This is a genomic window from Thermocatellispora tengchongensis, from assembly GCF_014202315.1.
In the GTDB taxonomy this organism is placed as follows: Bacteria; Actinomycetota; Actinomycetes; order Streptosporangiales; family Streptosporangiaceae; genus Thermocatellispora; species Thermocatellispora tengchongensis.
The window spans coordinates 1-55,527 of sequence record NZ_JACHGN010000016.1; the positions used below are offsets into that span (position 1 = coordinate 1).

Sequence of the window (55,527 nt, forward strand, 5' to 3'; positions counted from 1 at the left end):
ATGGTTGGTGTGCGGCGGGGAGGTGGGGCCGGCTGAATGGGCCGAAGGTCCACCCGTAGGGCTGCGAAGCAGTTCAGCCGGCGCCACCGGAAGGGCACGACGGCGCTATTGCAGGGGAAGAACGGCCGTCGCGGCGTGTTGCATCCTGCCCGGAAGGTGGGCCGTCGTCTAGGGCGTGCTCGGGTTCGCGGCCGGAGTGATGGCTTGGGGTGCCGTGGTGGTGAACGCATCCAGCAGGGCGCTGATGGGGAGCGGGGCGGCTGGGGGGTAGCGCAGGCTCTTGGTGGGGTCGATCACGTATGTGATGCGCCGTCCGGTGGGCAGGCGGGTGAGGTAGCCGTCTGCGGCGAGGTCGGTCACGATGGCGTGGGCGGTGCGCTCGGTGGTGCCCATGGCGGCGGCGAGATCACGGATGCGGATGTGCGGATCGCGGTGGATCAGGATCAGGGCGCGGGCGTGACGGGTGAGGAAGGTCCACCCGGTGACATCGTGGTCGCGCTCCATGATCACCCTTCGCGTCGGTATGACGTCAGGATAACGCGGGGGCCTTGGAGTGACAGCGCATTGAGAATGATCATGTGGGGCGGCGGCGCGTCCATGGTCGGCGGGTGGGGCTGGGTCGGCGGCGGGTCCGGTTGGCGGGCGGCGGGGTTGCGCCCGTGCGGGCCGGGCGGCGCGGGCGGGACCGGCCCCCAGGCCGCATGCCCGGCCGCTGGCCGATCCGGTTCGTGCGGGCGTCTCCCCGCCGTGCGGCGGCGCGGAGCGCTGCCGCCTTGATCCAGTAAAGAAGATTTGAACGCGTTGGGCATGCCATGGAGGTAGATCGTCGTGATCGGCATGATCAGGGCTGGGGGTCGTGGTGGCTGCGCATGGGGCAGTGTGGCCGTACCGGGGGTGAGTCGGGGTGAGCCGTGTCGGGTGGTGCGGGTTCGTAGGGGGGCACTCCGGCAAGGGTGAGCAGCTCGTGAAGCCAGACGGCGATGTGCGGGTTCGGGCACGTGGGCGATTGCATGAGTCCCCCCGGTGAATCGGTGATCATCGGGGGGACCTTGTGGCGTGTGTGGAAGGGTAGCAAGCGACCGAGATCGACTGCTACGCAGCGTGCCGCCGCGATTGCTCCGTGTTGCACCGGTGCGCGGGGGGCGGTGTGCGGCTTCTGGGCGTCAGACACGCAGGGCGATCAGACCGGCAAGATCATCATCATGGCCGGTGCCGGTGGTCGTCGCGACTTCGAAGCGGTCGGCCGGGGCTTCGATGTCGGTGTACTCCAGCGGGCGGCCGTCTCGGCTGAGCATGGTTCGGCGGATGATGAGGACCGGGGTTCCGCTGGGGGCGATGTCGAGGTGTTCGGCTTGGTGGGCGTAGGGCATGCGGGCGTGCGTGGCGGTGATCCAGCGTAGGGGGCCGTGGGTGCGCTCAAGGTGGGTGTAGTAGTCGGTGGGCTGGATGTGGGTGTCGATGTCGGGGATGCGCTCGTCGGTGGCCTTGGGGCCGTGGTCGGTGCCGACCAGATCGGCGATGACCTCTGAGCTGACGGCGATGACTGCGCGGGTGGGGATGTGCCGCCAGAACGCGAAGCGGTAGATGATGCTGCGGCCGGGCCGGATGCCGAGTGCCTGGGCGCTGGTGGCGTTGGCGGTCATGGGCAAGGGCTTGGCGTAGAGGCGGTCGCTGATGGGGTCGTCATTGGCGGGGCGGATGAGTTCCCACTGCTGGGCGGTGGGGTCGTAGTTGGGGCTGAGCAGGTCGGCCGGGGTGTGGCCGGTGAGGATGAGACGGCGCTCGGGGCGGGGGCGGACGAAGGTTCCCCGGCCGTGGGCCACGTTCAGCAACCCCTCGCTGACGAGTTGGGCGATGGCCTTGCGGATGGTGGGGCGTGAGGTGGCGTATTGGGTGGCGAGTGCGGATTCGCCGGGGAGGGCCTGGCCGGGCTGGTAGTGGCCGTTGAGCAGGTCGGAGCGTAGGTAGTCGGTGATCTCGCGCCAGCGTGAGGTCTTGTCGGCTCGGGCGTCGGGGGTCTGGCCGTTGCCGTGTGGTGCGGGGTGGGTCATGGTGGCCTCCTGATTCGCTGCGAGGTTGCTCGTTCCTCGTTTGCTCTTGACAACATGTAGCACGTCTGGGAGAACGTTGTCTAGCCAACACGTAGCACGTCTTGAGGGCCGTCTAGGCGGCCAGAGGGAGACCAGCATGAGCGAGAGCAACGGCAACGCCACTCCGCACGCTGCGGACGGCAACGGCAACGGCGGCGCTGACGGCGGGTATCCGGCGTGGATGTGGGACCTGGGCCGTCTGATCAGCGATCCCGGATACGGCCGGTGGCGGGAGATGGTGGCCGCGATCGGCGGATGTCAGCACCCGGTGCACCTGAGCGGCGCGTCCCTGGTGGTGCACACCGGGACCGGTGAGGTGGTGGGCGAGTACACCACGAGCGAGGAACCGGGCGGGGTGCTGCTGATGGCGTGCGGCAACCGGCGGGAGTCGGTGTGTGCGCCGTGCGCGCGGATCTACCAGGCCGACACCTACCAGTTGATCAAGGCGGGGCTGTCGGGGGGCAAGGGCCTGCCGGAAGAGGTGAGCGGGCATCCTCGGGTGTTCGTGACGTTGACGGCTCCGTCGTTCGGGGCGGTGCACACGCGGCGGGAGGTGGCCGGGCGGCTGGTGGCCTGTCGCGGGTACAGGGCGGGGCGGGTCTGCGCGCATGGGCGTCCGCTCGGGTGCGGGCTGGTCCATGAGGTGGGGGATGAGCGGCTGGGGCAACCGCTGTGCGGGGAGTGCTACGACTACGCCGGGGCGGTGCTGTGGCAGGCACACGCGGGCGTGCTGTGGCAGCGGTTCATGGTGGCGTTGCGGCGGGAGCTGGCCTCACAGGCGGGGATGGCACAGCGGGAGTACGCGACCTGGGCGCGGGTGTCCTTCGCCAAGGTTGCCGAGTATCAGCGGCGCGGCCTGGTGCACTTTCACGCCGTGATCCGCCTGGACGGGCCGGACGGACCGCATGAGCCTCCCCCGGACGGGTTCGATGCCGGGATGTTGATGCGGGCGGTGCCTGCTGCGGCGGCGCGGGTGGAGGTGATGACACCGGACAGCGAGGTAGGGCGGTGGCGGCTGGCGTGGGGTGATCAGCTCGACGTGCGGCCGATTCTGCTGGGCGCGGATCTGGAAGGGGTGAGCGAGGAAGGGGTTGCGGCCTACATCGCCAAGTACGCGATCAAGGGCTCGGACGGGACGGCGGGGGTTGATCACCGGATCGCGTGCCGTCGCTGCAACGGATCAGGGCGGGCGCTGTCGGTGTCTCGGGCTCGGTGCGCGCGGTGCCGGGGGACCGGGCTGAAACCGGGTCTGTTGCTGGATGAGCTGCCGGTGACCGATCATGCGCGGGCGATGATCCGCATGTGCTGGGAGCTGGGGGCGCGGGAGGAGTTCGCGCACCTGCGGCTGCGGCTGTGGGCGCACATGCTGGGCTTCCGGGGCCATTTCTCGACCAAGAGCCGCCGGTATGCGGTGACCCTGGGCGAACTGCGGGAGGCGCGGGCGCGGTATCGCCGTCAGCAGGCGCGGGAGCGGGACGGGCTGCCCGCACTGGATGAGGATTCCACAGTGGTGGTCGGCCATTGGCGGTTCGCCGGGGTGGGGTACTCGCTGGGTGAGGCGATTATGGCCGAGCAGATCCGGGAGCGGGTGGAGACCGCGCGGGCCATCGCCCGGAAGAAGGAGCAGCGCACCAACCCGGATGACGCGGACGCGGGCGCGGGCGAGAGTGCGGGCGAGTAGGGGGCGTGGGGTGCGGGTCGGTGGCCGGGATGCGCGGTGAGGGTCGCCGGGAAAAAGGGCGTGCCGAAGGCTCCACCAATGCCCTTGAAGGTGCTCTGACCTGCGGTTATGTGCGGACGCCGGCCACCGCTGACCCCTGGGTGGGTGGGCGGGCCGACGCCGTACGCGCAGGGAATGATCTTGGTTGCGCTGATGGCTGGGGGGCCTGTGGGTGCCGGGTGTGGTCAGGGGCGCGTGTAGTGGTCACCTGGCCGCACCTGGGGGCCTTTTCCCGTGGGCGGGCGCGCTTCTTCCGGTCACGCTGTTGCGGTTTCATGAGCCGTTTTCGACTTTCAAGGAAAGGGGGTGTGTGATGTGTGGTGACGAATTCATGACGGTGGCGGAAGTGCGGGCCTACCTGCGAGTTCCTAGATCGACTTTCTATAAGTGGATGAACACGGGGCAAGGTCCGAAATCGATCCGGCTACCTAACGGGGAGCGTCGTATAAGGCGCTCGGATTTATTAGAATGGATGCAGGAAAGGCAAGCAGAATAGGCGACGAAAGGGGTCTTCGGTGGAAGACAACGCGGGCAGGGTCGATGTTCAGTTCTGGAAGATCCGGCACCGGGCGGGCCGGAAGCGGCCCTATGAACTGCGCTGGCGGGTGGGCACCACGGCACACTCTCTCAGCTTCACCACAAAGGCACTGGCGCAGGCTCACCAGGCCAAGCTGCTACGGGCGGCCAAGGACCCGGCGACAGAGTGGGACCACGCCACCGGGGAGCCTGCCTCGTGGGGGCGCGCGCAAGCGGACTGGTTCAGCCACTGCGTGAAGTGGGCGCAGGCCGAATGGGATCACCTGGCCCCGAACTCGCGTCGCTCCCGTGCCGAACGCCTGGCAGAGATCACGCTCTTGTGCATGCTGGATGAGTCGGCCAAAGCGCGCCGTACCCGCCCGGATGACAAGATCCTTCGGGAAGCGCTGACCAAGTGGGCCTTCCGGCCTGGCCGTGCCGAGACTCCCCCGGAACCGATCGCCTCGGCGCTGGCGTGGCTGGCCGCGCATACCCGCCCGGTGGTCACGCTGGGGGATGCCGAACACGTCAAGGACGCGCTGGCCAAGTTGACCAAGCTCGTCAACGGCAAGCCTGCCGCGCTGTCCACGATCGGTAACCGCCGCTCGACCCTGCACGCGGCGTTGGCCTACGCGGTCACCCGGAAGATCATCGCTACCAACCCGCTGACCGCGATCCGGCTACAGCGTCGCCGCTTCGCCGATTGTGAGGTCAGCCCGGTTGAGGTGCCAAGCGTTGATCAGGCGACGCGCATCCTTGATCAGGTGCGCACCCTGCCCGACTACCGCTCGGCTCCCAACCGGGGTCCGCACCTGTATGCGTTCTTCGCCTGCATGTTCTACGCCGGGATGCGTCCGGGGGAGGTCAAGGCGCTGCGGGTGACGAACTGCGAGCTCCCGGAGCTGGGATGGGGCACGCTCACCCTGACCGGGTCGGCCACTGAGGCGGGAGAACTGTGGACCGATGGCGGCACGCTTCAAGATCAGCGGGGGCTCAAGCACCGTTCGGTCAAGGCGGTGCGCATCGTCCCTATCCCTGCGGTGCTGGTGCGCATCCTGCGTGAGCACATCACCACCTTCCCCCCGGCCAAGGACGGGCGGCTTTTCTACGATGGCCCCGATCAGGCCATCATCGGGGATCGTCAGTACCGGCGAGTGTGGCGCAGAGCGCGCAAGCTGGCGCTCACGCAGGCTGAGGCGGCGTCCCCGGTGGCCAAGCGGCCCTATGACCTGCGGCATGCCAACGCCTCGCTTCAGCTTCAGGCGGGCCTGGACCCTGCCGAGATCGCCAAGCGGATGGGGCACAGCATCCGGGTTCTGCTGAGCACGTACGCTCACTGGGTCGATAACGGGCGGGATGCCGCCAACGCCAAGATGGACGCGGTGTGGGGCCGCTCCTCCGGCTCCTCGATCAAGGCTCTGACCAGCGTAAACACGCTGGAAATCCACGGGCCAGCCACGGGCCAAGACGACGAAAACGCCGCCGCTTAGGTATAAAACCGCAGGTCAGCCCCATGATCACGCCTAGCGCGCCGGTGTGGACCACGTCGGGCGACAGCTCGCGGCAGGCCCGCACCGCCTCGCCGCCGTCGCCGGCGGTGGCGACGACCTCGAAGTCGGGCTGGGTGGCCAGCAGTTCGGCGAAGCCGGTGCGCACGATCTGGTGGTCGTCGGCGACGACGATCCGGACCGCCGGGGCCGGGCCGCTCATCCGGCCGCCTCGTCGCCGGCGGGCAGGTGGGCCTGGACCAGGAAGCCCCCGCCGGGGGCGGGGCCGGTGGTCAGCTCGCCGCCCACGGCGCAGGCGCGCTCGCGCATGCCCGCCAGGCCGTGGCCACCGGGGCCGGGCCGGGCGGCGGGGCCCGGGCCGTTGTCGCGGATCGACACCCGCAGATCCTCTCCGGTGTAGTGCAGCTCCACGTCCACCGCGGCGCCGGGGGCGTGGCGGCGGGCGTTGGTCAGCGCCTCCTGCACGATCCGGTACGCCGCGAGCTCGACGCCGGGGTCCAGCTCGGCGGGCGCGCCGCACAGGATGAGGCGCACGGCCGTGCCGGACGCCGCACGCGCCTCGTCCAGCAGCTCGTTCAGCTCGGCCAGGCGCAGCCCCGGCTGGGGACGGCGGGCCGCGGGCGACGCCTCGCCGCCGGTGTCCTCGCGCAACACGCCCAGCAGGCGGCGCATCTCGGTCAGCGCGGCGCGCGCGGTGTCGCCGATCGCCGACAACCGCTCGGCCCCGGCCTGCGGCATGCCGGGCGTGGTCAGCCGGGCGGTCTCGGCCTGCACCGCGACCATGGAGATGTGGTGGGCCACCACGTCGTGCAGCTCGCGGGCGATACGGGCCCGCTCGCCCCGGGCGGCGTGCTCCAGCAGCGTGTCGGCGGCGGCCCGGCCGGCCGCGCCGTTCGCCCGCGCCTCGCCGCGCGCCCGGTGCGCGATCCCGGCCAGGGCCGCCGCGGGCGCCAGGCAGGCCAGCGCCACGATCAGCGGGGACGGGCGGGCCAGGGCCAGCACCGGGAACGGCGCGGCCAGCAGCAGGGCGGCGCGCGGCGAGCCGCGGGCGCCCAGGTGGTAGCCGGCGATCGGCTGCGCCGCCGCGCCCGCGACGGTCAGGATCTGGAAGGCCGCCAGCGACAGGCCGATCGCGGCGGTGACCAGCACCCCGGCCGCGAGCGGCTGCGCCCGCACCAGGGCGATCGGCACGGTGGTGGCCAGGGCCACCAGGGGGAGGATCACCAGCAGCAGCGCGGCGTCGCGGCCCGTGGGCGGCGGCGGTGCGACCGGGTGCGGGACACCCGGTGGCAGGCCGGTCATCCCGGGCGCGGGCCTGCTCACGGTGTGGTCGAAGCGCGCGGCGTGGGCCGTGCCCAGCGACCCGGCCAGCGACTCGGCCAGCGCCGCCACCGCCAGCACCGCCGCCGCCAGGAACGGCGTGTACGGGGCCGCGGCCCGCCACCGCCCCCATCCGGCCCATCCCGTCATGCCGCGCACAAGACGCCATTGTCCCCGGTCAGCCGCGATCCGGCATCCCTCGCAGGAGGGACGGGACGTCCCTCGCGCCCGGGAGGGCGAAGATGGCTCGCGGGCATGACGACCGGGGCCCGGCCGGTGCCTAGTGTGCCGTCGTATGGAAGCGACCATCGAAGTCACCGGGCTGCGCAAGCGGTTCGGGCAGGTCACGGCGCTGGACGGGATGTCCTTCACCGTGACGCCGGGGCGGGTGACCGGCCTCGTCGGGCCCGGCGGAGCGGGGAAGTCCACCGCGATGCGGGTGATCCTGGGCCTGGACGTCCCCGACGAAGGGCGCGCGCTGGTCGGCGGGCGGCCCTACCGGGCCCTTCGCCGGCCGCTGTGCCACGTGGGGGCCCTGCTGGACGCCGGGGCGCTGCAGCCGGGGCGTACCGGCCGCGACCACCTGCTGTGGCTGGCCCGCTCCCACGGCCTGCCGGCGCGGCGCGCGGATGAGGTGATCGAGCGGGCCGGCCTGGGCGCGAAGGCCCGGCGCAGGGCCGGCCGGTACTCTCCGGCGGTGCGGCAACGGCTCGGCCTGGCCGCCGCGCTGATCGGCGACCCGCCGGTGCTGCTGCTGGACGAGCCGTTCACCGGCCTGGACGCCGGCGGCGTGGCGTGGCTGCGCGGCCTGCTGCGCGAGCTGGCCGGGGAGGGCCGGGCCGTGCTGGTCTCCAGCCCGCTGATGAGCGAGCTGGAGGACACCGCCGGCCATGTGATCGTGGTCGGCCGCGGCGCGGTGGTGGCCGACGCCGCGGTGGCCGAGCTGGTCGAGGCGGCCTCCCGCGGCCGGGTGGCACTGCGCACGCCCGCGCGGGAGGAGGCGATGACCGCCCTGGCGCACGCGGGCGCCACCGTGGCCGTGACCGGGCCCGACACCCTGACCGTCGCCGGGCTCGCCGCCGAGCGCGTGACGGCGCTGCTCGGGCGGCGGAAGGTGCCCTTCTCCGGGGTCGCCGCGCACCGGGCGACGCTGGAGGAGGCGTACATGGAGCTGACCCGCCAGGCGGCGCAGCCGGGGGCCGGGTCGTGACCGCCGCGACGACGCCGTACCGCTCGCGCGTGAGCGGGGGCCGCGACGGGTTCGCCCAGGCGCTGCGCGCGGAGTGGACCAAGTTCCGCAGCGTGCGCGGCTGGGTGGTCACCGTCGCAGGGGCCGGGGCGCTGCTCGTGCTGGTCGTGCTGCTCACCGCCGGCACCAACGTGGCGACCTGCGGCCGGGGCGATGTGGAGGAGCCCTGCCCCGGCCCCGTGCTCGGGCCCGGCGGCAGGGCCGTGGAGGACCGCTTCTACTTCGTCCACCAGCCCCTCGACGGCGACGGGGTCATCACGGTCCGCGTGACCTCGATGAGCGGGCGCATCCGCAGGCCCGACCCCGTCGGCCTGGTGCCGGGCGTCATGCCGTGGGCCAAGGCCGGGCTGATGATCAAGGAGAGCGCCGAGCAGGGCGCGCCGTACGCGGCGGTCATGGTCACCGGCGCGCACGGCGTGCGGATGCAGCACGGCTTCACCGAGGACGTCGCCGGGCGGCCGGGCGGGGTGTCGGCGGCGGCGCCGCGCTGGCTGCGCCTGGCCCGCTCCGGGGACACCGTCACCGGCTACGAGTCCGCCGACGGCCGGCAGTGGACCACGGTCGGCACCGCGCGGCTGGAGGGACTGCCGCGTACGGTGCGGATCGGGTTGTTCGCCGCCTCGCCCGGTGATCTGACCGTCGGCCACGGCGCGCTCGCCGGGAACACGGAGGAGCGCTTCACCGAGGTCACCGCGGTCATGGACCAGGTCGGCGTGCGGGGCGCGGGCACCGGCGGCGCCTGGAAGCAGGACGACATCGGCGTGTCCTACGAGCCCGACGGCACCCCGCACCATGCGGGCGGCCTGTCGCGCTCCGGCGGCACGTTCACCGTGACCGGGGTGGGCGAGATCGGACCGCGCCTGGAGGGCATGACGGCGCAGAACACCCTCACCGGCACGACGCCCGCGCTGGTCGTGGTGATCGTGATCGGGGCGCTGTTCGTCACCTCCGAGTACCGGCGCGGCCTGATCCGCACCACCCTGACGGCCATGCCGCGGCCCGGCCGGGTCCTGCTCGCCAAGGCGACGGTGATCGGCGGGGTCGTCTTCGCCGCCGGGCTGGCCGGGGCGGCGGCCGCGGTCCCGGCCGGCCTGCGGCTCCTGCGGGACAACGGCAACGTGATCCTGCCCGTCGGCGCGCTCACCGAGGCGCGCCTCATCGCCGGCACGGCGGCGCTGCTGGCGCTGTCGGCCGTGCTGGCCCTGGGCCTGGGCGCGCTGCTGCGGCGCGGCGTCGCCGCGGTCATCGCCGCGCTCGCGCTGGTCGTGCTGCCCTACGCCCTGGCCACCGCCTCGGTCCTGCCCGATACGGCCTCGGCCTGGCTGCTGCGGCTCACCCCGGCCGCCGCGTTCGCGGTCCAGCAGGGCCTTCCGGAGTATCCGCAGGTCACCCACTACTACTCGGCCGCGGGCGGGTTCTATCCGCTGCCGCCGTGGGCCGGTGTGGCGGTGCTGGGCGGCTACGCCGCGCTCGCCGTGGGCCTGGCCGCCTACCGGATGCGGCGCGGGGACGCGTGAGGCGCGGGCCCGGCACGGGCGGGGGCCGTGCCGGGCCGGAGCGCGGCTAGCCGGAGGTTCCCGGACGCAGCCGGGCGTCCATCGCGGCGACGGTCTCGTGCCAGATCTGCGCGCCGGGATCGATCACGGCGAAGTGGTCGCCCGGCCGCTCCAGGTGGACCACGTCGTCGCCGGCCTGCCGCGCCGCCTCGGCATAGCGCCGGTTGAAGTCGATCAGGTCCAGGTCGTCCTGGCGTCCCTGCACGATGAGCTGCGGCACCCCCAGCGGGAGGCGGGCCCGCGGGTCGGAGGCGGTGTACACGTGCGGGAGCTCGGCGCGGGTGCCGCCCAGGGCCGCGGGCACGGCGCCGGTGCCGACCCGGCGCAGCTCGCCCTCGGCCAGGTCCACCACCCCGGCCAGCGAGACCGCGAGCGCGATGCCGGGGTGGTCGGCGGCGGCGCGCAGCGCGAGCTGGCCGCCGGCGGAGTGGCCGAGCACCGCCACCCGGTCCGGGTCGAGGCCGTGCTCGCCGGCCGCGCCCTTGACCGCGGCCACCCCGGCGGCCACGTCGGAGACGGTCGCCGCCCAGCCGTGCCGGTCGGGGCGGCGGTACTCCAGGTTCCAGGCGGCGTAGCCGCGCGCGGCCAGGTCGATCGCCATGGCGTCCATCAGGTCGGCGCACCAGATCGAGCGCCAGTAGCCGCCGTGGATCAGCACCGCGACCGGCAGCGGGGGCCCGTCGTGATCGGCGGGCAGCCGCAGCTCGGCCCACTGCTCGGGCAGGGCGCCGTAGGCGATCCTGGTGGCCGGGTGGCGCAGGCGGTGCACGGCGTGGCGGATCGCCCAGGCCAGGCCCCAGATGCCGCGCCCGGCCTGGTGCACAGAGCCGGCGGCGGTCTCGGCGGGGCCGGTGACCGCGATGTCGTACCAGACGGTACGGGCCGCGTGCGGGCCCGGCCGGGTCATCAGCGCGCGGGTGCCGGGCTCGGGGCCGGGCAGCGCCACGATGGCGCGCTCCTCCCGCCCGGCGTGCTGGAGTTCCTCCCACATGGCATCGGCCCGCGCGAGGCGGCCGGGCACGCCCAGGCGCTCGCACTCGGCCGCGGTGATCTCCGCCAGCAGCCCCTGGTCGGCGGCCAGCCCGGGGCCGGTCAGGACGAGGACCTCAAGCCCGCTCACCGCTCACCTCCTCCAGCACGGCCGCGGCGGGCAGCGGGTCGCGGCCCAGGAAGCGCAGCGCGTTGCCCGACAGCAGCTTGGCGCGCTGCTCGCCGGTCAGGAAGCCCGCCTCGCGCACCACGCGCCCGGCGGGGCGCTCGCCCAGCGGGTAGGGGTAGTCGCTGCCCACCATCACCTGGTCCTCGCCCATGGTGTCCACCAGCAGCCGCAGCGCCGCCGGGTCGAACACGACGCTGTCGACGAAGAAGCGGCCGACGTAGTGGCTCGGCGGGTGCTGGGAGCGGCCGCGCACCAGGTCGCCGCGGCGGTGCCAGGCGTTGTCGGCGCGGCCGAGCCAGAAGGGGAAGCTGCCGCCGCCGTGCGCGAAGCACAGCCGCAGCGAGGACGGCACCCGGTCCAGGACCCCGCCCAGGATGAGCGCCAGGACCGACAGGTGGGTCTCGGCCGGCATGCCGGTCAGCCAGCGGGCCATCCACCGGTCCAGCCGCGGCCCGCCGGGCATGTCCCACGGGTGCACGAAGACCGGGGCGCCCACCTGGGCGCAGTGGGTCAGGAACTCCACCACGCCGGCGTCGTCGAGGTCGCGGTCGCCGACGTGGTTGCCGATCTCGACCCCGGCGTGCCCGTTGGCCAGGCAGCGGTCCAGCTCGGCGCAGGCGGCGTCGGGGTCCTGCAGCGGCACCTGGCAGAAGGGCACCAGGCGGTCGCCGCCGCCGGCGGTGACCTCCAGGGTCAGGTCGTTGAAGATCCGGGCGACCTTGGCCGCCTGGCCGGCGGGGCGGTCGTAGCCGAAGAAGACGGGGGTGGGGGAGACGACCTGCACGTCCACGCCGTCGGCGTCCATGTCGGCCATGCGGGTGGCCGGGTCCCAGCACTGGGTGCTCACGGGCCGGAACTCGGTCTCGCCCACCATGATCATCGCTGCGCGTTCGGAGTCGATCCGCAGCCAGGGCCAGCCGGAGCCGCCGCACAGGGCGGCGAGGTCCGGCCAGCCCTTGGGCACGACGTGGGTGTGCACGTCCACGACGGGAGCGGGCATCAGCCCTTCCCGGGGTGCAGCGCGCCGCAGGCGGGGCAGGTGCGGGCCTTCTCGTCGCCGTAGAAGGCCTGGAAGACCGGCGGCAGGTCGGCCACGATGTCGCGCACCTGCAGCTCGACCTCGTGCACCAGGGCGTTGCACTCCTGGCAGTACCACTGGAACTTCTCCAGCGTGCCCTCGCCGCGGACGCGCTCGATCACCATGCCGATGGAGCCGGGCTCGGGGCGCTGCGGCGAGTGCGGCGTGTTGCCGGGCAGCACCCACATCTGGCCCTCCTTGATGTGCACCGTACGCGGCCCGTCCGGCGTCATCAGGTTGACGTGCATGTTGCCCTTGACCTGGTAGAAGAACTCCTCGTACGGGTCCACGTGGAAGTCGGTGCGCTGGTTGGGCCCGCCGACCACCATCACGATGAAGTCCGACCGGCCGGGGAACATCTCCTTGTTGTTCACCGGCGGCTTGAGCAGGTGCCGGTTCTCCTCGATCCAGCCGGGAAAGCTCACCGGCTCGGCGATGTCGCTCACTGCGCTCCTCCTTGCGGCAGCAGGGCCACGGCCTGCATCTCGATCAGAAGGTGGGGGTGGGGAAGCTGGTGCACCGCCACGGTGGTGCGGGCGGGGCCGTTCTCGTCGAAGTGCTCGGCGTAGACCTCGTTGTATCCGCCGAAGTCATTCATGTTCACCAGGTACGTCGTGATCTGCACGATGTCGGGCAGGCCGGCGCCGACCTCGTGGAGGATGTCGCGGATGTTGCCGATCACGGCCCGGGTCTGCTCGCGGATGTCCAGGCTGGTGGTGCCCATCTCGTCGGCGTGGGCCCCGGCGATGGTGTTGTCGGGGCGGCGGCTGGAGGTGCCGGAGACGAAGGCGAACCCGCCGGCGATCTTGACGTGCGGGAACCGGCCGCGCGGGGTGGCCTTGCCGGGCACCAGCCGGGCCTGTCCGGCGCTCACGGCGCGGTCCCCAGCGTCACGCTGCCCAGGCGTTCGACCGAGGCGCGTACGCGCGAGCCGGGGGTGAGCGGGACGGCGGCGGTCGCGGCCCCGGCCAGGAACACCCAGCCCTCGCGCACCCGCACCCCGGCGCGGCCCGCCAGGCGCAGGCCCTCCTCCAGCGACAGGCGCGGGTCGCCCAGGATCGCGGCGGTGGAGCCGGTCTCGGCCACCTCGCCGTTCACTTCCAGCGTGACGGCCAGGTCCTCCAGGTCGGGGGGCACGGGCTGCCAGGAGCCGATCGCGAACCCGGCCGCGGAGGTGTTGTCGGCGATGACGTCGGCGAGCTGGAAGCGGAAGTCGGCGTAGCGGGAGTCGATCAGCTCCAGGGCCGGGGCGACCGCGCGCACCGCCTCGGCGAAGGCGGCGGGCGGCTCGCCGGGCTCGGGGGCGCGGGCCATCAGGAAGGCGATCTCGGGCTCGGCGCGGGGGTGGATGTAGCCGGCGAGGTCCACGACGCCGCCGTCGGGCACGCGCATGCCGTCGGTGAGCCGCCCCCAGATCACCTCGTCCACGCCGACCTGGGCCATCTTCGCCCGGCTGGTCAGCCCCATCTTCAGCCCCACCAGGCGCTCGCCCCGGGCCAGCCGCCGCTCGATCAGCGCCTCCTGCACCGCGTAGGCGGTGGCGGCGTCGATGCCGGCCTGGCTGGCGACCTGCGGGATGGGCGCGCCGGCGAGCGCGGCCTCGTCCAGGCGCGCGGCGAGCTCCCGGACCTCCTCTGCGGTCATCGCGATCATGACAGCTCCACGCACACGTTGGTCATCTCCGAGTAGAAGTCCAGGGAGTGCACTCCGCCCTCGCGGCCGATCCCGGACGCCTTCACCCCGCCGAACGGGGTGCGCAGGTCGCGCAGGAACCAGGTGTTGACCCACACGATGCCGGCGTCCAGCCCGGCCCCGGCGCGGTGGGCGCGGCCGACGTCGCGGGTCCACACGGTGGCGGCCAGGCCGTACTCGCTGTCGTTGGCGAGCGCGAACGCCTCCTCCTCGTCGTCGAAGGGCGCGATGTGGCACACGGGTCCGAAGATCTCCTCCCGGTTGGTCCGCGCGTCCTGGCCCAGGCCGGTCAGCACGGTCTGGCGGACGTACGCGCCGCCGTCGCGGGCGTCGCCGAACACCGGCGCGTCGCCGCCGGCCAGTACGGTGGCGCCCTCGGCGCGGGCCAGGTCGTAGTAGCCCAGCACCTTCTCGCGGTGGGCGCGCGAGATCAGCGGCATGGTGGCGGTGGCCTCATCGGCGGGCCAGCCGAAGGCGGCATCGGCGGCGCGCTTGGCCAGGCGCTCGGCGAACTCCTCGAAGACGGGCCGCTGCACGTACAGCCGTTCGGTGCACAGGCAGACCTGGCCGCCGTTGGTGAAGCTGGAGCGGGCCGAGCCCGCCACGGCGGCCTCCAGGTCGGCGTCGGCGAACACCAGCCCGGCGTTCTTGCCGCCCAGCTCGAAGGAGACCGCCTTGACCCCGTCGGCCGCGGCGTGCATGATCGCGCTTCCGGTGGCCGACTCGCCGGTGAAGGTGATCGCGTCCACGCCCGGGTGGCGGGTCAGGTGCTCGCCCGCCGAGCCCGGCCCGAAGCCGTGCACCAGGTTGAACACCCCCTCCGGCACCCCGGCCGCCGCCATCACCTCGGCCAGCAGGGTCGCCGAGGACGGGGTCTCCTCCGAGGGCTTGACCACCACGGCGTTGCCGCACGCCAGCGCGGGCGCGACCTTCCAGGTCAGCAGCAGCAGCGGCAGGTTCCACGGCACGATGACCGCCACGACGCCGACCGGCTTGCGCACCGAGTAGTTCAGCGCCCGCCCGCCGCCGGGGGTCACGGTGGTGAAGGATTCGGCGGGGGCGGTGGCGGCGATCTCGGCGAAGGCGCGGAAGTTGGCCGCGCCGCGCGGGATGTCCAGCGTCCTGGCCTGCGCGACCGGCTTGCCGGTGTCGGCGACCTCGGCGGCGACCAGGTCGTCGAAGCGGCGGTCCAGTTCCTCGGCGACGCGGCGCAGCACCGCGGCGCGCTCCTGCTCGCCCATGCGTCCCCACGGGCCGCGCAGGGCGCGGCGGGCGGCGGCGACGGCGGCGTCCACCAGGCCCGCGTCGGCCTCGGCCACCTCGAACAGGGTCTCGCCGGTGACCGGGCTGACCTTGGGGAAGGTCGTGCCGGTGGCGACGAACTCGCCGCCGACGAAGTTGCGCAGCAGGCCGGGCCCGCCCGGGGTGCGCCCGGACAGCAGCTCGGCGGGCCAGCTCATGGCGCTCACCGGCGTCTCCTTCCGCGCATCACGGCGGTGCCGATCGCGCCGGCCAGCAGGGCGCCGACGCCGGCCACGGCCCCGCCGAGCACCTGGTGCTGGCGGCGCACCCGGCGCTGGACCTCGGCGTACGGGACTGTGGAGAACGACACCAGCTCATAGCGCGAGACGTAGCGGCCGGGCAGTGCGCGCTCCAGGGCGTGCTCCACCTTCTTACCCAGCCGGAACACCGGCGAGGCCACCTTGTCGCGCATCTCCACGAAGTTGGCCAGCGCCATGCGGGCGATGGCCTCGGTGTTGTCGCGGCGCCGCTCCTCGTACCTGGGCAGAGCCGCCGTCCAGGAGCCGCCGGTCTCCTCCAGGCACCGGTCCAGCTCCACCACGTCCTCGAAGGCGCAGTTGGCGCCCTGGCCGTAGAAGGGCACGATGGCGTGCGCGGCGTCGCCGATCAGCGCGACCCTGCCGCCGCTCTGCCAGGGGGAGCAGTGCACGGTGCCGAGCAGGCCGACCGGGTTGCGCTGGTAGTCCTCCACCAGGCCGGGGGCCAGGTCGAGCAGGTCGGGGTAGTGCGCGCGGAAGTGGCGCTCGATCGCGGTGGGGCTGCTGAGCGAGGCGAAGCTGCCGGTGCCGCCGGTGGGCCAGAACAGGGTGCAGGTGAACGAGCGGTCCGGGTTCGGCAGTGCGATGATCATGGAGGTGCCGCGCGGCCAGATGTGCAGCGCGCCCGGGTCCAGGGCGAACTGCCCGTCCCGGGGCGGGATCGTGACCTCCTTGTAGCCGTAGTCGAGGAAGTCCAGGCTCTCGCGCAGCCCGGCGTGGGCGAGGAGCTGGCCGCGCACGGCCGATCCGGCGCCGTCGGCGCCGAGCACGACCGCGGCGCGGGCGCTCACCTCGCCGGCGGGGGTCTGGAACGTCATGTCGCCGGTCCGCGGGTCCAGGCCGGTCAGGCGGTGGTCGAAGACGACCCGTACGCCCGCCGCCGACTCGGCCGCGTCCAGCAGCGCGTTGTTCAGCGCGCCGCGGCTGATGGAGTTGATCGCGCGCTCGCCGTCGGAGCTGTAGGGCTGGAAGTCCAGCGGCCCGGAGACCGGGTGGATCGCCCGCCCGCGCATCGGCAGCGCGTCGGCCATGACCTGCTTGTCCAGGCCGATGCGGCGCAGGGCGTCCAGGCCGCGCTCGGACAGGGCCAGGTTGATCGAGCGCCCGCGCTCGGCCTGCCCGCCACGGGGGTCGGGGCGGCGCTCGTAGAGGGTGACCCGGTGGCCGCGCCGGGCCAGGAAGCAGGCGAGCAGGCAGCCGGCCAGGCCGGCGCCGACCACCGCCACCTCGTCGTGGTCTGTCATCGGCTCTCCTCGACGGTGCGCGCGAGCGCGTCGGCGAACCGCCAGCAGTCGTGGTAGGAGGAGTACAGCGGCACCGGCGCGGCCCGCACGATGTTCGGCTCCCGGGCGTCCACGATCACGCCGTGCTCGTGGCGCAGCCGCTTGGCCAGCTCGTCGGCGCTTCCGGTGTCCAGGCGCAGCGAGAGCTGGCAGCCCCGCCGCTCGGGGTCGCGCGGGGTGATCACGGTGACCGGCCGGTTCCGTACGACCTCGTCCAGCAGTCCTTCCAGGTAGCCGGTCAGGCGGATGCTGCGCTCGCGCAGCGCGGGCATGCCCTTCTCGGCGAACAGCCGCAGCGAGGTGCGTACCGGGCCCATGGCGAAGATCGGCGGGTTGGACACCTGCCAGGCGTCGGCGCTGGCGGGCGGGCGGCACACCGGGGTCATCTCGAACCGGGTGGCCGGCTCGGTGCTCCACCAGCCCTCGAACCGCTGCAGCGTGGTGTCGCCCAGGTGCCGCTGGTGCACGAAGGCGCCCGCGAGCGCGCCGGGGCCGGAGTTGAGGTACTTGTAGGAGCACCAGGCGGCGAAGTCCACGTCCCACTCGTGCAGCCGCAGGGGGACGTTCCCGGCCGCGTGGGCGAGGTCCCAGCCGACCGTGGCGCCGGCCGCGCGGCCCGCGCGGGTGATCGCGGGGATGTCCATCAGCTCGCCGGTGAGGTAGTTGACCCCGCCGAGCATGACCAGGGCGACCCGGTGGCCCTCGCGCTCCAGGTAGCCGGTGACGTCCTCGGTGCGCAGGGTGTCCTCGCCGGGGCGCGGGCGCAGCCGCACCACGGCCTCGTCGGGGTCCAGGCCGTGGAAGCGGGCCTGGCTGCGCACGGCGTAGCTGTCGGAGGGGAACGCGGTGTCCTCGATGAGGATGCGGGTGCGTTCCCCGCGCGGCCGGTAGAAGGAGACCATCAGCAGGTGCAGGTTGACCGTGAGCGAGTTCATCACCACGGTCTCCTCCGGCAGGGCTCCGACCAGCGTCGCCGCGTCGGCGGTCAGCAGCTCGTGGTAGGGCAGCCAGGGGCGCTCGGCCTCCAGGTGCCCTTCGACGCCCAGGCGGGCCCAGGCGTCCAGGTCCTCCAGCAGCTCCTGGCGGGTGGCGCGGGGCTGGAGGCCGAGGGAGTTGCCGGCCAGGTAGGCGGTCTCGGCGTACCGGCCGCCGTCGGCGGGCGGCACCCGGAACAGCTCGCGGTGGCCCGGGTCCTGCGCGTCGCGGCGCAGGGCGTCGTTCTCGTCCGGGATCATCTGCCTCCTTTCGCTCACATCAGGGTCCGCGCGGACCACAGCTCGGGGAAGACCACCCGGGCCATGCTGCGGCGCAGCCAGGCCGAGCCGGAGGAGCCGCCGCTGCCGGCCTTGGCGCCCATGGTGCGCTCGACCGCCTTGAGGTGCTCGTAGCGCCAGTCGCGGAAGCGCTCGGCGATCTCGGTCAGCACCTCGCCGAGCAGGCGCAACCGGTTCTCGGGGCCCTGGGTGCGGTAGATCTCCACCCACGCGGCCTCGACCGCCGGGTGCGGCCGGTGCTCCTCGGAGAAGTCGCGCTCCAGCAGCTCGCGCGGGATGTCGTGACCCTGCCTGGCCAGCAGGGCGATCACCTCGTCCCACAGGCTGGGCTCGCCGAGGGCGCGCAGCAGCTCCGCGTGCAGCTCGCGGTCGCGCTGGAAGGGGCGTACCAGGGAGGCGGTCTTCAGCCCGAGCAGGAACTCCATGCGCCGGTACATTCCCGACTGGAAGCCGGACGCCTCGCCCAGCAGGTCGCGGAACCGGTTGAAGTCGGCCGGGGTCATCCAGCGCAGGCCGCGCCAGGCCCCGTTGAGCCCCTCGATGGTCATCGCGGCGCGGCCGAGCGGGACGAGCGCGTCCCACACCTCGTCCTGGCGCAGCAGCCGCCGCGCCTCGCGCAGCTCGAAGCAGGTCAGCTTGAAGTACAGCTCCATGATCTGGCTGACCATGAGAAACGACATCTCGCCGGCGTCGTCGCTGAGCGTCTGCTGCAGCGAGTGCAAGGTGCCGGCATGCACATATGCCTCGTACGGCAGGCCGTGGGCGAACTCCAGCGTGGGTTCGCCCGCGTTGGCCACTGCCCGCGACTCGCGCTCCGCGGCATTCGAGGAGCGCAACGTCGCCGTGGCGCCCGCCGCCTGGCGGGGATCTGTCCTGTCCACGTGTCGCCTTCCTCTAGGACAGACGCGATAAATGCCCTGATGTCTCAATCATTTCTCCAACGGGACACCGTCTGGAAGGCATGTTCGAAGGCGTTGAGGCCGTCCGGCTTTGCGATCCGCATCCAACAGCGAAGATCACTTTACGAACGCAAACTTTACCTGCATGAAACGCCTTCAAGACCGCCGGATGGCCGCTGTGAGCAGCGGAATTCACCCCAGCTAAACATCTGTGCATCTTGACTAGACGCTCGGGCCGGGTCTGTAATGGCTCGCATGCCCGAGACCCCGCCCTCCACCCCCTCTGACGCAGGCCGGGCCGACTGGCTGCTGACCGGGGGCGCGATCGAGACCTTCGATCCCGCGCGGCCCCCGGCGACCGCCATCGCGATCCGCGACGGGCGGGTGCTGGCCGTGGGCGAGACCGCCGAGCTGGAGGCCCTGGCCGGGCCCGGCACCCGGCGTACCGACCTGGGGGGCCGCGCGGTCCTGCCCGGCTTCTGCGACACCCACATCCACTTCGAGAAGGTCGCGCACGAGTTCGGCTACCTCCAGCTCCGCGACGCGCGCAGCGTCGCCGACGTGCTCGACGCCGTCGCCGCCCGCGCGGCGCGGGCCGCGCCCGGCGAGTGGATCAGGTGCAACGGCGACGACGCCGGCTGGCACGAGCACAATCTGGCCGAGCGGCGGCTGCCCCACGGGGACGAGCTGGACGCGGCCGCCGGCGGCCGGCCCGTCTTCCTCTACCGCCGCCCCGACCACGGCGTGCTCGGCGGCGCGGCGGCCGAGCGGCTGCGCGAGCTGCTGGCCGGATTCTCCGCCGAGGAGTGGGACCCGGCCACGGGATGGCTGCGCGGCCCGGCGGTGCGCGTGGTCAACGACTCCCTCTACCGCCCCGGGGTGCACGAGCAGGAGCACCGGTTGCGCATCCTCTGCGAGGCGTCGCGGCGGCTGCTGGCCATGGGCGTGACCGGCGTCGTCGATCCCGGGCTGCCCGCCGCCTTCGAGCCGAGCTGGGAGCTGTACCGGCAGGCCGGCGAGCGCGGCCTGATCGCCCAGCGCGTGTGGCTGATGAACCGCCTGGACTGGCGCCGTCCCTTCCAGGAGGAGTACGAGCGGGTGCGCGCCACCGTCGTGCCGCCCCCCGCCGCCGGCGGCCTGCTGCGGCCCTGGGCGGTGAAGCTGCTGCTGGACGGGGAGTTCACCGGCGCGTGGATGCGCCCCGGCGAGGAGCAGGGCGAGCCGGGGGCCGGCGCCCGCTACAGCGAGGAGGAACTGCGCGCGGTGCTGTCGCTGTGCGCCGAACGCGGCCGGCCGCTGTGCGTGCACGCCATGGGCGCCGGGGCGATCGAGGCGGTGACCCGCGCCGTGCGCGCGATGCGCGAGCGCCTCACCCCGGGGCAGGTCTCCATCGCCCACGCCTTCCTCATCGACGCCCCCCTCATCCGCGAGTGCGCCGAGCTGGACATCCGGATCTCGGTGCAGCCCGCCCTCGCCTACACCTACGCCCGGGAGATGCGCCAGGCGTGGGGGCCGCTGGCGGGCCGCAACAACCCCCTGGCCACGATGGCCGCGCTCGGCCTGCGCTTCGCCGGCGGCTCCGACACCCACCCGTGCGCGCCGCTCGCCGGGGCCTCGATCGCGGTCACTCGCCGCGCCTGGGACGGCAGCAGCCTGGGCGGCCACGAGGCCCTGACTCCCCGCGAGGCGCTGGCGATGTTCACCCGCGAGGCCGGGCACTACACCGGCTCCGGCGCGCTGGGCACGCTCGTCCCCGGCGCCCCCGCCGACCTGGCGATCTGGGCGCGCAGCCCGCTGGACCTGGCTCCGCAGGAGTGGCCGGGGCTGCGGCCCGACCTGGTCGCCGTCGCCGGGCGTGCCGTCTGGGCGCCCGATGAGCACCTATGAGAGGAAGCCGCGCTTGACTGGCGGAATTCTGCTACGCAACTGCACCATCGTGGACGCGGTGCGCCCCGCGCCGGTGCCCGACGCGGCCGTGTGGATCGTGGGCGACCGCATCCGCGACGCCGGCCCCCGCGCCGAGGTCACCGCACGCGTCGCGGCGGACGCGCCGCCGTACCGGGAGATCGACCTCGGCGGGGCCTGCCTCGCGCCCGGCCTGATCAACATGCACACGCACCTGTCGCTGTCGCTGCCCGGCGCGATGGGCGAGCGGATCAAGCGGATGACCTCCCACGAGATCGCGCTGTACATGGCCGACGGCGCCCGGCGCACCCTGCTGGGCGGGGTGACGACCATACGGTGCGTGGGGGAGAAGGAGCACGCCGACTTCGCCCTGCGCGGCTCGATCGAGGCCGGCCTGGTGCCCGGCCCCCGGATCTTCACCGCCGGGCGCGGCCTGACCTGCACCGGCGGCCACGGCCACGCCTCCTCCGGCGCCCTGGAGTGCGACGGCCCGACCGGCTTCAGGAAGGGCGTGCGCGCCCAGGTCAAGGCCGGCGCCGACCTGATAAAGGTGATGATCTCCGGCGGCATCTCCGGCAGGCACGAGCGCATCGACACCCGCCAGGTCACCCGGCGCGAGCTGACCGCGGTGATCGAGACCGCGCACGAGTGGGGACGCAAGGTCACCGCGCACGCCGGCCCGGCCCCGGTGACCGCCGAGGCCGTGGAACTGGGCGTGGACTGCGTGGAGCACGGCTACGAGCTGACAGCCCCGCTGGCCGCCCTGATGGCCGAGCGCGGCTGCTCCTACGTGCCCACCCTCGTCGTCACCCGGTGCAAGGAGTTCTTCGACGAGCTGGGCGTGCCGGAGTGGATGCAGCGCCGCTCGCTGGACGCCGGCGAGCGGCACATGGACAGCTTCCGCCTGGCCCTGGAGGCCGGCGTGGACGTCATGCTCGGCAGCGACATGCCGCCCTTCTGGCGCTTCGAGGGCACCACTGCGGCGATCCGCGAGCTGGAGCACATGTCGGCCGGGGGACTGGGGCCCCGGCGCGCGCTGGCGGCCGCCACGATCGGCCCGGCGCGCTGGCTGGGCGCGCAGGACGACCTGGGCTCCATCGAGCCCGGCAAGTACGCCGACCTGGTGGCGCTGGACGGCGACCCCGCCGCCGACACCTCCGCCCTCCGCTCGATCTGGCTGGTGCTGAAGGGCGGGGAGGTGGTGCGCGACGACCGCGGCGCCACGCTCCCCGCGCTCACGGGTTCGGCGGGGTGATCGCCACCACGAACCGGGCCGGCTCGGGGTCGCGGTTGAGGTAGCGGTGCGGCAGGCGCGAGTCGAAGGTGATCGACTCGCCGGTGGCCAGCCGGTAGTCCCTGCCGCCGACCTCGACCGTGACCGTGCCGCTCAGGACCAGGGCGCACTCGGTGGAGGCGTGCGCCCACGGCTCGGCGGAGGTCGCCTCGCCCTGGTCGAGGTGGCCGAGCAGGACCTCCAGGTCGCCGCGGCCGGGGGTGAGCCGGTCGTACAGGATGCCGCCGCCCGAGGCGCCGAGCCGGTGCCGCTCGCCCGGCCTGCTGACGTGCACGGCCGGCGCGTCGGGCTCGGTGAACAGGTCGGCCATCGAGGTGCCGAAGGCGTCGGCGAGCTTGCGCACCGTGGTCAGGCTGGGGTCGGTGGTGCCGTTCTCGATCTGGCTGAGCAGGCCGGGCGACACGTCGATGAGCGCGGCCAGTTGCCGCAACGTCAGGCCGCGCTCCTTGCGGAGGTCGCGTAGCCGGTCACCGAGCACCTCGGCGGCTCCCTTCTTGGACACACCCTTCGGCACGGGCGAAGTTTACACTAGCTAAACATAGTGAAGCTTGACTAAATATTGAAGCCGGTTGTTGACTGGGCGGGCGTCGGCCCAGCCTGACTGCACGAACCTCCCCGAGGAGAACCATGACGCTTCGCTCCACCACCCCCGCCGCCGTCCGGGTCCTGCTGGCCGCCACGCTGGCCGTAGCCGCCACCGCGTGCACGGCGGGCCGCAACGGCAGCTCAGGCTCCTCGACGTCCACCCTCATCGTCAACACCTCCTTCGTCTACAAGACCCTCGACCCCGGCCGCGCCTACGAGCAGACCGGCTACGTCGCGCTGCACGCCATGTACGACTCGCTGCTCACCTTCACCGGCACCGACGTGGAGGAGCCCAAGCCGAACCTGGCCGAGTCCTACACCGCCTCCGACGACGCCAAGACCTTCACCTTCACCCTGCGCCAGGGCGCCACCTTCGCCGACGGCACCCCGGTCACCGCCGAGGACGTCGTGTTCTCCCTCAACCGGCTGCAGAACCTCAAGGGCAGCTCGGCCTCCTTCTTCTCCGGCCTGGAGGCGACCGCCAAGGACGCGCGCACGGTCGTGATCACCTCCGAGGAGCCCAACCCCACCGTGCCGGTGCTGATGGCCATGCCGGCCTCCGGCATCCTCAACCGCAAGCTGGTCACCCAGCACGGCGCGACCGACGGCGAGGACGCCGCCACCGCCGACAAGGCGCAGCAGTACCTCGACCAGGCCGCCGCAGGCAGCGGGCCGTACGTCCTGGAGCGCAACACCCCCGGCTCGGAGATCGTGCTGAAGGCCAACGACAAGTACTGGGGCACCAAGCCCGCCTACAGCCGCGTCGTGATCCGCAACATGGACGTGCAGAACCAGAAGCTCACCATGACCCGCGCCACCGACGCCGAGATCGCGCTCGACCTGTCCGGCAAGTTCCTGGACGGCCTGCCCGAGACCCTGTCGATCTCGCAGAAGCAGGACACCGTCTACTTCGCCTTCCTCAACACCGACCCCGCGGTCTCCAAGGTCTCCTCCAACCCCAAGTTCGCCCAGGCCATGCGCGCCGCGATCGACTACCCCGGGCTCGCGGCCCTGTTCGGCAGGGGCGGCGGCACCGCGCGCGGCCTGGTCGCGCCCGCCTACCCCGGCGCCCTCGGCGAGGGCGAGGAGCTCAAGCGCGACGTGGAGAAGGCCAAGCGGCTGCTCGCCGAGGCCGGGCTGAACGACCCCAGCGTCGAGTTCATCTACCCGGCCATCACCTACCGGGGCGTGGACCTGGGCACCGTGGCCACCAAGGTGCAGGGCGACGCCGCCGCGGCCGGCATCGACATCGAACTGACCCCGCTGCCGCTCACCGCGTTCCTGGAGCGCTACCGCGGCGGCAAGGCCCCGATGGGCATGACCCCGCAGTCGCTGTCCTACCCCCGCGCCGAGTCGATCGTGAAGGTCATGTCCCCCGGCGGCGTCAACGCCGAGCGCATGAACTGGAGCAAGGGCTACGGCGCCGAGGAGGCCGGGGCCGCCGCGAAGGAGTTCCTGGCGGCCACCACCGACGCCGCCCGCAACGAGGCCGCGGTGAAGTGGCAGCGCGCCATGAACACCGACTCGCCGTACCTGCTGCTGGCCAGCAACTCCGGCACCGTCGTCGGCTCGCCGGCCGTCACCGGCGCCGAGTACACCCCGGCCGGCTGGACCGTGGACCTGGCCGCCGTGGGCGTGAAGAAGTAGGCGCCGTGCTGCTTCGATCCGTGCTGCATCGATCCGTGCTGCATCGATCCGCGGTGCTTCGATCCGCGCTGCTGCGCTACGTGCTGCGGCGGCTGGCCATCGCCGCCGGCCTGCTGCTGGGCTCGACCCTGGTCGGGTTCGCCCTGGTGCAGGCCGTGCCCGGCGACCCGGTGGCGGCCAACCTGTCCGACCAGGCCCTGGGCGACCCGGCCGCCGTGGCCGCCTTCCGCGCCAAGTGGGGCCTGGACCGGCCGCTGCCCATGCAGTACCTCGCCTACCTGGGCAACCTGCTCCAGGGCGACCTGGGCACCTCCCAGCAGACCGGCCGCCCGGTGCTGGCCGACCTGCTGGACCACGTCCCGGCCACGATCGAGCTGGTGCTGCCGGCGATCGTGCTGTCGGTGGTCCTGGGCACCGCGATCGGCATGTACGCCGCGCTGCGCCAGGGCCGCGCCGGCGACCAGGCCGTACGCGTGGGCGCGCTGCTCGGGCTGTCCACCCCGCAGTTCTGGCTGTCGGTGCTGGCGCTGTACCTGTTCTTCTACGTGCTCGGCGTCTCGCCCAACGGCGGCCGGCTCAGCCCGCAGTTCTCCCCGCCGCCGCGCGTGACCGGCATGTACAGCCTGGACGCGCTGCTGGCCGGGCAGCTCGACGTGGCCTGGGACGCCGTGCAGCACATCGCCCTGCCGGTGCTCGTGCTCAGCGTCGTCACCACCGCCACGCTGGTCCGGTTCGTCCGCTCGGCGATCCTGGAGGTGCTGCGCAAGGACTACATCGCCGCCGCCTACGCCAAGGGGCTGCCCGCGCGCACCGTGCTGCTGCGCCACCTGCTGCGCGCCGGCCTGGTGCAGATCATCACCATGACCAGCCTCGCCTTCGCCTCGATGCTGGCCGGCACGGTGCTGGTGGAGAGCGTCTTCTCCTGGCCCGGCGTCGGCGAGTACGCCTACGCCAGCGCCAGCGCCCTGGACCGCCCGGCGATCCTGGGCGTGTGCCTGTTCGTCGCCGCGGTGTACATCGTGGTCAACCTGGCGGTGGACCTGCTGTACGGCGTGGCCGACCCGAGGATCAGGCTCACATGAGGCGCCCGCTGGTACTGATCGCCCTGTCCGTGCTGGGCGCCTGGCTGCTGCTGGCGGTGCTGGCCGGGGTCGTCAGCCCGTACGACCCGCTGGCGCAGAGCGCCGACACCTACGCCCCGCCCTCGGCCGCGCACTGGTTCGGCACCGACGAGCTGGGCCGCGACGTGCTCAGCCGGGTCGTCCACGGCGCCCGCCTGTCCATCCCGCTCGCTCTGGCCGTGGTGGTGCTGGCCCTGCTGCTCGGCGGGCTGCTCGGGCTGATCGCCGGCTACGTCGGCCGGGCCGTGGACGAGGTGATCATGCGCCTGACCGACCTGGTGTTCGCCTTCCCGCAGATCATCCTGGCCATGGCGGTGACCGCCGCCTTCGGGCCCAGCCCCGCCAACGCCGTGCTCGCGCTGGTCATCGTCTCCTGGCCGGTGTACGCCCGGGTGATCCGCGGCGCCGTGCTCGGCATCCGCGGCGAGAACTACCTCGGCATCGCCCGCATGCTCGGAGTGGGCCCGATCACCGTGCTGCGCCGCGACGTGGTGCCCAACAGCGTCGGCCCCGCCGTGGTGCTGGCCACGCTGGAGCTGGGCAACGCGGTGCTGCTGCTGGCCGGGCTGTCCTTCCTCGGGCTCGGGCCGCGCCCGCCCGCCGCGGAGTGGGGCGCCATGATCGCCCTGGGCGCCGCGGACATCAGCAAGTGGTGGGTCAGCGTCTTCCCCGGGCTCGCCATCCTCACCGTCGTCCTGGCCTGCAACATCCTGGGCGACGCCATCCGCGACCGCTTCGACGTGGGACACCGCTGACATGCCGACCACCCCAGACACCAGCCCGCCGGCCGAGCTGCTGCGCGTCGAGCGGCTCGCCGTCACCCTGCGCGGGCCGCGCGGCCCGGTGCCGATCCTGACCGACGTGACCCTCTCGGCCTCGGCCGGGGAGATCGTCGGCATCGCGGGGGAGAGCGGCTCGGGCAAGAGCATGACCGCCCGCGCGCTGCTCGGCCTGCTCCCGCGCGGGGCCGAGGTCTCCGGCACGATGCTGTTCCAGGGCCGCGACCTGAGCACGCTGGACCGGCGCGGCCGGCAGCGGGTGCGCGGCGCCGGCATCGCGATGGTCTTCCAGGACCCCACGGCCGCCCTGCACCCGATGCTCAGCATCGGCCGCCAGCTCACCGAGCACATGCGCGCCCACCTGGGCGTCTCCCGCCGCGAGGCCGCCAAGCGGGCGGTGGAGCTGCTGGACCAGGTGCGCATCCCGAACGCGGCGAAGGTGCTGCGCGCCTACCCGCACCAGTTCTCCGGCGGGCAGTTGCAGCGCATCGCCATCGCGAGCGCGCTCGCGGCCCGGCCCAGGCTGCTGATCGCCGACGAGCCGACCACCGCGCTGGACGTCACCGTGCAGGCCGGCATCCTGGCCCTGCTTGAGTCGCTGCGCGCCGAGATGGGCCTCGGGGTGCTGTTCGTGACCCACGACCTGGGCGTGCTGGCGGCGCTGGCCTCGCGCACGTACGTCTACTACGCCGGGCGGATCGTGGAGACCGGGCCCACCGCCGGCCTGCTCCGCGCTCCCCGCCACCCCTACACCCGGGCCCTGCTGGAGGCGCGCGCGGAGGACGGGGCGGTGATGCGGCCCATCGCCGGGCGCCCGGTCAACGCGGCCGAGGCACCGCCCGGCTGCCCCTTCGCGCCGCGCTGCCCCGACCGGGAGGACCGGTGCGAGAAGAGCGCGCCGGTGCTGGCCTACGACGACGGGGAGCGGGACGGGCGGCGCGGCTCGGCCTGCCTGGTGCACGGCACGGGAGGAGCACGATGAGCGGCGCCCTGCTCGAGGTGGCCGAGGTGGCCGTGGAGTACCGCGACCGCGGCCGGGGCCGCGTGCGCGCGGTGGACGGCGTCTCGCTGAGCGTCGCCCCCGGCCAGATCGTCGGCCTGGTGGGCGAGTCGGGATGCGGCAAGTCCTCCCTGGCGCGGGTCGCCGCCGGCCTGGCCGCGCCGGCGGCGGGCCAGGTGCGCTTCGGGGGCAGGCCGCTCACCCCGCTCGGGTGGCGCCGGCGCCCCCGCGCCGAGGTCGGGCTGCAGATGGTGTTCCAGAACCCGTACTCCTCGCTCAACCCGCGCCGGACGATCCTGAGCCAGCTCCTGGACGGCGTGCCCCCGGACCTGCCCCCGGCCGGGCGCCGCGAGCACGCCCTGCACCAGCTCGAACGCGTCGGCCTGCCCGAGAGCGCGGCCGGACGCTACCCCGGCCAGTTCTCCGGCGGCCAGCTCCAGCGCATCGCCATCGCCCGCGCCCTGGCCGCGAACCCCAAGATGATCATCGCGGACGAGCCGGTCACCGCGCTCGACGTCTCCTCCCAGGCCCAGGTGGTCGGGGTACTGTCGCAACTGGTGCGCGAGCTGGGCGTGGGCATGCTGTTCATCTCGCACGACCTGGCCCTGGTGCACCGCCTGGCCGACGAGACCGCGGTGATGTACCTGGGCGCGATCGTCGAGTCCGCCCCCACGCGGCGGCTGTGGCGGGAGCCGCGGCACCCGTACACGCGGGCGCTGATCGAGGCCATCCCGCGCGCGGAGCCGGGCGCGGGGCTGCCCAAGGTCCTGCCCGGCGAGGTGACCCGGCCCGAGTCCGGCTGCCGGTTCCGGGCCCGCTGCCCGCACGCCTTCGACCGCTGCGCCGAGGAGCCGCCCCTCACCGCCGGCCCCGGCGGGCGGGTGGCGTGCTGGCTGGATGCGCGAGTGCCGACACCAGAGAGAAAGGGCGCCTGATGGGCGAGACACCCGAGACCGCGAGCGGCGACATGAGCCTGTGGGACCTGCGCGTGAGCGTCGAGCGCATCGAAGGGCGGTCGGTGTGCGGCATGCGCGTCGGCGACCACTTCGAGCTGACCAACAGTTGCGAGCTGCGCGTGCCGGAGGGCCGGCACTTCTGCGTGTACGCCCTGCAGGCCGCGCTGCCGCTGCTGCCCGCCAAGCAGCGCGACCTGCCGCCGCGCGACTGGCTGGAACGTGACAACCTGATCGCCTGCCCCGACCCGGAGGAACGCCTGATCATGCGCATCGAACGCACCCGCCGCGTCACCCTGAACTCCGGGGACCTCACGTGAGCGTCCAGGCCGGACTGGGCGTGCAGACCAACCTCGACCCGGCCGGGTACGCCCGCCTGGCCGCGCAGGCCGAGGGGCTCGGCTTCGACGTGCTCAGCGTCTTCGGCGACCTGATGTTCCAGCCGCCGCTGCCGGCGCTGCTGCGCATGGCCGAGGCGACCGGCCGCATCCGGCTCGGCGCGGCCTGCTGGAACCCCTACACCACGCACCCCTACGAGATCGCCGGCCAGCTCGCCGCGCTCGACGCCGCCTCCGGCGGGCGGGCGTACCTGGGGCTGGCCCGAGGCAGCTGGCTGGGCGACGTCGGCATCGAGCAGCCGCGGCCGGTGACGTACCTGCGGGAGGCCGCCGGGTTCGTCTACGCGCTGCTGGCCGACGACGGCGCCGGCTTCGAGGGCGAGGTGTTCCGCCTCAAGCCGGGCGTACGGCTGCGCTACCGCCCGCACCGCCCCGACCCGCCGCTGCTGATCGGCACCTGGGGCCCGCTGACCTCGGCCATGGCGGCCCGGATCGCGCACGAGGTGAAGATCGGCGGCACCGCCAACCCCGCGATGGTGCGGCTCATGCGCGAGCGGCTGGCCCCCGGCCTGGCCGCCGCGGGCCGCGCGCCCGGCGACGTGGGCGTGGTTGTGGGCGCGGTGACCGTCGTGGACGAGGACGGCGCGCTGGCCCGCCGCACCGCCCGCCGCGAGGTGGCGATGTACCTGGCCGTCGTCGGCGGCCTGGAGCCGACCGTGGCCGTGCCCGCCGAGCTGATCGAGGAGCTGAAGGTCCGCGTGGAGGCGGGCGACCACGACGGCGCCGGCGCGCTGATCCCGGACGACCTGCTGGACCTGTTCGCCTTCTCCGGCACGCCCGCGCAGGTGGCCGCCCAGGCGCGGCGGCTGGCCGAGGCGGGCGCGCACCGCGTCGAGTTCGGCGCCCCGTACGGGCTGAGCATCGAGCGCGGCGTGGAACTCCTCGGCTCCCGGGTCCTGCCCGAGCTGCGGGAGCCCTAGCCGGCCCGCGCCCGGGGGCGGGCGCCGAAGGAGGCCCGGTACGCCTGGGGCGTGGTGCCGACCACGCGCTTGAACCGTTCGCGGAAGGCGGTCGGGGAGCCGAAGCCGGCCTGGCCGGCGATGCGCTCCACGCCGTGGTCGGTGTTCTCCAGCAGGTACTGCGCCCGCCGTACCCGGGCGCGCAGCAGCCACTGCAGCGGGGTCGTGCCGGTCTGCTCGCGGAAGCGCCGGCTGAAGGTCCGCTCGCTCATGCCGCACTGGGCCGCCATGTCGGCCAGGGTGATGTCACGGCCGAGGTTGTCCTCGATCCAGGCCAGCACCGGCTCCAGAGCCGACCCGCGCGGCACGGGCGGCTGCTCGTGCACGATGAACTGGGCCTGCCCGCCCTCGCGCTCCAGCGCCATGACCGACAGCCGGGCCGCGTCGGCGGCCACCGCCGAGCCGTGGTCGCGGCGGACCATGTGCAGGCACAGGTCCAGCCCGGCCGCGGCGCCCGCCGAGGTCAGGAACTGGCCGTTGTCGACGTACAGGACGTCGGGGCGCACCTCCACCAGCGGGAACCGCTTGGCCAGGGTCTCGGCCGCGATCCAGTGGGTGGTCGCCGCCAGCCCGTCCAGCAGGCCGGCGGCGGCCAGCACGAACGCGCCCACGCAGATCGAGGCGATCCGCGTGCCCCGCCCGGCCGCCACGCGCAGCGCCTCCAGCACCTCGGGGGGAGGCGGGGGCGCGCCGTACGCGCAGCCCGGCACGACGATCGTGTCGGCGTCGGCGAGCGCCTCCAGCCCGTGGGGCACCCGCAGGCCGAACGCCTCGCCGCGCACCTCCGGCCTGGGCCCGCACACCCGCACCCGGTACGCGCCGCGCCCGTCGGGCAGCCGGGCGCGGCCGAACACCCCGATCGGGGTGGCCAGATCGAGGGCTATCACATCGTCCAGAGCCAGGACCGCCACCGTGTGCATGAGGGCCACCATAGACGGGTTCCCGCCGCCCGACGGACCCGCTGTGATGAACGCCACCGCTGCTCAGCGCCGTTGGCGAGAACTCGTGGGTTTTTGGCGTTCCGGCCACTGTGCGGACGGGTGGCCGGTTCCCTAGCGTCGAGGGGCCCTGAGATCACCACACGGAGGAGTACCGCGTCCGGTCATGTCCAAGCTCCTGCTCTCCATCCACGTGCTGGCCGCCATCGTCGCGATCGGCCCGGTCACGGTCGCGGCCAGCATGTTCCCCGCCGCCGCCCGCGGCGCCGCCGAGAAGGGCGCCGCCGGGGTGGCGACCGTGCGCACCCTGCACCGCATCTGCCGCGTCTACGCCGCCGTCGGGGTGGCCGTGCCGGCGTTCGGGCTGGCCACCGCCACCAGCATGGGGGTGCTCGGCGACGCCTGGCTGATCGCCTCGATGATCCTCACCGCGCTCGCGGCGGCCGTGCTGATCCTGCTGGTGCTGCCCCGGCAGGACGCGCTCCTGGCCGCCGTCACCGGCTCCGCGGCGGCCGCGGTGGACCGCGCCGCGACGGCGCGGCTGGCGATGGTCACCGGCGTTTTCAACGTGCTGTGGGCCGTGGTCACCGTTTTGATGATCGTACGCCCCGGCTCGACGACGGGGGCGTGAGCGATGCGCCGGACACTGCGGATCGCGGCGGCGGCCGAGCTGGTGTCGCTGATCGTGCTCTTGGCGAATCTGGCCACGGTGCACCTGCAACAGATCTCCTCGCTGATGGGGCCGTTGCACGGGTGCGCGTACCTGCTCGTCGTGCTGGTCGTGGCCCGGGACGGGGAGTGCGACGGAAAGGCCAAGGCACTGGCGCTGCTGCCGGGCATCGGCGGGCTGCTGGTGCTGCGCCGCCTCACGAAATCGCCGATCCGGCCGAGCGGCGTACCGCGCTCGCGGTAGTACCGGCCGCGCCGTATCCTCCCGTGCTCCCAGGCCGCCTTTGCTCGGCAGGACGAGGAAACGCCCAGGTCACGGCCGTACATTTGCGATTCGTGAGATCTGGACGGTTGCGATGGGGCCGGCGGGTGCGCCGGGGTTTGGCCTGGGGCGCGGGCGCGCTCCTGGTGGCGGGCGCGGCGGGCGCGGGGTACGAGTCACTGGCCGGGCGGGGCGACGCGGCCCGCTTCCCACCCCCTGGACGGCTGGTGGACGTGGGCGGGCACCTGCTGCACCTGCACTGCACCGGCGCCGGGCGGCCCACGGTGGTCCTGGAGGCGGGGCTGGGGGAGTCGGGCGCGAGCTGGGAGGCGGTGCGGCGCGGGCTGCCGGGCACCATGCGGGTGTGCGCCTACGTTCTGGGCCGCCGCCGGCACCGCCGCCCAGGTGCGCCGCACCGTCCGCCCCGGGGCGTGGGCCGACCGCCCGGTGGTGGTCATCATCCCCTCCGGCGGGCCCTCGGCCCCGGCGCAACGCCTGGCCGCGCTCTCCACCCGCGGCCGCCTCCTGGTCGCGCCCACCACCGACCACTACGTGCACGCCGCCCGGCCGGACCTCGTCATCGCCGCCATCCGCGACGTCGCCGCCTCCTCCTAGCAGCCCCGCGGTGTGGGGTCATCGCCCACCCGGCCCCGGATCGGATGTGTGATCGCCCCGTGGCGTGCCGCCCGGCCCGGCGTCAGCCTGGGAGGCGTCCGCGCTTTCCCGAGGAGGGCCTTCATGCCGTACGCGGTGTCCCAGAGCGTCGAGATCTACTACGAGACGGCCGGTGATCCGTCCGGGGCGCCGCTCGTCCTGGTGCAGGGGTTCGGGGCCCAGCTCATCGCGTGGCGGAAGGAGTTCTGCGCCCTGCTCGTGGCCGAGGGGTTCCGCGTCATCCGGCTGGACCACAGGGACGTCGGCAGGTCGGGCAGGTGCGGCGGGCCGGAGGATCTCGACGGCGGCTACGAGCTGACCGACATGGCCGGGGACGTGCTGTGCGTCCTGGACGCGCTCGGCGTCGAGCGGGCCCACCTGCTGGGCCATTCCATGGGCGGCATGATCGGGCAGGTCCTCGCGCTCGACCACCCGCGGCGGCTGCTGAGCCTGGCCATGCTGGCCACGATCCCGGGGCAGGACCCGGCCTACCTGCTCGACGACCCGACGCCCGCGCTGTCGGTGGTGCAGCCGCGCCTGTCGCGGGAGGAGGCGATCGAGGCGAGCGTCGCCGTGCAGCGGCACTACGCCGTGGCCGGCCGCCCCTGGGACGAGGCGTGGGTGCGCGAGGCGGCCGGGATCGCCTACGACCGCGGGTACGCGCCCGACGGGCTGCCGAGACAGTGGGCCGCGCTGCTGCGGGCGCGGGATCGGCTGGAGCGGCTGCGGGAGGTGACCCTGCCGACGGTGATCATGCATGGGCGGGACGACGCGGTGCTGCACTGGCGGGCGGCCGTGGACATGGCCACGGCGATCGAGGGGGCCGGGCTGCACCTGTATCCCGGCATGGGGCACGACCTGCCCCGCGAGTTCTGGGCGGACGTCGTCGCGGCCGTCACCCGCAACGCCCGCCGCTGCTAGCCGTCAGCCCCGTCTTCGCGGGTCGGGTCCTCGCCGGGCGGTTCGTTCTCCTGCCGCCGTCAACGGCTGAACCGGACGTCCGCGCTGACGAGCACGCCGCCCGACTCGTCCAGGACCCACAGCCGCGCCCCGCCGGGCTCGGGCCGCCCGGCGAGCCGCACCGGGGCGCCGAGGTAGACGGGCGCGACCGCGCGCATCGAGTACGCCGCCGGGGTGCGGCCCCCGCTGCGGCGCACGGCGAAGTCGAGCAGGAGCATGCTGGTGAGCGGCCCGTGCACGAGCAGGCCGGGCTGCCCTTCCACCTCGCGCGCCCAGGGGTCGTTGTAGTGGATGAGGTGGCTGTTGTAGGTCAGCGCCGAATAGCGGAACAGGTGGATCGGGCCCAGGTCGAGCGGCTGCTCCCAGGCGTGGCCGTCCGGGCCGGGCTGGGGGCGGGCCGGGCGGGCGGGGTCGGCGGGGCCGAGGAAGACGTCGTGCTGCCGCACCGTCACCGCCGGGTCGCCGACCGGCCCGAACGTCTTGGCGATCGTGACGAACACGAGCCTGCCGCTGCGGCCGTGCTTGTCCTCCATCCGGTCCAGGCTGACGGTGAGGTCGAGCGTGTCGCCGTACCGGATCGGGCGGTGGAAGGTCATCTCCTCCCCGGCGAACAGGCGGCGCGGCAGGTCGATGCCGGGGACGACGCCGTCGCGGGCCGGGGTGCCGTCGGGGCGCAGCGCGTCGAGCCCGAGGTCGGGCAGGAAGTACAGCCCGTGCCACCCCGGCGGGAGCTCCGCCCCCTCTACCGGTGCCGGAGCGTCCGGGGCGAAGGTGTCGCGGTAGGCCCGCGCGGGCCACAGGCGGATGGTGTCGGTACGGGTCGTGGTGCCGGTCACAGGGCCCTCCAGGTCCAGCGGCCGGCGAGCAGGGTGCCCGCGACGGGCATCTCGCGCAGCTCGTCGCGGCCGGCGGTGACGGGATCGCGGTCGAGGATCACCAGGTCGGCGGGGTCGCCCTCGGCGACGCCCACGCGCCCGCGGGACGCGGCGGCGAGCGTCACGTCGCGCGGCAGGCACTGCTCGGGATGCCAGGCCGGACGCTCGCCGCGGCTGCGGCTGATCGCGGACGCGATGCCCTGCCACGGGTCGAGCGGCGCGACCGGGGCGTCGGAACCGAGCCGCAGGACCGCGCCCGCCGCGTGCAGCGAGGCGAAGGCGAAGGCGCGCTGCGTCCGCCCGGCCCAGTACCGGTCGGCCACGTCGCGGTCGTCCATCGCGTGCTCGGGCTGGACGCTCGCCACCAGGCCGAGCCGGGCGAACCTGGGGAAGTCGTCCTCGCGCACGAGCTGCGCGTGCTCGATGACGCCGGAGATGCCCAGCCGTTCGAAGGCGTCGATGACCTGGGTGTTCGCACGGTCGCCGATGGCGTGCACGGCGGCGCCGATCCCGCCCCGGTGGGCCCGGCCGAGCAGGTCGTACAGCTCGTCCAGGGTGACGTTCGCGACGCCGCACGCGTGCGGGAGGCTCGGGTCGAGCCCGGGGTACGGCTCCCAGCACAGCGCGGTGCGGGTGTTCAGCGAGCCGTCCGTGACGATCTTCAGCCGGCCGGCCGTCACCAGCCCGTCCGGGTCGAGCGGCACGCCGGTGCGCAGCCCCCGCGCCAGGGCCTCGTCCAGCCGGCCGGGCCAGATGGACGCCTCGACGCGCAGCTCCGTCACCCCGGCGGCGACCCGCTCGGGCCAGGCGTTCACGTTGTCGGCGTTCTCGAACTCCACGACGCCGACGACCCCGCGCCGGGCCGCGGCGAGGGCCGCGTCCCGGTAGTCGGCGGCGGTCAGGGAGACGTCCTCGACCAGGGCGGAGGAGCCGATCCACTCCGCCTCGCGCAGCACGCCGGACTCGTCCACCGGCACCCCGATCCTGGCGGCGGCGCGTGAGTTGACCCAGCCGCAGTGCAGGTCGCCGCTGACGAGCACGACGGGGACGTCGGGGGCGGCCTCGTCGAGCGCGCGGAGGGTGGGCGCGTCGTGCCAGAGCCCGTCGCGGAACCCGAAGCCGGTCAGGACGCCTCCGGGAGGCAGGGGCGCTCGGGCGAGCGCGGCGCGTACGAGTTCGACGGTCTCGGCCGCGCTGGCCGCGCCCGACAGGTCGATACGCCGGCGCCGGATCACCCACTGGGTGAAGTGGACGTGCTCGTCCCACAGACCGGGCCCGAGGAAGCGGCCGTCGAGGGCGACCTGTTCCGCGCCGGGGACGGACAGCTCGCCCGCGGGCGCGATGCGGACGACCCGCCCGCCGCGCACGTGGACATCGTGGCGGCGGTCGCCGCCGTAGCGGCGGGCGTCGCGCAGCAGCAGCTCGTTCGCGTTCGTCATGTCCGCGCCTCAGATCGCGCCCGCGGCGCGCAGCGCGGCGATCCGGTCCGCGCCGTATCCGGCCAGGGCCCGGAGCACCACCTCGGTGTGCTCGCCGAGATCCCCGGCCGGGCGGCCGACGTCGGCGGGCGTGGCGCTGAGCTTGATGGGCTGGCCGAACATGCGCACCGGCCCGAAGCCGGGGTGCTCCACGCTCACCACCATCTCGCGTTCCGCGGTCCCGGGGTCCTCGACCACGTCCTTGATCGATTTGATGATGGTGAGGGGCAGCACGTCGCTCGCCATCCGCTCCAGCTCCTCGCCGGTGCGGCCGGCCAGCCAGCGCGCGATGACGGGCCGGACGCGGCGCTCGTAGACGCCCTCGTCGAAGCGCTTGCGCATCGTGTCGATCTCGGGGTCGGCGGCCAGCTCCGGCTCGCCGAACAGCTCGCAGGCCAGGCGCCAGAACTTGTCGGTGTAGGCGCCGAAGAACACGTGCCCGTCCGCGCACGGGAACAGCTCGTAGGGCCGCACCCACGGGTGCTTGTTGCCGGTGTGCCGCGCCACCTCGCCGTCCACGGTGTAGTTGACGACCGCGTTCTCGGTGAGCGCGATGACGCTGTCCACCTGGGCGACGTCCACGAGCTGCCCCTGCCCCGTGCGCTCGGCGTGGCGCAGCGCCAGCAGTGTCCCCGTGACCGCGAACAGGGTGGCGGCGAGGTCGCCCAGCACGGTGCCGACCCGCACCGGCGGGCCGTCCGGGGCGCCGTTCATCGACCACAGGCCCCCGGCGGCCTGCGCGGTGCTGTCGAAGGCGGGACGCCGGCTGCGCGAGCCCGTCTGCCCGTACCCGGAGATCGCGGTGTAGACCAGGCGCGGGTTGATCTCCGCCAGAGTCTCGTAGCCGACGCCGAGCTTGTCCATGGTGCCCGGCCGGAAGTTCTCGATCAGGATGTCCGCCCTGGCGACGAGGTCGCCCAGGGCCGTGCGCCCCTCGTCGGTGGCCAGGTCGAGCGTGATGGTCAGCTTGCCCCGGTTGTACTGGGCGTAGTAGCCGCTCAGCTCGCGCTCGCCCGCCCGCACGTACGGCGGGAAGCCACGCGTGACGTCCGGGTCGCGTGGATTCTCCACCTTGATGACGGTGGCGCCGAAGTCGGCCAGGATCTGCCCGCAGTAGGGCCCGGCCAGGACGCGGGACAGGTCGAGCACCACGACCCCGGCCAGCGCGCCCGGCCGCAGCGGAAGCCCCGGAAGTGTCTCAGCGGTCATCGTCGTCTCGTCTCCCGTCGTTGGTCAGTGTCCCGCCGCCTCGGCGGCGACGAGGGCGGTGGCGACACGGGAGCGGAGGTCGGCCCGGCCCGTACGGGCGCCGATCCACCGCGACACGCCGACCAGGGCGTCGAGATCGACGCCGGTCGCGATGCCTATCCCGTGCAGCAGCCACACCAGGTCCTCGGTGGCCAGGTTCCCGGTCGCGCCGCGCGCGTAGGGGCAGCGCCCCAGCGCGCCGACCGAGGAGTCGAACTCGCGCACGCCCGCGTCCAGGCCCGCGACGACGTTGGCGAGCGCCTGCCCGTAGGTGTCGTGCAGGTGCAGCGCGACGGCGTCCTCGGCCACGCCCCGGGCGGCGACGGCGCGCACCGTCTTGTGGATGTGGCCCGGGGTGGTGACGCCGATGGTGTCGCCGAGCGCGACGGTCGTGCACCCCGCCTCGAACAGCGAGGCCGCCATGTCGGCCACCACGCCCCGGTCCACCGGTCCCTCCCACGGGTCGCCGAACGCCATCGAGACGTAGCCGCGCACGCCGAGCCCGTGCCCGCGGGCCGCGCTCGCCACAGCCGTCGCCGTGGCGAGCGCCGCCTCGCGGCCGGCGTTGAGGTTGGCGCGGGCGAAGCTCTCCGTCGCGCTCACCAGCACGGCGATGTGGCCCGCCCCGGCGGCGAGGGCGCGCTCCAGGCCGCGCGCGTTGGGCACCAGCGACACCGTGCGGACGCCGTCCAGGCCGCCGAGCCCCGCCAGCACGTCGGCGGCGTCGGTCATCTGCGGTATCCACGACGCCGGCACGAAGCTCGTCACCTCGATGTCGCGCAGCCCGGCCGCGGCGATCCGCTGGACCAGCTCGATCTTGGTCCTGGTCGGTACGATCGCCGCCTCCGCCTGCAGGCCGTCACGCGGCGCGACCTCGTAGACGCGCACCCGGTCCGGCGCCGTCTCGATCCGCTCCACGATCGGCTCGGGCCGCCAGCGGGCCGGCGTGCTCAACGGTCCCCGCTCCGCAGCGACTCCAGCACCTCGCGGGCGTACTCCACCTGGATCCTGCCGTCCTTGACGAGCCGTTCCGCGACGTCCCGCACCTCCTCGGGGGAGGCGCCCGCGCTGGCCGCGACGGTGCGGGCGTGCAGCCGCATGTGGCCGTGCTGGATGCCCTCGGCGGCGAGCGCGCGGCACGCGGCGAGGTTCTGCGCGAGCCCCACCGACACGATGACCTCGGCGAGCTCGGTCGCGGAGGTGACGCCCAGGATCCGGATCGCCGTCTGCGCCGCGGGGTGCGCGCGCGTGGCCCCGCCGACCAGGCCGACCGGCATCGGCACCTCCAGGGTGCCGGTGAGGTTGCCGTCGCGGTCCTTCTCGAAGCGCGACAGGGCGGTGTAGCGGCCGTCGCGGGCGGCGTGCGAGTGGCAGCCCGCCTCGACGGCGCGGGTGTCGTTGCCGGTGGCGAGCACGACGGCGCTGATGCCGTTCATGATGCCCTTGTTGTGGGTCGCGGCGCGGTACGGGTCGGCCTCCGCGAACGCCGACGCGGAGACGATGTCGTCCACGACCCGGGGGCCGCCGAGCAGCTCGGCGTCGAACACCGCCCGCGCCCGCACCAGCCGGGTGTCGGCCTTGTTGCTCAGGATGCGCAGCAGCGACCGCGCCCCGGCGCGCTCGGCGAGCACCGGCGCGACCGCCTCCGCCATCGTGTTGACGGCGTTGGCGCCCATGGCGTCGCGCACGTCGACGTGCAGGTGGACGATCACCTGCGTGCCGTCGCGGGTCTCCAGGACGCGGGCGGTCAGCTCGCGCGCGCCGCCGCCGAGGCGGGTGAGCACGGGGTCCTGCGCGTTGGCCAGGTCCAGGACCTCCTGGCGGGCCTCAAGGACGCGGGCGCGCGCCCCGTGCGGGTCCACCGCGCCCAGCAACTGGATCTGGGCGATCATGACGGGCCCGGTGCCGGAGGCGTGGAACCCGCCGTGCACGCGGGCGATCCGCGCGGCGTTGCTCGCGGCGGCCACGACGGACGCCTCCTCCGTCGCCATCGGGACGAGGTAGTCGCGGCCGTTCACGGTCATGTTGGTCGCCACGCCCAGCGGGATGGCGATCGTGCCGACGACGTTCTCGATCATGTGGTCGGCCTGCTCCACGGTCAGGCCGCCGGCGTCGAGCGCCGTCAGCGCCGCGGCGTCCACGCCCGCGCCGTCCGCCACCAGGGCGCGCCGCTCGGCCACGCTCCTGTCCTTGAGGCCGGAGATCCGACTGTTGACAGCCACCGATGCTCCTCGTCGTGTGAAGGAGGCGTCGCGGGCCCGACCGCCGCGCGACGCCGCTGGTTTCGTCAACGTAAGCCGCGCTGGCAGGGCGGGACCATGTGCGATCCGACCATCCCGGGGGCGGCGTGGTGTGCCGTTCATCCGCGCACCCCGGAGGTCAGCATCTCGTGCAGGCGCACGGCCAGCGAGATTCGGAAGAAGCGGTCGTCCTCCCGCCAGCCGGGGCCGAGCAGGGCGTCCAGGCGGTCGAGCCGTTGCAGGATGGTGTTGGTGTGGAAGCCGAGCGCGCGGGCGGTCCTGGTGGGGCTGGCGTTGCAGCGCACGAACGCCCGCAGCGTGGCGACCAGCTCCGTCCCCCGCTCCGCGTCGTAGTCCACGACGGGGCCGATCAGCCCGGTGACGAACGACGTCAGCGATGCGGCGTCGGCGTCGAACACGCTGGCGTAGGGCAGGTACTCCTCCGTCCCCACCACCTCGTCGTCCACGCCGATCACCTCAAGCAGGCGGATCGTGCGCAGCGCGATCGTGAAGCGCCGCGCGAGGTCGTCGGGCGAGTCGCCGCGCGGCGGGACCACCGCGAGCACGGGCCCGCCGGCGCACCGGCCGATGTGCTCCCTGACGGCGTGCGCGCCGACGCCGCGGCGTGAGTCCACCAGCGCCACCACGGCGCCGTGGCTCAGGCCCACCAGCCCGGCGCCGCCGACGCGCTGCCGCGCCGCCGTAAGGGCGTGGGCCCGCCGATCGTCCGCGACGACGTAGACCTGCACCGTGTCGAGGCGGGAGAGCGCGACGCCCATGCCGCGCGCGCGGCGTTCCAGGTCGTCGCGCGCGCGGCGTTCCAGGTCGTCGCGCGCGCGGCCTTCCAGGTCGTCGCGGCGGCCGGGCCGGGCGTCGAGGATGTCGGCGACGAGATCGGTGAGCATCCGCCCCTCGGCGTTCGCGACGGCCTGCTGCTGGAGTTCCAGCAGCGAGCACACCTGGGCGGCGCGCTCGATCGTGCGCCGGTCCACGGGGCCCAGCTCGAAGCCGCCCGGCCCGAACAGCAGCGCCCCGAAGTGCCGGCCGCCCGCCCGCATCGCGGCCACCGCGCCCACCTCGTGGTCGTCGCCGAGCACCTGGCAGTGCCCCGACGCCGAGCCGGCCCGGACGGCGGCGCGGACCCGCGGCGAGATCGCCGCGCGGGTTCCCGGCGCCGTCGGCTCCGAGGAGGCGATGACGCGGTCCTCGGCGTCCACGACGGTCACGCCCCGGCCCAGGGCCGAGGAGAGGGTCCGCACGAGCTGGCCGAACCCACCGCCGTTCAGCACGACCTGGACGATCTCCTGATGGACCAGGTTGGAGCGGTCCCGCTCGGCAAGGTGCCCGGTGAGCCGGTCGAGCGCCCGGCGGGCCTCCTGCTCCGAGCGTTGCAGGTCGCGCAGGGTGCGCGCGGTCTGCAGGACGACGGAGGCGTGGTCGGCCAGCGCCGACAGCAGCGCGATCTGCTCCGGCGTGAACGCGCACTCCTCCCGGGTGGCGACGAACAGCACGCCGAGGACGTCGTCGCCCGAGAGCATCGGCACGCCCAGAATGGAGACGATGCCCTCCATCTCCACGGCCCGGTCGATGTCCGCGACGCGCCGGTCGGCCAGGTACTCGTCGTAGCGCGGCACCCACCGCGCCATGCGGGCCTCGGCGATCTCGCCGGCCAGCCCGCACCTCGCCGGCACGCGCAGACTGCGGAACTCGGCGCTGTAGGCGCCGATGGTCGTACGGACGTGCAGCTCGCGGGTCTGCTGGTCGAACTCCGACAGGTACGTCACGTCGCAGCCGAGGATCTCGTGCGCCCGCCGCACGAGGCGTTCCAGCAGCAGCCGCCCGTCCCGCGCCTCGGCCAGCTCGCGGGCGCTGGAGAACAGCGCGCCCAGTTCGTGCTCGCGGCGGCGCAGCCGCGCGTGCTCGCCGCGCGCCCGGTGGACGTGGTCGCGCACGGACTCCTGGTGCGCGGCCGGGACCCCCAGGGCGTCCAGGGCCGCGCTCAGCTCGCGGGGGCTGACGCCGACGTCGTCCACGACCGCGCCGATGACGGCGCGCAGCGCCGCCGACCGCGCGCAGACCTCTCGCTCGTCGTCAGGCACGCTTCCGCCTCCTCACCCCACGTCATGTGGCCTTCTCCCAGTCGAAGCGCTCTCCCATCACCGGCACGGCGGCCAGCAGCTCGCGGGTGTAGGGGTGGCTCGGGGCCGAAAGCACGCTCTCGGTGGCGCCGGACTCGACGATCCGCCCCTGGCGCATGACGCTCACCGTGTCGCACATGTAGCGCACCACGGCGAGGTTGTGCGAGATGAACAGGATGGTCAGCTTCAGCTCGGCCTGCAGCTCGCGCAGCAGGTTGAGCACGACGCCCTGCACCGAGACGTCCAGCGCGGAGGTGATCTCGTCGGCGATGACGACGTCCGGCTCCGCGGCGAGCGCACGGGCGATCGTGACGCGCTGGCACTGCCCGCCGGAGAAGGCCCCGGGCGGTTCCCCCGCCCGCGCCGGGTCGATGTGCACGAGCTCCAGCAGTTCCTTCACCCTGCGGGTCCTCTCCGCCCGTGCCGGGCGGCGTCCCGTGGCGCGCATGCCCTCCGCGATCGACTCTCCGATCGGCATCCTCGGGTCCAGCGCGGAGAAGGGGTCCTGGAAGATCATCTGTACGCGGCGGCGGGTGGCGCGCACGGACGCGGAGGACCCGACGATGTCCACGCCGTCCAGGCGGATCGTGCCGGCGGCGGGGCGTACCAGGCCCACCGCCGCGGCGGCGAGGGTGGACTTGCCCGAGCCGGACTCGCCGACCAGGCCGTGCACCCGGCCCGAGCGCACGGTGAGATCCACGTCCTGGACGGCCAGGTGGGCGCCGGCGCCGTGCCCGTAGCGCACCGACACGTTCGCGTATTCCAGAGTGCTCACGCTCGTGCCTCCTCCGCGACGTCCTGCCGGTCGGGCTCGGCGAGGTCGCCGATGACGGGCAGCGGGCGGGAACGATCGGTCGTCATGTGCGGCACGCACGCGATGAGGGCGCGGGTGTACGGATGCCGCGCCTCGTCCAGCCGCGCCGCCTCCAGCTCCTCGACGATCTCCCCGTCCTTCATGACCAGGACCCGGTCGCAAAAGCCGCTCACCAGGGCGATGTCATGGGAGATGAACAGGATGGCGCTCCCGGTCCGCCGGCGCGCCTCGTGCAGCACGCGCAGCACCTGACGCTGGACCGTCACGTCGAGCGCGGTCGTCGGCTCGTCCGCGATGACGAGGCGCGGACGGCCCATGAGCCCCATGCCGATCATGGCCCGTTGCCGCATGCCGCCGGAGAGCTGGTGCGGGTACTGGCGGGCGCGCCGATGCGGCTCGGCGATCCCGACGGACTCCAGCACCTGGCGGGCGCGGCTCCTCGCCCGCGCCCGGGGGACGCGCTCGTGCACCTCGCTCACCTCCGTGAGCTGCCGCCCGACGGTGAGGGACGGATTGAGCGAGGTGAGCGGGTCCTGGAAGACCACGGCCAGTTCCAGGCCGAGCCTGCTCCGTTCCGCGGCGGTCGGCGCGGAGGTCATGTCGATGCCCTGGAAGCGCACGGCGGCCGCGCTGACGTGCGCCTCGGCGCCGAGGAGGCCCGCGACCGCCATCGCCGTGACGGACTTGCCCGACCCCGAGGCGCCCACGATCCCGACCGTCTCGCCCGGCCGGATGGAGAAGCCGACCCCGCGCACGCGCTCGACGAGCCGTCCCTCCGCGTCGGGGAAGCTCACCCGCAGGTCCTCGACCTCGACGACCGCCGCCGGCTCCGGCCGCTCGCCCGCGCTCGCGCGCTTGGCGGGGCGGGCCCGCCGCCCGGCGGGCCGACGCGGCGTCCGCGAGGCCGTCTCGCCCGTCAGCGACCCGATGGCGTTGAGCACCAGCCCGGTCAGGACGATCGCGATGCCGGGGCCGAGCGCGGCCATCGGATTGACGTAGATCCGCGCGATGCCCTCGCGCAGCAGCCGCCCCCAGTCGAAGTCCGGGGCCTGCACGCCCAGGCCCAGGAACGACAGCCCGGCGAAGGACAGCAGCGCCGCCGAGGCGTGCGCGGCCGTGCTGACCAGCAGCGGCGGCAGGATGTTCGGGATCACGTGGCGGACGACGACGCCCGCGCGGCCCACCCCGGCGATCCGGGCCGCGCGCACGTAGTCGCGGTCGGCCACGGAGGACGCCAGCGTGTACGTCAGCCGCGCGATGGAGGGCACGCCGGCGAAGCCCACCGCGAGCATGGCGCCGATCGCGTTCGCGCCCCAGATCACCGAGAAGAACAGCGCCAGCAGCAGCCACGGGAACGACAGCAGGATGTCGATGAGCGCGCTCACCAGCCGGCGCAGCGGGCGGGGGAGCACCGTCGCGACGACACCGAGGACGACCCCGCCCAGCACCGCGATGACGGTCGATCCGAGCGCCAGCAGCACCGACAGCCGGGCCGCGACGAGCACGCGGGCGAGAACGTCGCGGCCCAGGTCGTCGGTGCCGAACGGATGGGCGGCGCTGGGCCCGTCGAGCCGATCGGCCACCGACGTCGTGGTGGCGGCGTCCCCCCACACGTGCGGCGCGATCACGATGACGAGCACGAGCGCGAGCGTCCCGAGGACGGTCACGACGCCTTGCGGGCCGAGCAGCCCGCGCCGGAGGCCGGAGCGCATGATGCTAGCCCTCCATGATCGACGATCGGGGGTCCAGGGTGGCCAGGACCAGGTCGATGAGCAGGTTGAGCCCGAGGACCAGGACCGCGTAGACGAGGACGACTCCCTGGATCATCGGGTAGTCCTTCGCGGTGATCGAGGAGACGATCGTCGATCCGAGCCCGGGGATCACGAACACCGCCTCGATGAGCACGGTGCCGGCGACGAGTCCGGTGAGGACGAGACCGCCGGTCGTGAGCGCGGCGGTGATCATGTTCGGCAGCGCGTGCCGCAGGTAGAGCAGGCGGGCGGGGAGCCGTTTGCTGCGGGCGGTCTTCATGTACGGGGTGCCGAGGACCGTGAGCATCTCGACGTGCACGATCCGGGCGAGATACGCCATCGGCCCGACGGCCAGGGCCGCGACCGGCAGCACCGCCTCGGCGGCGCCGCCCCACCCGGCCACGGGGAACGCCTTCAGGGTGATGCCGAACAGCGCGATGAGCCCGACGGCCAGGAGGAAGTTCGGGATCGCGATCAGCGCGCCGAGCAGCCACGACAGCCCCGCGTCCACCATGCGGCGGCGGCCGCCCCACGCCGATACCGCCGTCGCGACGCCGATGGGCACGGCGCCGAGCATCGATACGAGGAAGGAGAGGCAGGCGAGGACGAGCGTCGTGGGGAAGCGCTCGGCGAGCGTGGCCGCCACCGGGCGGTGCGAGCGCAGCGAGACGCCGAGATCGCCGCGCAGCAGCCCGGACAGGTAGTCGAGGAACTGCCGGAACGCGGGCTGGTCCAGGCCCAGTTCCGCCCGCGTGCGGGCGACGAGCTCCGCGGTCGCGCTCGGCCCGAGCGCCGCGCGTACCGGGTCGCCCGGCACGAGGTGCACGATCAGGAACGTGGCGACGACGACCACGCCGAGCGAGACCAGCGCCCGGCCGATCCGGCGCAGCACGAAGGCCGCGCGGGGAGGAAGGCGCAGGAGCACGGGACGATCCCCCCGGCTCACGCGCTTCGGGTCGAGGGAGGCCGCGGTGGTCGCGGTCGGGGGGATCGTCATGGCTCAGCCCAGCATCCGGATCGTGGTGGGCATGACGAAGTTCGGCTGCTCCAGTCGCACGCCGGACAGGTACGTGCGCAGCTCGTTGTCGGCGAGGGGGAACACGTCCGTGCGCTCGATGAGCTTCGCCTCGGCCTGCTGCCACAGGTCGCAGGTCGTCTCGGGCGAGGCGGTGGACGCCTGCTTCACCAGGGCCTCGTACTCGGGGTTGTCGACGAACATGAAGTTGTTGCCTCCCTTGTCCGGGGTGGCCCCGGCGAAGAAGGTGCTCACCGTGACCGGCCCGCCGGGGGCGATCTGCACGAAGCCGGTGTCCCAGTCGAAGGTCTGGAAAAGCTGCTCCGACCAGGCGTTGGCGTCGTTGGCCGACAGCTCGGTGGTGACGCCGAGCTTGTTCCACGTCTGCTGCACCAGCTCGGCGGCGGGCGCGTGGGTCGCCGTGGCCGCGTCGTAGATGAACTTGATGGTCAGCGGCTCGCCGTCCTTGTACCGCTTGCCGCCCTCGCCGAGCTTCCAGCCGGCCTCGTCGAGCAGGGACGCCGCCTTGGCCGGGTCGGTGGCGGGCAGCGTCCACTTGGGGCCGCCGGCGACGCACAACAGCGGGTTCTTCACCACCAGCGACTTGGAGTCCATCGCGGAGCCGTCGCTCACCACGTCGCCGATCGCCTTGCGGTCCAGCGCCGTGACCAGGGCCTGGCGTACCAGCGGATCGGACGTCGGGCGCTCGGCGCGCTCGTTGAACAGCATCTCGCCGACCGGGTTGCGCACGCCGACGGTCTTCAGCCCGGCGGCGTCGAGCCGTTGGCGATCCGCCCCGGTGACGACGGCCGCGTTGATCTCGCCGGAGAGCAGCAGGTTGGCCGCGGTCGTCTCGTCGGTGATGACGCGGATCTCAAGGGAGTCGGGCAGGCCCTTGGTCTCGCTCGTGACGCCGTTCGGGCCCCACTTGTAGCCGCTCCGCTTGGTGTAGGTGTAGGTGGAGCCCGGGGTGGAGCCGGACAGGGCGTACAGGCCGGTGCCGTTGGTCGCGTTCTTCAGGCTGTCGGGGTCGTCCAGGCCGGCCTGGCACACCATCTCGATGGTGCCGGTGTTGGCGAGCAGGAACGGATCGTCGGTCTCGCTGGTGATGGTGAGGGTGTTCCCCTCGGCCTCGGCGGTGACGCCCTCGTTGACCTGGGGGCCGTGGTAGAACGTCGCCTTCTTGGGGTCGGCGTGGTAGTTGATGTTGTTCGCCGCGGTCTCGGCGGTGAACGGCTTGCCGTCGGAGCAGGTGATGCCGTCGTGCAGCGTGTAGGTGATCTTCTTTCCGCTCTGTTCCCACTTCGTGGCCAGCCAGGGCACGAAGCGGCCGTCGGGGGTGGCGTACACGAGCGCCTCGTAGGCGTAGCCGACCATCTCGCGCGCCGCGAGCGAGACGCCGGTCATCGGGACGAGGTGGCCGGGGTCGGCGGAGATCGCCTTGACGAAGGCGCCTCCGGAGACGGGCTGCTCGGCCTGGCCGCTGCTGGTCTGCGAGGAGGAGCCGCAGGCCGTGAGGCCGGCCGCGGCCAGGACGGCCACGGTGGCGGCCGCGGACGCCCTGAAGTGTTCTTTGTTCATGTCCGTTCCTTCATTTCGCGGTCCTGCCGGCGTGGCGCGTGCCCGATCCGGGCGACCGGTCCCGCCGCCTTGACGGCCACCTTGAGCGTGGGCCGCGTCGCGTAGGACACCGGTGTCTCCAGCACATCGACGACCTCGACTCGGGCGGGGTCCGCCCCCGCCTGGATGGCCTTCTCGATCGCCGCGCGGCTCGCCTCCTCGATGGCGGCCGAGCGGTCCCCGACGTCGCACAACTGGTCCGCCCGGCCGCCCGCCAGCGCGATCGCCGCCCCGACGGCGTTCGCGACGGTGCCGCGCTCGGGCCGGACGACCTCGCCGGCGCCGAGCACCCGGTCCGGGACGAGGAATCCGCCGCCGCCGACGACCACGAGCGGCAGCCCGGTACGGCCGAGGGACATCCGTTCGACGGCCGACTCGATCCGGTCGTGGGCGACGGCGAGCGCGGCGGCGAGTCCGGCCCGCACGGATCGGTCCAGCGGCGGAAGCTCGTGACCGGCCAGGACGGTGGACCGCGTGGCCGCCGCGTCGGTGAGGGTGGGCGTCGAGCCCCCGAACAGCAGCGCCTCCTCCGAGATGCGGTAGCCGACCGAGTCGTTGGCCGGCACGCCCGCCGCCACGTCCACGACCGTGCCGCCCCCGACGCCCAGGCTGAGGATGTCCGGCATGCGGAAGTTCGTACGCACCCCGCCGACCTCGCGCGGCATCGTGGACTCGCGTGGGAACCGGCCGACCAGCACGCCGAGGTCGCTCGTGGTGCCGCCGACGTCGATGACGATGGCGTCGTCCGCGCCGGACAGGGCGGCGGCGCCCCGGATCGAGTTCGCGGGCCCGGAGCCGATCGTGAGCACCGGATAGCGCGCGGCGTACTCCACGGCCATGAAGGTGCCGTCGTTCTGCGCGAAGAACGTCGCCGCGTCGAGTCCGTGCTCGGCGACCACGGTCGTCAGCGCGGTCGTGATGTCCCGCGCGACCTCGTACAGGGCCGCGTTGAGCACCGTCGCGTTCTCGCGCTCCAGCAGGCCGAGCGCCCCGATCTCGCTGCTGAGCGAGATCGGCACATCGACGCCCACATGGTCCTGGACCAGCGCCTCCACCTCCAGCTCCTGCTCGGGGAAGGAGGGGCTGAAGATGCCGCACACCGCGACCGCGTCGAAACGGCCCTCAAGCCCGTCCAGGAACCGGCGGATGGCGTCCCGGTCCAGCTCGGCGATGGGATAGCCGTCCACGAGGTGCCCGCCGCCGGCGAGCACGAAGCCGGCCAGGACGGCGTCGCGCAGATCCGCCGGCCAGCCGGCGAGCGGAGGGTAGACGGTGGCGGCCGGCGCGCCGAGACGGATCACGGCGACGCGCCCGAGGTCGCGGCGGCGCACGATCGCGTTGGTGGCGTGCGTGGTGCCCAGCATCACCCGCGACACCGCGTCCTGGTCCGGGCCCAGCTCCTTGAGCACCGCCGCGAGGCTGGACCGGATGCCTCCGGTGACGTCCCGCGTGGTGGGGCTCTTCGTCCACGCGACGACGTCGCCCGAGGCGGAGATCACGACCGCGTCGGTGTTGGTGCCGCCGACGTCGATGCCGACGGACAGATCGTGCTGGGGTGTCATCGAAGTCCTCCTGCGACGCCGGCGGCGAACGGGACGTAGTCGAGGTCGTATCCGAAGGCCCGCGGCCCCGCGAGCTCCAGACCCCGCTCCGTCCGCCACAGCGGGTCGCACGCCCAGGCCAGCACGCTGACCCGCTGGCCGAACCGCAGCAGCTCGGTCGAGACGGCCTCGCCGGTCTCGGAGTCCACGACGGTGATGAGATCCGGGACGCTGGCGACGACGGCGCCGTCCTCGATGATCACCAGGTTCTCGTTCTGGATCTCCACCCGGGTCAGGCGCCCGCGGTCGGGGCCGACGCCCTCGACCGTGACCGACCCCCGGGTGAAACCGCCCTCGGTGTTGCGCTCGACATCGATGATCTTGCCGGAGACGACGACCTGGGCGCCGAGCTCGTCGGCCAGCTCGGCGACCGGTTCGGCCGCGGCCAGCAGGCGCCGGCCGACCTGGACCGCGCGGCTCACCGTCCCCTCGATCACCGCGCCGGGCGCGGTCCGCGAGGTGAGCACGTAGTGCGCGCCGAGGGAGATCGCCCCGCTGGCCACGGTGAGGGCGCGCGCGTGCCGCTCCAGCCAGGCCAGGTTGATCGGCCGCAGCACCGAGACGTTGCCGATCGCGTCGCTCATGACGGCGAACTCGCTCGGGAGCCCGGCCACGTTCATCGCGATCATCGTGGCCTGGGGGAAGGCGCGGCCCATCCCGTCCGCGTCCAGGACCTTCAGCCCCAGCCGCGCCGCCCAGCCCACCGGGGCGACGCCGTTGCTGCCGCCGATCTCCGCCGCCATCACGGCCGTCATCCGCCGGCCGGTGATCCGCTCGACCTCGCGGACGATCGTGTCGGTCTGGCCGGAGGCGGTGAGCATCTCGATGCCGACGGACGGCGCCCCGATCGCGGACATCACGATCACCGCGTCCTCGTCGGTGAGCTCCGCGACCGGGACGACGCTCACCGGGCCGTACTCGTCGATCGCCATCTCCACGGCCAGTTGCTCGGTTTGCACGGCGCCTCCGCCGCCCGTGCCGAATATGGCGGCGCCGGCCGCGAGGGCGGCGACGTCTGAGCGGGCGATCGTGCGCACGGACGCGCCCTCGCCGCCGGAATGCAGGTCCTGATCGGGCATGCTCCGAGGCTAAGGAGGGCGGTCGGGCACAACAATGTGTTGACACCCCAGAGAAATGCGCCAGAGTGTGCCAATGGAACAGGTCAACGTCACCGACATCGTGGCGCAGGGTGAGCGGCTGGGCCTGCGCTGTGTCGCGGGCTCCCCTGAGGGGGTCGAGGTGTCCGGCGTGGAGATCGTCGCCATGGACGATCTGACGTCGGCGTCACCGGACCGGCTCGTGATCGTGGCCATGCCCGACGGTGCGGTGCCGCGCCCCTATCAGGTGGACATCGCCATACGGCGCGCCATCGCCAGGCGGTGCGCGGGGCTGGTGTTCGTCGGCGACTTCCCGATCGCCGAGACGGCCCGCTCGCTCGCCGATCGCGGCGGGCTGCCGGTGCTGATGAGCACCGCGACGCCCTCCGAGCTCGCGGTGCTCATGGACCGTACGATCCGGGGCGACGCCGAGGAGGCGCTGTCCCGCGCCGAGTACGCCATCGCGCGGGCGTCGGCGCTGGCGGCCGAGGCGCCGGGCCGGCCGGTGGAGGCCATCCTCGACGAGGTCGGCGCGGCCCTCGGCGTGCGGCTCTCGCTCATCGAGGACCCCGGCGTGGCCCTGTCCCGGCCCGACGCGGTGTGCGTGGGCGAGGTGCCGGTCGGGCGGCTCACCGCCGACCGCGACGACGCGTCGGTGGCGGTCGCCCTCCCGGTGATCGCCGCCCTGCTCTCGCGGACCCTGCAACGCGAGCTGCAGGCCAGGTTCGGGCCGGTACGATCCCGGGCGGACCTCATCATCGAGCTGATCTTCGCCGAGTCGTCCCGCATCGACCGGCTCACTGTCGAGGCCACCCGCGCGGGGCTGCCCGTGTCGCTGTCCCACGCGGTCGCCTGGCTCACCTCCACCCATCGCGACGACCCGGAACGGCGCCCGCCCGCCGTGCTCGTCTCCTCGGTCGAACTGCACGCGCTCCAGCTCGTCGATCGGCGCGAGGAGGTGTGGCACCTCGCCACCTTCCACGACGACATCGTGATGGTCGCCTCGGAGGAGACCGGCGCCCCGGACCACCAGCGGCGCCTCCGCGACGTCATGGAGTCCGTGGTGGCCCACGCCGGCTCGGTCGCGGGCGAGGAGTGGGCCTTCACCGTCGGGCTCGGCACCCCGCAGAGCGGCGCGGCCGGCCTGCGGCAGTCGGCCACGGAGGCCCGCCTGGCGGCCGAAGCCGCCGTCGCCGGCGGCAGGGCGGGCCGCATCGAGGTCACCGACGTCACCGGGTTGCGCCGCGTCCTGCTGGACTTCTACGCCTCCCCGCTCAGCCGGTCGCTGCTCGACGACATCCTGACGCCGCTCGACGCGCTCGGCCCCGAACGCGCGGCCATCGCCATCCGCACGTTGGTCGCCTACCTCGGCCACCGCAACTCGCTGACCCGTGCGGGAGAGGCGCTCAACCTGCACCCCAACGCGGTCAACTACCGGATCCGGCGCATCGAGCAGACCCTCGGCCTGGACCTGACCGAGCCGGACGTACGCTTCGCGGTCGAACTCGCCTGCCGCGTACGCCTCATCGCCTCACGCCGCTGACCGAGCCCCCACCGGCCGACCCCGGCAGAGTTCACGCGGACCGCCGGTTCGTGAAGAAGAGGATTACGCTGGCCCACCGTGGACGCCCTGACGCGATATCGCCTGCACGCCGATGCGGTGCTCGTACTGATCGCCTGGTGGGGTTTCGGCAATCTCTACGAGGCGATCGTGGTGATGCCGTGGCTGTGGCACCTGCCGCCCGGGTCGCTCCCCGCCGAATTCGAGCCGGGAAGCCCCGTGCTCTACTTCCTGCCGGCCGGAGTCGCCCTGCTCACGCTCGCCTGGACCCTGGTCATCCGCGTCTCCCGCGATCCCGGCCGCTCTCGGCGTGCCGTGTTGCGCACCGCCGTCCTCATCACGATCTCGGCGGCCGGCACCGGCATCCTGGTCAGCGCCGTCAACCCGACATTCCGCGATCCGGCGGCGAGCGTGGCCGACGTGCACTCCGCGATCGTGATGTGGGAGGCGGGCAACGCGGTGCGCCTTGTCCTCGCGGCCACCGCGGCCGTCACCCTGTACCGATGGCGGGCCCACCCCGAGCCGTGAAACGCTGCCGGTGGCCACCTTCCCCGGCCGCGGACGATCTTGTTAGGTTGCCGTCATGTTCGGTAGGCGGCGCAAGTCACAGCAACTGCTTCAGCGCGCGATCGACTCCTACAGGCGGCACGAGACCCCCGACAGCGTGGGTCCCACCACCGGCAGCGTCGAACCGTACGGGGAGATCCCCCGGGTGTTCGGCACCACGCCTCCGAGCATGCTGTCCGGGGGCCGGCTGGGGGATCTCGACCTCCAGATGGACCTGCTGCGCGACATGGTCCGGCTTCTGGGCACGCACCACCCGGTCACTCTGATCACTCAGGCCAACCTGTTCGTCCTGAGCGCCCGGGTGGGCGACCACGACCCGGCCCTGTCCATGCTCCCGGGGATCGCCGAGGAGGTGGCCGGGCTGCTGGGGCCAGGGCACGCCGGCGTCCTGGTCATGCGCCGCGACCTGGCCCACCTTCAGTGGCAGTTCGGCGATGCGGAGACCGGGATCATCTCCCTCGACCGGGTGGTGGCCGACATGATCGCGAAGCTCGGCCCCGACCATCCCGACACGCTCATGGCCATGGAAGCGCGGCTCATGGCGCAGATGCGGATCGAGCCCTGGATCGAGCGGTCCCGGGAGAACACCCGGGCCGTCGCGGACGCCATGTACCGTCTGGGCGGTCCGGTCGAGATGACGGAGCATGACTTCTCCGAACTGGAGAGCAGGATCGTGCCGCCCGCCGAGATGGTCGTCCGGTGCGAGAAGGTCGTCCGGTCCTGCACCGAAGGGCTGGGCCCGGACCACCCGGTGACCCTGTCCGCCCGGCACACCCTCAACAGTTGGCGTCGTCAGCTCGGCGATCCGCAGGTGCGGGCCGCTGAGGAGGATCTTCACGCCCACCAACTCCGCGTCCTCGGCCCTGGCCACCCCGACACCTTCGTCGTCCGCGCCACCCTGCTCCGCGGCTCCGACCCGCCACTGAGCGAAACCGCCCTGTTCGCCGCCTACACCGAGTACTTCAACGACGCCCTGCGCGCTCTCGGCCCCGCCTACCCGATGACCAGAGCCGCCCACACCGAGGTCATGAGACTGGCGGGACACGCTCTCTGACCCGCCGTGGCCGGCACCGTGGCGGCGAGTCGGCCATGCGCTGGGACAGGCGCTCGCCGAGCACGGCCGCATCGACACGGCCTCGCACCGTTCAGGACTCCTTCGCGGCCAGCCGATTGACGGAATCGGCCCGCGTTGCCGGGGTCTCCGACTCACGCCGGGTGAGCACCAAGGGGCCGTCCTCGGTGATGGCCACCGTGTGCTCGGAGTGGGCGGTGCGCGAGCCGTCCGCCGACCGGATGGTCCAGCCGTCGGCGTCGTAGACGATCCGGTCGGTCGTGCGCGCGAACCAGGGTTCGAGCGCGAGGGTCAGGCCCGGCTGGAGCGTAAGACCGCGCCCCGCCCGGCCCTTGTTCGAAACGTGGGGCCCCTCGTGCATGGTGCGGCCGATGCCGTGACCGCCGAACTCGGTGTTGACCGGGTAACCGTAGTCGCGGGCCACCGCCCAGATGGCCGCCGAGATGTCACCCAGGCGGTTGCCCGGGCGCGCCGCCTCGATGGCCGCCTCCAGCGCTTCCTCGGTGGCGCGGACGAGCCGCAGGTCCTCCTCGGCGGGGGTCCCGACGATGACCGTGCGCGCCGAGTCGGCCGCCCAGCCGTCGATGCTGACCGCGATGTCCGCGGTGAGCACGTCGCCGTCGCGCAGCGTGTAGTCGTGGGGCAGGCCGTGCAGGACGGCGTCGTTGACCGACAGGCAGATGACGTTGCGGAACGGGCCGCGTCCGAAGGACGGCGCGTAGTCCCAGTAGCACGACTCCGCCCCGCGCCGTTTGATCATGCCGCGCACGTGGTGCTCCAGGTCCAGGAGGTTGACGCCCACGTCGGCGAGCCGGCCGACCTCGGAGAGCACCTCGGCGACGAAACGCCCGGCCACGTGCATGCGTTCGATCTCCGCAGGCGTCTTCAGTTCGATCACGAAAACCTCACGTCAAGAGTGTCGGTATTACTATACCGCCACCCTAGCACTTGCCGGTAAAGTAATACCAGCCCTATCCTGGGGGCATGGTCCGCCAACCGCTCACCCCTGAACAGATCGAAGCCGGCAGGCGTCTCGGCGCCCTGCTGCGTCAGGCGCGAGCGGGACGCGATCTAGCGGAAGTCGCGCACGCCGCCGGCATCTCGCCGGAAACCCTGCGCAAGATCGAGACCGGACGTCTGCCGTCCCCCGGATTCGGCACGATCGTCTGCCTCGGCGAGGCGCTCAACGTGCCGCTTCAGGAGTTGGCGGCCACCTGGCGCGGCAGCGACCTGCCACTGGAAGCCGCCTCGTAGCCGCTGCTCCGCCCGCCCGCAAAGCCACGGCGGACCGGCCGGTGGTCTCTCATCCAGCACCCGCGCCACCGCGCCCGTCCAGCCCCCGCCCTAAGACCGGCCCGACGCCGATCACCCCAGTGACGCAGTTGCCGCACGCAGGTCTTGCAGGGCGGCCAGCGCATGGTGCGCGAGCCCTCGGGCGTCATCACGATCGCTTTCGGACCACTGGGCGTAGCCCCGCTTGAAGGCAAGCACTCCCAGCTCGGCCGCGAGGTGCGCGGTCGGGTCCGGCACGCCGCGGGCGACGAGCGCGGCGGTCATGGCGGCGGCCAGACCGACGCTCTTGAGGGCGTCTCGCTCCTGAAGTTCGGTGCTGGCCGCTACGGCCGCTTTCAGGCGGGGGGCGAGTTCGCGGCTCGCCGGCCCCAAGGCGGTGGATGCGCGTTCGAGACCGGCTGCGACCGCCTGGAGCGGGCTGGCGTCGGCGGGCGCCTCGGCGATCCCCTCGGCGAGCAGCCGGCTCAGGGTCTCCTGGCCGGCGACCAGCAGCTCACGCTTGTCGGAGAAGTGCCGGAAGAAGGTGCTCTTGGTGACGCCGGCGCGCTCGGCGATCTGAGCCACCGTCGTGGCGTCGTAGCCCTGCTCGATGAACAGATCGACGGCCGCGACGACGAGTCGCTGGGGCGTGTCCGGTTGCCATCGGGCCATGAACGACATCATAGGTGATGGGACAAGTGTCCCGTCACCGGTGTATGGTGATGGGACAATGGTCCCATCACTTCGGGAGAGCTCCATGCACGTCTTCGTCACGGGCGGTACCGGCACCATCGGCTCCGCCGTCGCCACCGAACTCCTCGCCAACGGTCACACCGTTCTCGCGCTGGCCCGCTCGGACAAGTCCGCGCAGGCCCTCACGGACGCCGGCGCCCAGGTGCTGCGCGGGCAGCTCGCCGACCTCGACGTCCTGCGGGCCGGCGCCGCACAGTCCGACGGCGTGATCAGCCTGGCCTTCGGCACCGACTACAGCACCGAAGAGGCCGTCGCGCGGTCGGTCGCCGAGGAGAGCGCCGCTCTCGCCGCTCTGGGCGAGGAGTTGCTCGGCAGCGATCGTCCGCTGGTCACGGTCTCGGGCACGCCCTGGGTGCCGGGCCGCGTGTCCACCGAGGCCGACCCCGTGTCGACCGAGGGACCGGTGGGCGGTCGCGGCCGTTCGGTCAACGCGGTGCTGGATCTGGCGTCACGCGGTGTGCGCAGCGTGGCCGTCCGCATGCCGCGCACGGTCCACATCGAGGGCAAGGGCGGATTCGCCGGCCTGTTGACGGAGCAGGCGCGCCGCACCGGCGTGTCCGGCTACCCCGGCGACGGCACCCAGCGCTGGCCGGCCGTGCACGCGCTCGACGCGGCGGTCCTGTTCCGGCTGGCCCTTGAGTCGGCACCCGCCGGGACGGCCTGGCACGCCGTGGCCGACGAGGGCGACGCGGTACGAGACATCGCCACCGTCATCGGCCGGCGACTCGGCCTGCCGGTCAAGCCGGTGCCGCAGGAGAACTTCGGCCCATTCGGCCCGATCTTCGCGATGGACCAGCCGTCCTCCAGCGCCTACACCCGCGAGGTCCTCGGGTGGCAGCCCACCCATCCCAGCCTCCTGGAGGACCTGGAGAACATCCAGCCCTGAGACCTCCCCACCCGCCGCAGGGGGTGAGCCGGCCGCCGCCCCAGCAGATCCTGGCCGACGGTGTACGCACTGTTCCGGCGCTTCCAGTCCACCGACCCGAGCAGAAGGTCTCAGAACCGCCCTTTCACGGCCCTCGAAAAAGTGATATCACCTTAATATCAAGATGGGGGGACGGACGATCAGCAAGAAAGAGGAGCCAGGGCGGATGGAGACGCGAGTGAAGCAGGGTGAGTCACTGGCCCGATCGGCCTTCCTGCTGGCCTTCGACCTGCGGAAGGGGAAGCTGACCCAGCGGGGCGGGCTGGGTTACCTGCTGCGCGCGGCCACCCTCGCCGAGTTGCTGCTGGCGGGCAACCTGGAGGACGACTCGGGCAAGGCGCGCGCTCTCACCGCCCCGGCCGCCGAGCCGGGCTCTCTGCGGGCCGTGGTCTGGGAGCAGATTTCGAACTCGCCGCCCCGCTCGTGGTGGTGGTGGGTGCAGAAGCACAACGGCAAGGCGGTCCGCGTGGTAC

53 protein-coding genes (1 of these 53 only partly in view) are annotated in these 55,527 nt (G+C 73.4%); 24 read left to right on the forward strand and 29 right to left on the reverse strand.

What is annotated here, in order from left to right; all coding sequences use genetic code 11:
• Nucleotides 1–168: 168 nt before the first annotated feature.
• A complete protein-coding gene (locus HNP84_RS32385; protein WP_185053763.1) occupies nucleotides 169–504 on the reverse strand; it encodes a MarR family transcriptional regulator in 336 nt (111 codons plus the stop codon).
• A gap of 659 nt (nucleotides 505–1,163) precedes the next feature.
• Entirely contained in the window at nucleotides 1,164–2,051 is an 888-nt protein-coding gene (locus HNP84_RS32390; protein ID WP_185053764.1) for a GntR family transcriptional regulator, read from the reverse strand.
• A gap of 220 nt (nucleotides 2,052–2,271) precedes the next feature.
• On the opposite strand from HNP84_RS32390, the gene HNP84_RS32395 reads away from it, so the two are divergent.
• From HNP84_RS32395 to HNP84_RS32405, 3 genes are all read left to right on the forward strand, one after another.
• Nucleotides 2,272–3,771, forward strand: coding sequence for a replication initiator (locus tag HNP84_RS32395; RefSeq protein ID WP_185054073.1), 1,500 nt, complete (start codon nucleotides 2,272–2,274; stop codon nucleotides 3,769–3,771).
• 370 nt (nucleotides 3,772–4,141) lie between these two features.
• Nucleotides 4,142–4,306, forward strand: coding sequence for a helix-turn-helix transcriptional regulator (locus HNP84_RS32400; protein ID WP_246519020.1), 165 nt, complete (start codon nucleotides 4,142–4,144; stop codon nucleotides 4,304–4,306).
• A 19-nt stretch (nucleotides 4,307–4,325) separates the two neighbouring features.
• Entirely contained in the window at nucleotides 4,326–5,816 is a 1,491-nt protein-coding gene (locus HNP84_RS32405; RefSeq protein ID WP_185053765.1) for a tyrosine-type recombinase/integrase, read from the forward strand.
• On the opposite strand, the gene HNP84_RS51445 is transcribed toward HNP84_RS32405, so the two are convergent.
• Together HNP84_RS51445 and HNP84_RS32415 are read right to left on the reverse strand one after the other, a co-directional pair.
• Nucleotides 5,737–6,036: a response regulator gene (locus tag HNP84_RS51445; protein WP_221337041.1), complete on the reverse strand. Its 300-nt coding sequence runs from the start codon at nucleotides 6,034–6,036 to the stop codon at nucleotides 5,737–5,739. The two genes, HNP84_RS32405 and HNP84_RS51445, sit on opposite strands and share 80 nt — an antisense overlap.
• Nucleotides 6,033–7,304: a sensor histidine kinase gene (locus HNP84_RS32415; RefSeq protein WP_221337042.1), complete on the reverse strand. Its 1,272-nt coding sequence runs from the start codon at nucleotides 7,302–7,304 to the stop codon at nucleotides 6,033–6,035. Before HNP84_RS32415 ends, HNP84_RS51445 begins: the two co-directional genes overlap by 4 nt.
• A 145-nt stretch (nucleotides 7,305–7,449) precedes the next feature.
• Here HNP84_RS32415 and HNP84_RS32420 point away from each other — a divergent pair, with 145 nt between their 5' ends.
• Both HNP84_RS32420 and HNP84_RS32425 read left to right on the forward strand, forming a co-directional pair.
• Nucleotides 7,450–8,364 carry an ABC transporter ATP-binding protein gene (locus HNP84_RS32420; protein ID WP_185053766.1) on the forward strand — a complete coding sequence of 305 codons (915 nt, stop codon included), beginning with the start codon at nucleotides 7,450–7,452 and terminating at the stop codon, nucleotides 8,362–8,364.
• Nucleotides 8,361–9,920: a DUF1349 domain-containing protein gene (locus HNP84_RS32425; RefSeq protein ID WP_185053767.1), complete on the forward strand. Its 1,560-nt coding sequence runs from the start codon at nucleotides 8,361–8,363 to the stop codon at nucleotides 9,918–9,920. The genes HNP84_RS32420 and HNP84_RS32425 overlap by 4 nt, the downstream gene beginning before the upstream one ends.
• A 46-nt stretch (nucleotides 9,921–9,966) precedes the next feature.
• Here HNP84_RS32425 and HNP84_RS53775 read toward each other — a convergent pair whose 3' ends face one another.
• From HNP84_RS53775 to HNP84_RS32470, 9 genes are read right to left on the reverse strand one after another with little or no spacing between them, the layout of a single operon-like run.
• The gene (locus HNP84_RS53775; protein ID WP_185053768.1) at nucleotides 9,967–11,079 is read right to left on the reverse strand and encodes an alpha/beta hydrolase; all 1,113 of its coding nucleotides are present in this window, start codon (nucleotides 11,077–11,079) and stop codon (nucleotides 9,967–9,969) included.
• Nucleotides 11,066–12,118 (reverse strand): amidohydrolase family protein, encoded by a 1,053-nt coding sequence (locus HNP84_RS32435; protein ID WP_185053769.1) that lies wholly within the window; start codon nucleotides 12,116–12,118, stop codon nucleotides 11,066–11,068. The genes HNP84_RS53775 and HNP84_RS32435 overlap by 14 nt, the downstream gene beginning before the upstream one ends.
• Nucleotides 12,118–12,642, reverse strand: coding sequence for a 3-hydroxyanthranilate 3,4-dioxygenase (locus HNP84_RS32440; RefSeq protein WP_185053770.1), 525 nt, complete (start codon nucleotides 12,640–12,642; stop codon nucleotides 12,118–12,120). Before HNP84_RS32440 ends, HNP84_RS32435 begins: the two co-directional genes overlap by 1 nt.
• Nucleotides 12,639–13,070, reverse strand: a complete 432-nt coding sequence (locus HNP84_RS32445; protein WP_185053771.1) for a RidA family protein — start codon at nucleotides 13,068–13,070, stop codon at nucleotides 12,639–12,641. Before HNP84_RS32445 ends, HNP84_RS32440 begins: the two co-directional genes overlap by 4 nt.
• The gene (locus tag HNP84_RS32450) at nucleotides 13,067–13,849 is read right to left on the reverse strand and encodes a 2-keto-4-pentenoate hydratase (RefSeq protein ID WP_246519021.1); all 783 of its coding nucleotides are present in this window, start codon (nucleotides 13,847–13,849) and stop codon (nucleotides 13,067–13,069) included. The genes HNP84_RS32445 and HNP84_RS32450 overlap by 4 nt, the downstream gene beginning before the upstream one ends.
• Nucleotides 13,846–15,348, reverse strand: a complete 1,503-nt coding sequence (locus HNP84_RS32455; protein WP_221337081.1) for a 2-hydroxymuconic semialdehyde dehydrogenase — start codon at nucleotides 15,346–15,348, stop codon at nucleotides 13,846–13,848. The genes HNP84_RS32450 and HNP84_RS32455 overlap by 4 nt, the downstream gene beginning before the upstream one ends.
• A 5-nt stretch (nucleotides 15,349–15,353) precedes the next feature.
• A complete protein-coding gene (locus tag HNP84_RS32460) occupies nucleotides 15,354–16,691 on the reverse strand; it encodes an FAD-dependent oxidoreductase (RefSeq protein WP_185053772.1) in 1,338 nt (445 codons plus the stop codon).
• On the reverse strand, nucleotides 16,688–17,965 hold the full coding sequence (gene kynU / locus HNP84_RS32465) for a kynureninase (protein ID WP_185053773.1): 1,278 nt from the start codon (nucleotides 17,963–17,965) through the stop codon (nucleotides 16,688–16,690). Before kynU ends, HNP84_RS32460 begins: the two co-directional genes overlap by 4 nt.
• Nucleotides 17,966–17,979: 14 nt before the next feature.
• Nucleotides 17,980–18,885, reverse strand: coding sequence for a tryptophan 2,3-dioxygenase (locus HNP84_RS32470; RefSeq protein WP_185053774.1), 906 nt, complete (start codon nucleotides 18,883–18,885; stop codon nucleotides 17,980–17,982).
• A gap of 273 nt (nucleotides 18,886–19,158) precedes the next feature.
• On the opposite strand from HNP84_RS32470, the gene HNP84_RS32475 reads away from it, so the two are divergent.
• Nucleotides 19,159–20,790, forward strand: coding sequence for an amidohydrolase (locus tag HNP84_RS32475; protein ID WP_185053775.1), 1,632 nt, complete (start codon nucleotides 19,159–19,161; stop codon nucleotides 20,788–20,790).
• Nucleotides 20,791–20,803: 13 nt separating this feature from the next.
• Nucleotides 20,804–22,063 (forward strand): amidohydrolase family protein, encoded by a 1,260-nt coding sequence (locus HNP84_RS32480; protein WP_221337043.1) that lies wholly within the window; start codon nucleotides 20,804–20,806, stop codon nucleotides 22,061–22,063.
• Here HNP84_RS32480 and HNP84_RS56345 read toward each other — a convergent pair.
• Nucleotides 22,044–22,616: a helix-turn-helix domain-containing protein gene (locus HNP84_RS56345; RefSeq protein WP_221337044.1), complete on the reverse strand. Its 573-nt coding sequence runs from the start codon at nucleotides 22,614–22,616 to the stop codon at nucleotides 22,044–22,046. The genes HNP84_RS32480 and HNP84_RS56345 overlap by 20 nt on opposite strands.
• Nucleotides 22,617–22,729: 113 nt before the next feature.
• On the opposite strand from HNP84_RS56345, the gene HNP84_RS32490 reads away from it, so the two are divergent.
• From HNP84_RS32490 to HNP84_RS32520, 7 genes are read left to right on the forward strand one after another with little or no spacing between them, the layout of a single operon-like run.
• Nucleotides 22,730–24,334: an ABC transporter substrate-binding protein gene (locus HNP84_RS32490; RefSeq protein ID WP_185053777.1), complete on the forward strand. Its 1,605-nt coding sequence runs from the start codon at nucleotides 22,730–22,732 to the stop codon at nucleotides 24,332–24,334.
• 5 nt (nucleotides 24,335–24,339) lie between these two features.
• Nucleotides 24,340–25,416: an ABC transporter permease gene (locus tag HNP84_RS32495; RefSeq protein WP_312926295.1), complete on the forward strand. Its 1,077-nt coding sequence runs from the start codon at nucleotides 24,340–24,342 to the stop codon at nucleotides 25,414–25,416.
• Nucleotides 25,413–26,210, forward strand: a complete 798-nt coding sequence (locus HNP84_RS32500; protein ID WP_185053778.1) for an ABC transporter permease — start codon at nucleotides 25,413–25,415, stop codon at nucleotides 26,208–26,210. Before HNP84_RS32495 ends, HNP84_RS32500 begins: the two co-directional genes overlap by 4 nt.
• Before the next feature lies 1 nt (nucleotide 26,211).
• Entirely contained in the window at nucleotides 26,212–27,216 is a 1,005-nt protein-coding gene (locus HNP84_RS32505; RefSeq protein ID WP_185053779.1) for an ABC transporter ATP-binding protein, read from the forward strand.
• A complete protein-coding gene (locus tag HNP84_RS32510) occupies nucleotides 27,213–28,169 on the forward strand; it encodes an ABC transporter ATP-binding protein (protein WP_185053780.1) in 957 nt (318 codons plus the stop codon). The genes HNP84_RS32505 and HNP84_RS32510 overlap by 4 nt, the downstream gene beginning before the upstream one ends.
• Nucleotides 28,169–28,507, forward strand: coding sequence for a TIGR04076 family protein (locus tag HNP84_RS32515; protein ID WP_185053781.1), 339 nt, complete (start codon nucleotides 28,169–28,171; stop codon nucleotides 28,505–28,507). The genes HNP84_RS32510 and HNP84_RS32515 overlap by 1 nt, the downstream gene beginning before the upstream one ends.
• Nucleotides 28,504–29,505 (forward strand): LLM class flavin-dependent oxidoreductase, encoded by a 1,002-nt coding sequence (locus HNP84_RS32520; RefSeq protein ID WP_185053782.1) that lies wholly within the window; start codon nucleotides 28,504–28,506, stop codon nucleotides 29,503–29,505. Before HNP84_RS32515 ends, HNP84_RS32520 begins: the two co-directional genes overlap by 4 nt.
• On the opposite strand, the gene HNP84_RS32525 is transcribed toward HNP84_RS32520, so the two are convergent.
• Nucleotides 29,502–30,464 carry a GlxA family transcriptional regulator gene (locus HNP84_RS32525; protein ID WP_185053783.1) on the reverse strand — a complete coding sequence of 321 codons (963 nt, stop codon included), beginning with the start codon at nucleotides 30,462–30,464 and terminating at the stop codon, nucleotides 29,502–29,504. The two genes, HNP84_RS32520 and HNP84_RS32525, sit on opposite strands and share 4 nt — an antisense overlap.
• Nucleotides 30,465–30,648: 184 nt before the next feature.
• Here HNP84_RS32525 and HNP84_RS32530 point away from each other — a divergent pair, with 184 nt between their 5' ends.
• From HNP84_RS32530 to HNP84_RS32545, 4 genes are all read left to right on the forward strand, one after another.
• Nucleotides 30,649–31,113 (forward strand): DUF2269 family protein, encoded by a 465-nt coding sequence (locus HNP84_RS32530; RefSeq protein WP_185053784.1) that lies wholly within the window; start codon nucleotides 30,649–30,651, stop codon nucleotides 31,111–31,113.
• Between the two features lie 3 nt (nucleotides 31,114–31,116).
• On the forward strand, nucleotides 31,117–31,395 hold the full coding sequence (locus tag HNP84_RS32535; protein WP_185053785.1) for a DUF3817 domain-containing protein: 279 nt from the start codon (nucleotides 31,117–31,119) through the stop codon (nucleotides 31,393–31,395).
• Between the two features lie 423 nt (nucleotides 31,396–31,818).
• Nucleotides 31,819–32,028 (forward strand): hypothetical protein, encoded by a 210-nt coding sequence (locus HNP84_RS32540; RefSeq protein WP_185053786.1) that lies wholly within the window; start codon nucleotides 31,819–31,821, stop codon nucleotides 32,026–32,028.
• A 123-nt stretch (nucleotides 32,029–32,151) separates the two neighbouring features.
• Nucleotides 32,152–32,988, forward strand: coding sequence for an alpha/beta fold hydrolase (locus HNP84_RS32545; protein ID WP_185053787.1), 837 nt, complete (start codon nucleotides 32,152–32,154; stop codon nucleotides 32,986–32,988).
• Between the two features lie 59 nt (nucleotides 32,989–33,047).
• On the opposite strand, the gene HNP84_RS32550 is transcribed toward HNP84_RS32545, so the two are convergent.
• The 12 genes from HNP84_RS32550 to HNP84_RS32605 form a co-directional block, all read right to left on the reverse strand.
• Nucleotides 33,048–33,863: an FAS1-like dehydratase domain-containing protein gene (locus HNP84_RS32550; protein WP_185053788.1), complete on the reverse strand. Its 816-nt coding sequence runs from the start codon at nucleotides 33,861–33,863 to the stop codon at nucleotides 33,048–33,050.
• Nucleotides 33,860–35,341 (reverse strand): amidohydrolase, encoded by a 1,482-nt coding sequence (locus HNP84_RS32555; protein WP_185053789.1) that lies wholly within the window; start codon nucleotides 35,339–35,341, stop codon nucleotides 33,860–33,862. The genes HNP84_RS32550 and HNP84_RS32555 overlap by 4 nt, the downstream gene beginning before the upstream one ends.
• Nucleotides 35,342–35,350: 9 nt before the next feature.
• Nucleotides 35,351–36,589 carry a CaiB/BaiF CoA transferase family protein gene (locus HNP84_RS32560; protein WP_185053790.1) on the reverse strand — a complete coding sequence of 413 codons (1,239 nt, stop codon included), beginning with the start codon at nucleotides 36,587–36,589 and terminating at the stop codon, nucleotides 35,351–35,353.
• 24 nt (nucleotides 36,590–36,613) lie between these two features.
• On the reverse strand, nucleotides 36,614–37,582 hold the full coding sequence (locus tag HNP84_RS32565) for a hydroxymethylglutaryl-CoA lyase (protein ID WP_221337045.1): 969 nt from the start codon (nucleotides 37,580–37,582) through the stop codon (nucleotides 36,614–36,616).
• Nucleotides 37,579–38,850 carry a hydroxymethylglutaryl-CoA reductase, degradative gene (locus tag HNP84_RS32570; RefSeq protein WP_185053791.1) on the reverse strand — a complete coding sequence of 424 codons (1,272 nt, stop codon included), beginning with the start codon at nucleotides 38,848–38,850 and terminating at the stop codon, nucleotides 37,579–37,581. The genes HNP84_RS32565 and HNP84_RS32570 overlap by 4 nt, the downstream gene beginning before the upstream one ends.
• A 137-nt stretch (nucleotides 38,851–38,987) precedes the next feature.
• Complete coding sequence (locus HNP84_RS32575; protein ID WP_221337047.1) at nucleotides 38,988–40,967, reverse strand: helix-turn-helix domain-containing protein; 1,980 nt, start codon at nucleotides 40,965–40,967, stop codon at nucleotides 38,988–38,990.
• A 22-nt stretch (nucleotides 40,968–40,989) separates the two neighbouring features.
• Nucleotides 40,990–41,781 carry an ABC transporter ATP-binding protein gene (locus tag HNP84_RS32580; RefSeq protein WP_185053792.1) on the reverse strand — a complete coding sequence of 264 codons (792 nt, stop codon included), beginning with the start codon at nucleotides 41,779–41,781 and terminating at the stop codon, nucleotides 40,990–40,992.
• A complete protein-coding gene (locus HNP84_RS32585) occupies nucleotides 41,778–43,532 on the reverse strand; it encodes a dipeptide/oligopeptide/nickel ABC transporter permease/ATP-binding protein (RefSeq protein WP_185053793.1) in 1,755 nt (584 codons plus the stop codon). The genes HNP84_RS32580 and HNP84_RS32585 overlap by 4 nt, the downstream gene beginning before the upstream one ends.
• Nucleotides 43,533–43,536: 4 nt before the next feature.
• On the reverse strand, nucleotides 43,537–44,568 hold the full coding sequence (locus HNP84_RS32590; RefSeq protein ID WP_185053794.1) for an ABC transporter permease: 1,032 nt from the start codon (nucleotides 44,566–44,568) through the stop codon (nucleotides 43,537–43,539).
• Nucleotides 44,569–44,571: 3 nt separating this feature from the next.
• Nucleotides 44,572–46,167: an ABC transporter substrate-binding protein gene (locus HNP84_RS32595; protein WP_185053795.1), complete on the reverse strand. Its 1,596-nt coding sequence runs from the start codon at nucleotides 46,165–46,167 to the stop codon at nucleotides 44,572–44,574.
• On the reverse strand, nucleotides 46,164–47,768 hold the full coding sequence (locus HNP84_RS32600; protein WP_185053796.1) for a hydantoinase/oxoprolinase N-terminal domain-containing protein: 1,605 nt from the start codon (nucleotides 47,766–47,768) through the stop codon (nucleotides 46,164–46,166). Before HNP84_RS32600 ends, HNP84_RS32595 begins: the two co-directional genes overlap by 4 nt.
• Entirely contained in the window at nucleotides 47,765–48,886 is a 1,122-nt protein-coding gene (locus HNP84_RS32605; protein WP_185053797.1) for an S-methyl thiohydantoin desulfurase family protein, read from the reverse strand. Before HNP84_RS32605 ends, HNP84_RS32600 begins: the two co-directional genes overlap by 4 nt.
• A gap of 73 nt (nucleotides 48,887–48,959) precedes the next feature.
• Here HNP84_RS32605 and HNP84_RS32610 point away from each other — a divergent pair, with 73 nt between their 5' ends.
• From HNP84_RS32610 to HNP84_RS32620, 3 genes are all read left to right on the forward strand, one after another.
• Nucleotides 48,960–50,447 carry a PucR family transcriptional regulator gene (locus tag HNP84_RS32610; protein WP_185053798.1) on the forward strand — a complete coding sequence of 496 codons (1,488 nt, stop codon included), beginning with the start codon at nucleotides 48,960–48,962 and terminating at the stop codon, nucleotides 50,445–50,447.
• Between the two features lie 78 nt (nucleotides 50,448–50,525).
• On the forward strand, nucleotides 50,526–50,993 hold the full coding sequence (locus tag HNP84_RS32615) for a hypothetical protein (protein ID WP_185053799.1): 468 nt from the start codon (nucleotides 50,526–50,528) through the stop codon (nucleotides 50,991–50,993).
• Between the two features lie 55 nt (nucleotides 50,994–51,048).
• A complete protein-coding gene (locus HNP84_RS32620) occupies nucleotides 51,049–52,086 on the forward strand; it encodes a tetratricopeptide repeat-containing protein (protein WP_185053800.1) in 1,038 nt (345 codons plus the stop codon).
• Nucleotides 52,087–52,177: 91 nt separating this feature from the next.
• On the opposite strand, the gene map is transcribed toward HNP84_RS32620, so the two are convergent.
• Nucleotides 52,178–53,002 (reverse strand): type I methionyl aminopeptidase, encoded by an 825-nt coding sequence (map, locus tag HNP84_RS32625; protein WP_185053801.1) that lies wholly within the window; start codon nucleotides 53,000–53,002, stop codon nucleotides 52,178–52,180.
• Between the two features lie 86 nt (nucleotides 53,003–53,088).
• Here map and HNP84_RS32630 point away from each other — a divergent pair, with 86 nt between their 5' ends.
• Nucleotides 53,089–53,358 (forward strand): helix-turn-helix domain-containing protein, encoded by a 270-nt coding sequence (locus tag HNP84_RS32630; RefSeq protein WP_185053802.1) that lies wholly within the window; start codon nucleotides 53,089–53,091, stop codon nucleotides 53,356–53,358.
• 111 nt (nucleotides 53,359–53,469) lie between these two features.
• Here HNP84_RS32630 and HNP84_RS32635 read toward each other — a convergent pair whose 3' ends face one another.
• A complete protein-coding gene (locus HNP84_RS32635; RefSeq protein WP_185053803.1) occupies nucleotides 53,470–54,048 on the reverse strand; it encodes a TetR/AcrR family transcriptional regulator in 579 nt (192 codons plus the stop codon).
• An 85-nt stretch (nucleotides 54,049–54,133) separates the two neighbouring features.
• Between HNP84_RS32635 and HNP84_RS32640 the strand changes: the two genes are divergently transcribed.
• Both HNP84_RS32640 and HNP84_RS32645 read left to right on the forward strand, forming a co-directional pair.
• Entirely contained in the window at nucleotides 54,134–55,015 is an 882-nt protein-coding gene (locus tag HNP84_RS32640) for an SDR family oxidoreductase (protein ID WP_185053804.1), read from the forward strand.
• 205 nt (nucleotides 55,016–55,220) lie between these two features.
• Nucleotides 55,221–55,527, forward strand: partial view of a GPP34 family phosphoprotein gene (locus HNP84_RS32645; protein WP_185053805.1) — the start only. It continues 338 nt past the right edge of the window; only the first 307 of its 645 coding nucleotides appear in the window; it begins with the start codon at nucleotides 55,221–55,223; its stop codon lies off the right edge, out of view.

What these genes read in the sequence shown, in the direction of transcription:
- HNP84_RS32595 (WP_185053795.1), bottom strand. Translation starts at nt 46,167, where the DNA reads ATGAACAAAGAACACTTCAGGGCGTCCGCGGCCGCCACCGTGGCCGTC.
- kynU (WP_185053773.1), bottom strand. Translation starts at nt 17,965, where the DNA reads ATGATCCCGGACGAGAACGACGCCCTGCGCCGCGACGCGCAGGACCCG.
- HNP84_RS32415 (WP_221337042.1), bottom strand. Translation starts at nt 7,304, where the DNA reads ATGACGGGATGGGCCGGATGGGGGCGGTGGCGGGCCGCGGCCCCGTAC.
- HNP84_RS32545 (WP_185053787.1), top strand. Translation starts at nt 32,152, where the DNA reads ATGCCGTACGCGGTGTCCCAGAGCGTCGAGATCTACTACGAGACGGCC.
- HNP84_RS32555 (WP_185053789.1), bottom strand. Translation starts at nt 35,341, where the DNA reads ATGACGAACGCGAACGAGCTGCTGCTGCGCGACGCCCGCCGCTACGGC.
- HNP84_RS32610 (WP_185053798.1), top strand. Translation starts at nt 48,960, where the DNA reads ATGGAACAGGTCAACGTCACCGACATCGTGGCGCAGGGTGAGCGGCTG.
- HNP84_RS32640 (WP_185053804.1), top strand. Translation starts at nt 54,134, where the DNA reads ATGCACGTCTTCGTCACGGGCGGTACCGGCACCATCGGCTCCGCCGTC.
- HNP84_RS32510 (WP_185053780.1), top strand. Translation starts at nt 27,213, where the DNA reads ATGAGCGGCGCCCTGCTCGAGGTGGCCGAGGTGGCCGTGGAGTACCGC.
- HNP84_RS32400 (WP_246519020.1), top strand. Translation starts at nt 4,142, where the DNA reads ATGACGGTGGCGGAAGTGCGGGCCTACCTGCGAGTTCCTAGATCGACT.
- HNP84_RS32590 (WP_185053794.1), bottom strand. Translation starts at nt 44,568, where the DNA reads ATGACGATCCCCCCGACCGCGACCACCGCGGCCTCCCTCGACCCGAAG.
- HNP84_RS32600 (WP_185053796.1), bottom strand. Translation starts at nt 47,768, where the DNA reads ATGACACCCCAGCACGATCTGTCCGTCGGCATCGACGTCGGCGGCACC.
- HNP84_RS32525 (WP_185053783.1), bottom strand. Translation starts at nt 30,464, where the DNA reads ATGCACACGGTGGCGGTCCTGGCTCTGGACGATGTGATAGCCCTCGAT.
- HNP84_RS32585 (WP_185053793.1), bottom strand. Translation starts at nt 43,532, where the DNA reads ATGCGCTCCGGCCTCCGGCGCGGGCTGCTCGGCCCGCAAGGCGTCGTG.
- HNP84_RS32490 (WP_185053777.1), top strand. Translation starts at nt 22,730, where the DNA reads ATGACGCTTCGCTCCACCACCCCCGCCGCCGTCCGGGTCCTGCTGGCC.
- HNP84_RS32515 (WP_185053781.1), top strand. Translation starts at nt 28,169, where the DNA reads ATGGGCGAGACACCCGAGACCGCGAGCGGCGACATGAGCCTGTGGGAC.
- HNP84_RS32460 (WP_185053772.1), bottom strand. Translation starts at nt 16,691, where the DNA reads ATGACAGACCACGACGAGGTGGCGGTGGTCGGCGCCGGCCTGGCCGGC.
- HNP84_RS32605 (WP_185053797.1), bottom strand. Translation starts at nt 48,886, where the DNA reads ATGCCCGATCAGGACCTGCATTCCGGCGGCGAGGGCGCGTCCGTGCGC.
- HNP84_RS32535 (WP_185053785.1), top strand. Translation starts at nt 31,117, where the DNA reads ATGCGCCGGACACTGCGGATCGCGGCGGCGGCCGAGCTGGTGTCGCTG.
- HNP84_RS32420 (WP_185053766.1), top strand. Translation starts at nt 7,450, where the DNA reads ATGGAAGCGACCATCGAAGTCACCGGGCTGCGCAAGCGGTTCGGGCAG.
- HNP84_RS32475 (WP_185053775.1), top strand. Translation starts at nt 19,159, where the DNA reads ATGCCCGAGACCCCGCCCTCCACCCCCTCTGACGCAGGCCGGGCCGAC.
- HNP84_RS32530 (WP_185053784.1), top strand. Translation starts at nt 30,649, where the DNA reads ATGTCCAAGCTCCTGCTCTCCATCCACGTGCTGGCCGCCATCGTCGCG.
- HNP84_RS32395 (WP_185054073.1), top strand. Translation starts at nt 2,272, where the DNA reads ATGTGGGACCTGGGCCGTCTGATCAGCGATCCCGGATACGGCCGGTGG.
- HNP84_RS32455 (WP_221337081.1), bottom strand. Translation starts at nt 15,348, where the DNA reads ATGAGCTGGCCCGCCGAGCTGCTGTCCGGGCGCACCCCGGGCGGGCCC.
- HNP84_RS32620 (WP_185053800.1), top strand. Translation starts at nt 51,049, where the DNA reads ATGTTCGGTAGGCGGCGCAAGTCACAGCAACTGCTTCAGCGCGCGATC.
- HNP84_RS51445 (WP_221337041.1), bottom strand. Translation starts at nt 6,036, where the DNA reads ATGAGCGGCCCGGCCCCGGCGGTCCGGATCGTCGTCGCCGACGACCAC.
- HNP84_RS32630 (WP_185053802.1), top strand. Translation starts at nt 53,089, where the DNA reads ATGGTCCGCCAACCGCTCACCCCTGAACAGATCGAAGCCGGCAGGCGT.
- HNP84_RS32390 (WP_185053764.1), bottom strand. Translation starts at nt 2,051, where the DNA reads ATGACCCACCCCGCACCACACGGCAACGGCCAGACCCCCGACGCCCGA.
- HNP84_RS32500 (WP_185053778.1), top strand. Translation starts at nt 25,413, where the DNA reads ATGAGGCGCCCGCTGGTACTGATCGCCCTGTCCGTGCTGGGCGCCTGG.
- HNP84_RS32505 (WP_185053779.1), top strand. Translation starts at nt 26,212, where the DNA reads ATGCCGACCACCCCAGACACCAGCCCGCCGGCCGAGCTGCTGCGCGTC.
- HNP84_RS32450 (WP_246519021.1), bottom strand. Translation starts at nt 13,849, where the DNA reads ATGATCGCGATGACCGCAGAGGAGGTCCGGGAGCTCGCCGCGCGCCTG.
- HNP84_RS32385 (WP_185053763.1), bottom strand. Translation starts at nt 504, where the DNA reads ATGGAGCGCGACCACGATGTCACCGGGTGGACCTTCCTCACCCGTCAC.
- HNP84_RS32635 (WP_185053803.1), bottom strand. Translation starts at nt 54,048, where the DNA reads ATGGCCCGATGGCAACCGGACACGCCCCAGCGACTCGTCGTCGCGGCC.
- HNP84_RS32435 (WP_185053769.1), bottom strand. Translation starts at nt 12,118, where the DNA reads ATGCCCGCTCCCGTCGTGGACGTGCACACCCACGTCGTGCCCAAGGGC.
- HNP84_RS32560 (WP_185053790.1), bottom strand. Translation starts at nt 36,589, where the DNA reads ATGACCGCTGAGACACTTCCGGGGCTTCCGCTGCGGCCGGGCGCGCTG.